Source organism: Micromonospora lupini str. Lupac 08 (genome assembly GCF_000297395.2).
GTDB classification, from domain to species: Bacteria; Actinomycetota; Actinomycetes; order Mycobacteriales; family Micromonosporaceae; genus Micromonospora; species Micromonospora lupini.
On the sequence record NZ_HF570108.1, the window covers coordinates 4,367,910 to 4,424,480 of the forward strand.

Consider the following 56,571-nt stretch of genomic DNA (forward strand, 5'->3'; position numbering starts at 1 on the left):
CGGCTGCGCGAACGTGACGCCCCCGGGCTCGACGCGGACGAGGCCGGCGGCTTCGGCCGGGGCGAGCGCCTCGACGGCCAGGCCGGCGGCATCGGCAGCGCGAACGAAGGTCGCCGGGTCGTCGGACTCGTCGAGGGCGGCGAGCAGCAGCATCCGGCGGGTGTCCGGCGGCAGCCGGTCGAGGCGGGCCCGGTAGGCGCGGGCGAGCGCGCCGTCGGCCGGCGGCGCGGCCGGCAACGGCTCCTCCCCGCGCCACTGCCCCGGACTCAGCACCTCGGTGAGGTCCACGAGGGCCTGCGGGTTGCCGCCACCGACCGCGGCGAGCGTGGCCGCGACCGGCGCGGCGGGTCGCTCGGGCAGCCGGTCGGTGAGGACGGCGATGCTGTCCCGCTCGCCCAGCGGCGCAAGCCGGTGGGCGGGGATGCCGTCCACGGTGGCGGTGGCGTCCGCGGTGAGCAGGACGGCGGCCGGGAGGTGCCGCAGCCGGCGGGCGACGATCGCCAGCACCTGCGCGGTCTGCGGATCGCCCCGGTCGACGTCGTCCATGGTGGCGAGCAGCGGGCGTTCCCGGGCGGCCGCGGCGAGCAGATCGAGGACGGCCACCGACAGGGCCAGCCGGCGCTCGGGCGGGCAGCTCTCGCCGTCCAACGTCCTGCGCAGCAGGTGCCGTCGGGGCTCGGGCAGGTCGGCGACCCGGTCGAGCACCGGATCGAGCAGGCGTTGCAGGCCGGCGTACGGCAGCGTCGCCTCCTCGGGCAGCCCGGCCCCGGCGAGGACCGTGCAGTCCTTGGCGTAGCGGTGGGCGTAGGTGAGCAGCGCCGACCGGCCCGACCCCGGCTCGCCGTGCAGCAGCAGAGCCCCGCCGCCGCCGTCGCGCACGCCGTCGAGCAGAGCCCGGACGGCCCGGCACTGGTCGTCCCGGCCGCGCAACACGGTTATTTGCACTGAGTATGCAGTAACCATGTGCCCCAGTGTTACCCATCAGTCACCGGATGAAAAGAGGGGACGAGCCGGGATCAGTCGGTCGCGACCTCGGCCAGCAACGCGCCCACCGTCCGGGACATCACCGCGCGGGCCTGGTCCACGCCCAGCCCGAGGCCGTAGCGCAGCATCGACCAGGCCGGCCACATGCTCGCCGCCACCAACGCGTTGAGCAGCTGCTCACGCCCCCGCCCGGCGTGTGCCAGCTCGGCGGCGAAGAGGTGCTCGACCTCGTCGCGTACCCGGTCGATGTGCTTGAGGCGGTTGCGGTGCAGTTGGTCGGAGACCGGCTCGCGCATCTGCGCGGCCCGCGCCGACGGCGCGATGAGCTGGAGCAGCCGGGCCCGCTGCCGGCAGTACGCGTCGACCCGCTTGGCCAGCGGCAACGCCTGCGAGATCGGCCGGTACGCGGCGTCCTGCTGACGCAGCACCTCGGCGCCGCTCGCCTCGAACAGCGTCTCCATGTCCTTGAAGTTGGTCCAGAGCGTGCGCAGGGAGATGCCGGCCCGTTCGGCGATGCGTTCCCCGGTCGGCCGCAGGTCGCCCTCGGCGATGAGCGCCAGGTGCGCCTCGACGATGGCTGCCCGGGTGCGCTCGGCCCGGGCCGTCCGCCCGTCGACCCGCCCCGGAGCCTCGACCCTGTTCATCCGCCCCCGCCCCTTCACCGCCACGACGTCGCCCGGCTCCCCGCCGAGTCTAGACAGGCGATGATCTGGCAGCTCCGAGCGTGCACGGGCGGTCTCATCCGGACCTACCGGCAAGCGTGACGCCACCGTCGCAGACGATGGTCTGCCCGGTGATCCAGGCGGCGTCGGGACCGGCCAGGAAGGCGACCGCGCCCGCGACGTCCTGCGGGACGCCGAGCCGGCCGAGGGGGTACCGCGCGGCGACCTCGTCCTCGCGGCCCTCGTAGAGCGCCGCGGCGAAGCGGGTCTTGACCACGCCGGGGGCGACGGCGTTGACCCGGATCGCCGGTCCCAGCTCCACGGCGAGACTGGCGGTGAGGTGGTTGAGCGCCGCCTTGGTCACGCCGTAGAAGGCGATGCCCGGCGACGGCGCGAGGCCGGCGATCGACGAGACGTTCACCACGCAGCCGCCCCGCTCGGTCATGCCGGCGGCGCAGACCTCCTGCACCCAGCCCAGCGCCGCCACGAGGTTGACATCGAGGATCTTGCGGGCCGCTGCCAGGTCCAGTTCGGCCAGCGGGCCGTGCACGGGGTTGATGCCGGTGTTGTTGACCAGCAGGTCCACCGGCCCGAACGCCGCGCCGACCTCCCGTACCGCAGCGGCCCGGTGCGCGGGGTCGTCGGCCCGACCGGGCACGGCCACGGCGTACGCCGGGCCACCGAGGGCGGCGACGGCCTCGGTGAGCGCCTCGGGACGACGGGCGGTCAGGCCCACCCGGGCGCCCTCGGCGACGAGGCGTCGGGCGATGGCCAGGCCGATCCCCCGACTGGCCCCGGTGACGATGGCGACTCGACCCGCGAGCCGACCTGAAATTGCATTCACGATGCAGATAGTAGGAGGGTCGATCGGTGTCGGTCAACGTCCCGCGTCGGCCGCGCCGCGTCGCACGCCCGGGCACGGTCGTACGACCCGGAGGCGGTGACCCCGGGTCGTACGACCGGATGGCGGGCTCGTCAGGAGACGGTCGGCACCCCGTTCGCCGGCGGCGCGACCGGGGCGGCCGTGTACTCGGTGACCGGCCCGTCCCCCTCGTCGGTCTCGTACGTCGGCCCGAAGTAGCTCTGCACTCCCCCGCTCACCCGGCTCAACCGCTGCCCGCCGTAGCCGGAGTGGTCGTCGGCGGAGAAGCGCAGCGGCGCGAGCCCGGGGCCCTGGAAGCCGCCCTTCTGGACCGCGTCGAGCACCTTCTCGCGGGTGACGTCCTTGCCGGCGGCGAGGAGCACCTGCACGAAGAGGTAACCGACCGACATGCCGTAGACGGTGTTGCCGTCGAACGGCGCGTCACCGTTGTGCGTCTTGTTGATCTTCGTGAAGAGCTGGATCCACGGGTTCGCGGTGTCGTTCTGCATCGGCAGGTAGTTGGTGCCGACCATGCCCTCCAGCAGCGGGGCGGCGGCGCCGAGCTGCTTGGCAAGGGTCGGGTGGTCGGCGCCGACGTTGGAGACCAGCCACTGCGGCTTGAAGCTCAACCGCGCGGCGGTGCCGACGGAGAGCGCGGTGAAGCCGGGCACTGTCGCCAGCATGACGACCTGGCAGCCGGCCGCCTTGAACGCGCCGATCTGCGGCGCCACGTTGGTGTTGCTGGTGACGTACGTCTGCTTGACGGCCACGGCCCCGGCGCCGAGCACCTTCTCCACGCCGGCCAGGCTGTCGCGGCCGAAGTCGTCGTCCTGGCCGAGGAAGCAGACCTTCTTGCCGGCCAGGTTCGCCTTCGCGTAATTGGCGAGGATCTTGCCCTCGACCGTGTAGTCCGGGTTGAAGCCGAACGTGCCGGGATACTTGTCGGGCTGGTCCCAGCTGCGGCTGCCGGACGCGACGAAGAGATCGGGCACCCGGTTGGTCTTGAGGAAGTCGAGCACCCCGGTGTGCGTCGGCGTGCCCAGGCCGTTGAGCACGGCGAAGACCTTGTCCTGCAACACGAGCTGGCGTACGACCTGCTGGGTGTTCGCCGGGTTGTAGCCGTCGTCCATGACCTTGTAGGTGATCTTCCGGCCGTGCACGCCGCCGTTGGCGTTGACGTAGTCGAAGTACGCCTTCGTCGCCGGGGCGATCTTGGAGTAGCCGGCCGAGGCCGGGCCGGTGAGCGGCATGTGGGTGCCGACGACGATCTCGGTGTCGGTGACCCCCGGCACCGACCCCCCGCCGGAGGTGGGGCCGTCGTCGCCGCTACAGCCGGCGGCGGTGACGAGCAGGGCGATGGTGCTGGCGATCGCGAGACCGCGTCGCGCCGTACGGTGCATGGGAAACACCGACCTTTCTCGGTCCGGTTCGGTGGGGATGGTGTGGTGGTGGAGCGCCCGGCCGAGGCCGGGCCGGGGACAGCTCAGGAACGCCGCGCCGGCCAGCGGGCCAGCAGGGCCCGGCCGAGACGGGACAACAGACCCTGCACACCGCCCGGCGCGGCGATCATCACGACGATCAGCGTGACGCCGAAGATCGCCAGCGGGAGGTTGCCCTCCAGCCGCTGCGCCACCGCCGGCGAGAGGGTGAGCAGCTCGGTCACGGAATGGGTGAGATCGGGCAGCGCGACAAGCAGCACGGCCCCCCACAACGCGCCGGCGAGGCGACCGAGGCCGCCGATCACCACCGCCATCAGCAGGAAGAGCGACAGCGTCAACGAGAACGCCCCGGGCGAGACGCTCTGCGCGAGCATCGCGAGCAGGCCGCCGCCGAGCCCTGCCGTGGCGGCGCTGACCACGAAGGCGAGGACCTGGGTGCGCGCCACGTGGATGCCCGCGAGACGGGCCGCCACCTCGTCGTCGCGCACCGCCCGGAACGTCCGCCCGTACCGGCTGCGGATCAGGTTCGCCACCAGCAGCAGGGCCAGCAGGGTGGCAGCGCCCGAGAGCCAGAGCTGCCACCGCTCGTACGGGAAGTACGCGCCGAGCGCCAGCGGCGGCGGCTCCACCGGCACCGACAACCCCTGCTCGCCGTTGAAGACGCCGTCGAAGGTGACTGCCAACGCCGGCACGACGACGGCCACGGCCAGGGTCACCCCGGCGAGGTAGGGCCCGCGCAGCCGGGCCGCCGCCACACCTACCACCGCGCCCACCGCGACAGTGCCCAGCACCGCCGCGACAAGCGACAGCGCCAACAGCCAGCCGCCGGTCAACCCCCGGTCGAGAAACGCGTTCTGGCACAGGGCCACGGTGTACGCGCCGGTCGCCATCAACGCCCCGTGCCCCAGCGACAGCTGACCGTTGAGCCCGGTGAGGACCGTCAACCCGGCGGTGGCGCAGAGATACGCCGCCACCGTGGCGAGCTGGAAGTTGCGGAACGGCTCGACGGCGTAGCTGACCGCCACCAGCACCAGGCCCACCGCGAGCAGCACGGCGAGGTGCCGCAGCAGGGTGGAACCGCGACGCCCGCGGTCGACCGGACGTTCGCCGGCCCCGCCCTCCCGCTGCCTCGGCGGCAGGGCCGCCCGGGTGGCGCTCACACCCGCCTCGCCGCGACCGGGGCGAACAACCCGCCGGGCCGGACCAGCAGCACCGCCAGCAGCAGCACGAGCACCGCCAGCGGGGTGAGGTCGCTGCCGGCGTACCCGCTGACGTAGGAGAGCAGCAGGCCCACCACCAGACCACCGACCACCGCCCCCGGTGGACTGTCCAGCCCGCCGACCACCGCCGCCGTGAACGCCGAGACGAACACCAGGTCCATCGCGTGCGGGTGCAGACCCAACTCGGTCGGGATGACAAGCATCGCGGCGAGCGCGCCCACGCCGGAGGCGAGCGCCCAGCCGAGCGTCAACATCCCGCCGACGTTGACCCCGAGCAGGCGGGAGACCTCCGGCGCGAAGGCCGCGGCCCGCATCCGCAACCCCACTCCGGTGCGCGCGAACATCCAGGCCAACGCGCTGACCACCACCCCGATCGCGGCGAAGACGAACAGGTCGTACGGCGACAGCACGGCGACCCCGCCGACGGTGAGGGCGGACCGGCTGAACGGGACGTCGGCGGGGCGGAACTCGTTGCCGTACACCATCCCCAGCACGGCCTGGAACACCAGCACCAGCCCGAGCGCGACGATGACCGGGTTGAGCGGCGACGCGTGGTCGACGTGCCGCATCACGACCCGGTCCACAAGCGCGCCGAGCAGCAGGCCGGCGACGATCGCGACCACGAAGCCGAGCCAGTACGAGCCGGTCGCGGCGGACACGGAGTACGCGACGTACGCGGCGGCGACGGCCATGGCCCCCTGGGCGAAGTTGACGACCCGCGCCGCCCGCCAGATGAGCACCAGCGCGAGCGCGAACGCGGCGTACACCGCGCCCCGCGACAGACCGTCGACGGTGAGGAAGACGAAGCGGTCCAACAGTCCTCCCTCCAGGGGACGAGGTGGGTCAGAAACCGAGGTACGCGTGGCGCAGGTCGTCGTCGTCGCGCAGCGTGGCCGCCGGGGCGGCGACCACCACCCGGCCCAGGGACATCACGACACCCTGGTCGGCCACGGCGAGCGCGCTGCGCACGTTCTGCTCGACCAGCAGCACGGTCAGGCCGGTACGGTCGCGTAGCTGGCGCAGCAGGGCCATGGTCCGGGCGACCACCCGGGGCGCCAGGCCCAGCGACGGCTCGTCGAGCAGCAGCAGGCGTGGCCGGCCGACAAGCGCCCGGCCGAGCGCGAGCATCTGCCGCTCACCGCCGGAGAGCTGGTGCCCGAGGTGCCGGCGACGCCTGGCGAGCGGCTCGAAGAGTTCGTAGACCTCGTCGAGGGCACGGCCGGCGTCCGCCCGGTCACGCCGCCACAACCCGCCGAGCCGCAGGTTCTCGTCGACGGTCAACTCGCTGATCACGCCCCGCCCCTCCGGCACGTGCGCCATGCCGCGCCGGACGAGCTGCTCCACGGGCGTACCCCGCAGGTCCTCCCCCGCGAGGAGGACCTGGCCGGCGGCCGGCCGGATCATGCCGGAGAGCGCGCGCAGCAGCGTCGTCTTTCCCGCGCCGTTGGCGCCGACGACGGCGGCGATCGTGCCGGCCGGAACGGTGAGGTCGACGGCCCGCAACACCGGCGTGGCCCCGTAACCGGCCACCAACCCCCGCACCACGAGCAGATCGGGCGCGCTCATGCTGAGCCACCTTTCGTTCGCGACTGCGGGGCTCGCAAACCCGGCTCACTCCTCGCGCTCACGGGGCGCTCTCCTCGACGAGGGCCCCCAGGTAGGCGTCGGTGACCGCCGCGTCGTCGCGGATCTCGTCCGGCGTGCCGGCCGCGATCACCCGGCCGAAGTCGAGCACCACCAGTTCGTCGCAGACGGCCATCACCAGGTCCATGTGGTGCTCGACGAGCAGCACCGCGCACGGGTCGGCGTCGCGCCGAGGAAGCTGCCGGACCAGCTCCGCCAACTCGGCGATGTCGTCGGCCCCGAGGCCGCCGGCGGGCTCGTCGAGCAGCAGCAGCCGGGGCCGCGCGGCGAGCGCGCGGGCCAGGGCGACCCGCTGGCGTACGGCGAAGGGAAGCGTGCCCGGCGCGGCGTCGGCGTGCCCGGCGATCCCCAGGTCGTCGAGGACGTCGAGGGCGTGCTGGCGCAGCCGACGCTCGTCGCGGTCGCTGCGCGGCAGCCCGAAGAGCGCCGACGCGAAGCCCGCGCGGGCCGTGTGCGACGCGCCTGTCATCACGTTCTCCAGGACGCTGAGGCCGGCGAAGAGCCCGGTCCCCTGCAGGGTCCGGGCGATGCCGAGCCGGGACAGCCGGTGCGGCCGTGGTCGCAGCGGCCGACCGTCCAGGGTGAGCGAACCCGTCTGCGGCGACACGAAGCCGCAGATCACGTTGAACAACGTGGTCTTGCCGGCGCCGTTGGGCCCGATCACGCCCACCACCCGGTCGGGTGGCACCCGCAGCGAGACGTCGTCGAGGGCGGTGAGGCCGCCGAATCGGACGCCGATGCCGTGCAGTTCGAGCCCGCGTTCCATCACCCATCCCTCTGCCGTGGCGGGTGTTATTTACACTCGCAGTGTACGTTTCTCGGTTATGGCGTCAAGACCTTCAATGGGCTGACACGACCGGGGCGGCCGCCAACCGGCGACCGCCCCGACCGGCGTGCTCAGTAGCTGGGGCAGGTGTTGCGGTACTCCTCGATCGCCGACCCGCTCGGGCCCGGGCAGAGGAACTGCTCGTAGCGGGTGTCGTCGTCGACGAACCGCTTCAACCAGGCCACCATCTGCCGGGCCGTCGGCGTGTTGACCGTCTGCGGGAAGAAGTGGCTCGCGCCGTTCAACTCCAGGTACGCCTTCTCGGCCGAGGCCGGGATGCTGGTGTAGAACGGCACCGAGTGCGACGCGACAGGCGCGACCGTGTCGCTCTCGCCGCCGATGATCAGCGTGGGCACCCGCAGCTCGGACCAGCTCTTGTCGGTGTTCCACGGCGCGAGCGGCACGGCGGCCTGCAGCGACGGACGGGCCGACGCGGCCTCCAGGGTGCCGCCGCCACCCATCGAGTGGCCGGCGACCGCGAGGCGGCTGCTGTCGATCCGGCTGCGCACCGAGCTGCGCCCGGTGAGGTAGTCGAGCGCGGCGAGCAGCTGCCGGCCACGGCTGTCCGGCTGGTCGAACCGGGTGTTGGTCTCGATCCCGATCACCACGAAGCCGTGCGAGGCGATCCGCGGTCCGAGCCAGCTGATGCTTGACCACGCGGCCGTGTAGCCGGGCGAGATGGCGATGGCGCCGAACGTGCCCTCGCTGGTGCTGGTCGGGTAGTAGATGACCCCGCCGCCGAAGCCGGTGACGCTCAACGAGGACACGCTCTGCGAGGCGGTGGCGAAGGGGCCGCGGCTGGCCTCCAGGATCGCAGTGGTCGGGGCGGGGCCCCGCTCGTACGGGCTGGCCGCCTGGGCGGGGGCGGGTCCGGTGAGGACACCGGCGGCGAGCAGGGTGGCGGCCAGCGCGAGCCGGACGGCCCGAGCGGGCATGGAACGGGGACGGGTGGTGGTTGGTGACGACACGTCGGGCACTCCCTAGAGTCGAGCGATATCGACGTTCGTCAGTCTTCGCCGCTCCGGTCACCCCGCGCATCGGTGAAATCACCAGTCCCGCCCGCAGATCGGATCTTCCGTGCGTTTCGGCCCTCCGACCAGGGGTAGGGGTGCAGGGGCCTGCCCAAACGCTCCATGGAGAGGTTCGCCAAGTGGATTCCAGCAAGCCCGCCGAGGCGGTCAAGAACGTCGTGAAGACCGCCACCGAAAAGATCACTGACGCTCTGACTCCCGAGGTGCCCGGCGCCCCGGGCAGCGCACCCCCGCCCGTCGAGGAGCCGACCTCGCCCCACGATCCCCTGCCGCCGAAGCCGGAACAGGGCGCGCCGCAGACCCGTACGCCCACCGGCGCCGAGACCGGCGTGCCGGCGACCGCGAAGGGCCAGCAGGGCGCGTACCTGACCACGGCGAACGGGGCGCGGCTGCGCGACACCGACCACTCGCTCAAGGCCGGGCCCCGGGGGCCGGTCCTGCTCCAGGACCACCACCTGCGCGAGAAGATCACGCACTTCGACCACGAGCGCATTCCGGAGCGTGTGGTGCACGCCCGGGGCGCGGGAGCGCACGGTGTGTTCACTGCCTACGGCACCGCCGAGGCGGTCACCAGGGCCGGCTTCCTCAAGAAGGGCCGCGAGACGGAGGTCTTCGTCCGGTTCTCCACAGTCCTCGGGTCGCGCGGCTCGGCCGACACCGTGCGCGACACCCGGGGCTTCGCCACCAAGTTCTACACCGACGAGGGCACCTTCGACCTGGTCGGCAACAACATGCCGGTCTTCTTCATCCAGGACGCCATCAAGTTCCCCGACATCATCCACGCCGCGAAGCCGCACCCCGACCGCGAGATCCCGCAGGCGCAGAGCGCCCACGACACCTTCTGGGACTTCGTCTCACTGCACACCGAGGCGCAGCACCACGCCATGTGGAACATGTCCGACCGGGGCATCCCGCGCTCGTACCGGACGATGGAGGGCTTCGGTGTGCACACCTTCCGCCTCGTCAACGAGGCCGGGGAGACGGTGCTGGCGAAGTTCCACTGGAAGCCGAAGCTCGGTGTGCACTCCCTGACCTGGGAGGAGGCGCAGATGCTCGGCGGCATCGACCCCGACTTCCACCGTCGGGACCTCTACGACGCCATCGAGGCCGGCGCGTTCCCCGAATGGGAACTCGGCATCCAGGTCTTCCCCGACACTCCCGAGGAGACCTTCGCCGGGATCGACCTGCTGGACGCCACGAAGATCGTTCCGGAGGAGCTGGCCGAGGTGCAGCCGATCGGCCGGCTGGTCCTCAACCGGACGCCGACGAACTTCTTCGCCGAGACCGAGCAGGTCGCCTTCCACCTCGGGCACCTCCCGCCGGGCATCGACGTCACGAACGACCCGCTGTTGCAGGGCCGGCTCTTCTCGTACGTCGACACGCAGCTCACCCGCCTCGGCGGGCCGAACTTCGCGCAGATCCCGATCAACCGCCCGCACGCCGCGGTCAACGACATGCTGCGCGACGGCTTCCACCAGCACGCCGTGCACGCCGGGGTGGCGCCGTACCGGCCGAACTCGCTCGACGGTGGCAACCCCTTCCCGGCCGGCGACGCCGAGCACGCGTTCCTCGACGTGCCGGTGACCGTGGCGCAGGCCCCCAAGGTCCGTGCCAACCCGGCGTCGTTCGACGACCACTACAGCCAGGTACGCCTGTTCTGGCTGAGCATGTCGCCGGTCGAGAAGGAGCACATCATCCGGGCGTACACGTTCGAGCTGGGCAAGTGCTACCACCAGGCGATCAAGGAGCGCCAGCTCCAGTGCCTCGCCAACATCGACCCGGTGCTGTGCGAGCAGGTCGCCACGGGCCTGGGGCTGCCCGCGCCGCAGCCGACGGTGCCGCTTGCCGACGTCGCGCCGAGCCCGGCGCTGTCGCAGGTCGGCAGGGCGTGGCCCGCCGACGGGCGCATGGTCGGGATCGTCGTGGACCCCGACGGTGACCTGGACGGCATCGGTGAGGTCCGCCGGGCCGTGTTCGAGGCCGGCATGGTGCCGCTGCTGATCGCCCCGCACGGCGGCATGGTGGACGGCATGCCCGTCCAGCGGACCTTCGCCACCGGCCGGTCGGTCGAGCTGGACGCGCTCCTGCTGGCCGGAGCGCCGGTGCCCGCACCGGACGCGCTGCCCGCCCGCGACGCCAAGGCCGGCCGGCCGGACGCGACGACGGTCGATCCCCGCGTGCTGCTGCTGGTCGAGGAGTGCTGGCGGCACGCCAAGGCGATCGGCGCCTGGGGCGCCGGCGTCACGGTGCTGGAGCAGGCCGGGGTGGCGGGCACCCCGGGGATCGTGGCCGCCGGCTCGGGCGCCGAGGCGCTGACCGAGGTGCAGCAGTTGATGGCCGCGCACCGCGTGTGGGAGAGGTTCCCCGCCTCGGTCGGCTGACCCGGGTAGTCACCCGACGAGGGGCTGTCCTCCGCCGAGCGGAGGACAGCCCCTCGGGGCGTTCAGCGAGATCAGCCGATGTCGGCCAGCCGGGGCAGCACCTCGTCGCCGAGCCGCTCGGCGAACTCCACCGGGTGTCGGTCCGGCGTGACCTGGACCTCGGTGACCCCCAGCGCCGCGTACGCGGAAACCTCGGCGAGGAACTCGTCGAGGTCCTCCAGCGGCGGCTTGGAGGCCAGCACGGTTTTCTCGATGCTGTCGTAGTCGCGGCCCTCGGCGGCACAGTGCCCGCGCAGCACGTCCAGCTTGTGCGCGATCCCCTCGGCGCCCGTGCCGAACAGGTTGCAGGCGTCGGCGTACCGGGCGACCAGCAGCAGCGTCTTCTTCTCGCCACTGCCGCCGATCATGATCGGCGGGTGCGGACGGCGCAACGGCTGGGGCGAGTTGATCGTCTCCGTGAGCTGGTAGTGCCGCCCGTCGAACGGCCCGTTGTCGTCGCTCCACATCTGCCGGCAGATCCGCAGCGTCTCCTCCAGCCGCTCGAACCGCTCGGCCACCGGCACCACTGGCACACCGAGGCCGCGCTGCTCCCGCTCGTACCAGGACGCCCCGATGCCGAGCCGGGCCCGGCCGCCGGAGAGCACGTCCAGGGTCGTCACGGTCTTGGCGAGCAGCCCCGGATAGCGGTACATCACGCCGGCGACCAGCACGCCCAACGTCATCCGCTGGGTCTGCGCCGCGACGTAACCAAGTGTCGTGTACGCCTCCAACATCGGCTCCTCGGCCGGCGCCAGCGCCTCCATCTGGAAGAAGTGGTCCATGACCGTGAACGACGCCACGCCGGCCTGCTCAGCGGTGGTGGCCGCCTGGGTGAGGGTCGGCGCGATGGCCGCCGGATCGGCCGGTGTCGAGAAATTCCAGTAGTGCAGCCCGAGCTTCATGTTCGGCACCTCCACGACCGAGCCTAGTAGTGGCCCTCGGATACTCAACGCGCCGCGCGAAAGCTGGTTGGATCCCCCGTCGGAGTCCATTACCGGTTCATGACAATTCGCGGATCGGGCGGGGATATCCGGCTGGCAACTTCGGTCGGGTGATCCAAGAGCTGTCTTTCACCGAGTCGCGACCCGACGGGTACGACGCCGACACGCGCGTCCGGTTCCGTCACCGACGGCGAAGCGAGGCCGGCGCCGGCACGGGCCGGTCACCGCGCGTGCAGTGGGCCGACGCCGCGAAGGGCGTGTGCATCATCCTCGTCGTCGCCTGGCACGTCGTCGTCAAGGACTACCTGCAGATCGACTGGCACGTCGGGCTGCCCGTGCCGGGCCTGTGGGGCACGCTCGGCGAGCAGTTCCTGCCGCTGCGGATGCCACTCTTCTTCACCATTTCCGGCATCTTCGCGGCGAACGCCGTGCAGCGGCCCTGGCGCACCGTCGCCCGCGGCCGCGTCGCCGGGTTCCTCTACCTGTACGCGGTGTGGCTGCTGATCCACACGGCGGTCCTCGCCCTGGTGCCGGACTTCCCGACCGACCGTGCCACGTCCGCCCTGGGCCTGCTGGCACAGCTCACGGTCACGCCCTCCAACCTCTGGTACCTGTACGCCCTGGCGCTCTACTTCACGCTCGCCAAGGCGACCCGCCGGCTGCCCCGGTTGCTTGTCGGCGTACCCGCTGCGGTGTTGTCCGCCGTCGCGGCCGCCGGCCTGCTCGCCACGCCGGGCAACCGCGCGGGCCTCTACCAGAACCTGGTCTTCTTCCTCGCCGGCCTGTACCTGCGGCCGTGGATCGAGCGGTGGGCGGCGACTGCCACCCGGCGGCGACTCGTGCTGACGGCCGGGGCGTACGCCGTCGCGCTCGCCGCGATGGCGGCGGCCGGCGCCCAGCGGTGGTTCGGCGTGTGGCCGGTGGTGTCCGTCGTGGCGGTGGCCTTCGGCGTCACCGCCGCCGCCCGGCTGTCGCGGTGGCCAGCCCTCGGCGACCGACTGGCCGCGCTCGGGCGCATCACACTGCCCATCTACGTCGTCCACATGCCGCTCCTGGCGCTGCTGCACCGCCTGCTGTCCGGCTCGCTCTCCGGGCTGGACCCGGTGGCCCAGAGCCTGGTCGTGCTCGGCTACCCGATCCTGCTGACCGCGCTCGTCATCGGCCTGAGCCTGGCCGTGCACCGTTGCCTGCTGCGGGTGCACGCCCGCTGGCTGTTCGCGCTCCCCGGCGGGCGTCGCCCGGCGGTGGCCGGATGAGCGGGCTGGCCGAGGCGGTGGTCGACCTCGGGGCGATCGCCGACAACGTGCGCACGGTCGCCGCGGTCACCGACACCGCGCTGATGGCAGTGGTGAAGGCGGACGGGTTCGGCCACGGGGCGGTGCCTGTCGCCCGGGCCGCGCTGCGCGCCGGCGCCACCTGGCTGGGGGTGACCTCGGCGGCCGAGGCGCTGGCCCTGCGCGGCGCGGGCATCACCGCGCCCACGTTGAGCTGGCTGCACCGCCCGAACGACGACTTCGACAAGTTGATCAACGCGGGCGTCGACGTAGGCGTCTCGACGACCACGCACCTGCACGCCGTGGCCGACGCGGCCCTGCGCCTCGGCGTGCCCGCGACGGTGCAGCTCAAGGCCGACACCGGCCTGACCCGCAACGGCGCCGGCCGCGACGAATGGCCCGACCTGGTCACCTGGGCCCGGAAGTACGAGGTGGAGGGCGGGGTCCGGGTGCGCGGTGTGTGGTCGCACCTCGCCGACGCGGACGTGCCCGGCACTCCCGGGCTGGCCCGTCAGGTGCGGACGTTCTCCGAGGCACTGCGCCTCGCCCGCGGCGCCGGCCTCGACCCCGACCTCGTGCACCTGGCCAACTCGGCGGCGGCGCTGTCGGCGCCCCGGACCCGCTTCGACCTCTGCCGGATCGGGCTGGCCCTCTACGGCGTCGACCCGTTCGGCGCGCTCGGGCCCGGCGCGTTCGGGCTGCGCGCGGCCCTGACGCTGCGGACGACAGTGGTCAACGTGAAGCGGGTGGCCGCCGGCACGGGCGTCTCCTACGGGCCGGAGTACGTGACCGCCGCGCCGACCACGCTGGCGCTGCTGCCCCTCGGTTACGCCGACGGGCTGCCCCGCGCCACCGAGGGCCGCGCGCAGGTGTGGCTCGGCGGCCGGCGCTGCCCGGTCGTCGGGCGCATCGCCATGGACCAGTGCGTGGTCGACGCGGGTGACCTGCCGGTGGCCATCGGCGATCCGGTCGTCGTGTTCGGCCCCGGCGACGACGACACCACCCCGCCGACCGTCGCCGAGTGGGCGCGCTGGGCCGGCACCAACCCACACGAGATCTTGACCGGCATCGGGGCCCGCGTGGGCCGCGACCATCTCCAGGAAAGGGCGGACGTCGCATGACAACGCGACTGGCAGTGCTGTACGGCGGACAGAGCGGCGAGCACGAGGTGTCGCGGCGCTCGGGAGAGAGCATCCTGGCCGGGCTGGACCGCGAGCGGTACCAGGTCACCGAGGTGCTCATCGACACCGACGGCGGGTGGCACGTCGGCGGCCGTGCCACTCCCCTGCCCCAGGCGTTGCGGGTGCTACGCGCCCAGGACGTGGTGTTCCCGGCCCTGCACGGCCCGTACGGCGAGGACGGCACCGTCGCGTCGCTGCTGGAGTGGCTCGGTGTGCCGTACGTCGGCAACGGCGTCTTCGCCAGCGCGGCGGGCATGGACAAGGGCGTCACCAAGCGGCTCCTCGCCGCGGACGGCCTGCGGGTCAGCCCGGGTGTCACCCTGCGGCCCGGGGAGCACCTGTCGCCGGCCGAGCAGCGGCGACTGGACCTGCCGGTCTTCGTCAAGCCGGCACGGGCCGGCTCCAGCCTGGGCGTGGTCCGTGTCACGGACTGGGCGGCCCTGCCGGCCGCGCTCGAGCAGGCCCGGGAGGTCGATCCGAAGGTGCTCGTCGAGCAGGGGGCACGCGGTCGGGAGATCGACGTCGCCGTCCTGCAGTACCCCGACGGCCGGGTGCAGGCCGGGCCGCCCCTGGAGATCCGGGTGAGCGGCGCCGGCTTCTTCGACTACGACGCGAAGTACGACGGCGGGGCCGTCTTCCAGATCCCCGCCCCGCTCGACCCGGCAACCACCGAGGTGCTCCAGGACCGGGCGATCCGCGCCTTCCACGCCCTCGACTGTCGAGGTCTGCTGCGTGTCGACTTCTTCCTTTCCGGCGAGGGCGCGGAGCCCATCGTCAACGAGGTCAACACCTTCCCGGGATTCACCGCCGCGTCGCAGTTCCCGCAGATCTGGCAGCGGGCCGGCCTCGAGTTTCCCGCCCTGCTCGACATCCTGATCTCCGGCGCGCTCGTCGACCGTGGCCCGGTCACCCTGGCCGGGCTGCCCCGGCCGGCGCGGGCGGTCGACCTGGTGTGAGCGGCGTACGCCCCGGTCACCCGAGCGGGCAGGGCCAGGGTGGCCGGGTGCCGTCCGGACCGACGAGGGTGACCGGGGCGGAACCCTGTCCCGACACGGCGAACACCACGGTGCAGATGATCTGGTTCGCCGCGACTGTCGACAACGGCAGCACGGCGCCCGACATCGTCACCGTGATGCCGGGCTCGTCGACACTCGGCGTCACCGTGGCCGGCGCGACGTCGGGTGGCACCTCGCTGCTGAGCCCGGCGCTCCGCTCGGACGGGGTGGGACCGGCCGCGAGCAGCGCGAGCGTCGCGGCCGGCAACGACGGACCGGGGCTGGGTTTCGTCGCTCGCAGGACCAGCGTCAGCTCGCCGTGCGAGATCAGGTAGAAGCCCGGGCCCGCCGACGGGCCGCTCACCGCGGCGCGCCCGGTGATGACGTCGCTGGGCCGGACTCCGCAGCCCGCCGTGAGCACTGTGAGCAGGAGCCCGCCCGCGAGCAGCATCCGCGCCGCGCGTCGGCGCGACACCGTGCGCCTGCGGCCTGCCCGGATCACCGTACGCCTCCGGCGTCCACTGTCTCCGCCGCCACCCGGGGCAGGCGCAGCGTGAACACCGCGCCGCAGTCGGGGGTGTTGCCCGCCACCAGACTCCCCGACTGACCGGCGTGCCGGTGCAGGCGCGCGTTCTCCCAGGCGATGGCGAGGCCGAGGCCACTGCCCTCGGAGCGGGTCCGCGCGGTGTCGGCCTTGTAGAAGCGGTCGAAGACGTGCGGCAGCACCTCCGGATCCAACCCGGGCCCCTGGTCGGCGACCTCGATCGTGATCCAGTCCGCTTCGGCGCGCAGGCGTACGGACACCGGCTCGGTGCCGTGCCGGAAGGCGTTGCCGACCAGGTTGGCGACTATGACGTCCAGCCGGCGGGGATCGAGCCGGGCGATGACACCGGACGGCAGGTCCGTCTGCACCCGATCGGCCCACCGCCGCAGCCGCAGGGTCGCGTTGATCGCCGCGGCGACGTCGACGTCGTCGAGGGCGAGCCGGGCGGTGCCGGAGTCGAACCTGCTGACCTCGATGAGGTCGTTGACCAGCTGGGTGAGGTTCTGCGTCTCCTGACTGACGAGCCGGGCGGCCTGCCCGGCGTCTCCCGGCAGCCGGTCCGCCTCCTCGTCCAGCACATCGGTGACCGCCGTCATCGCGGCCAGGGGCGTACGCAGTTCGTGCGACACGTCGGCCACGAAGCGCCGCGCGTCGGCCTCCATCCGCCGCAGCTCACCGACCTGATGCTCCAGGGTCCCGGCGGTGTCGTTGAAGGTGCGGGCCACGTCGGCCAGTTCGTCGACACCCCGGACGGTCAGCCGGGTGGACAGGTCACCCTCGCCGAGCCGGCGTGCCGCGCGGCCCAACTCCCGTACCGGCCGCAGCACGCCCTGGGCGGCCAGCAGGGCCAGCAGGACGGCGAGGATCAGGGAGAGACCGCCGGTCACCCACGCCAACCCGGCGAGCCGGTCGACGCTCTGCTGCTCCGTGACGAGGCTGCGCACCGAGTAGACCTCCACGCCCGACGGCACTGACGTTCCGTCGGACCGTTCGAACCTGAGCTGCGTGCCGATGAGCAGCACGGGCGTCCCGTAGCGCTCCACGCGCTGCCAGGCGACGCGACCGCCCGCCACCTCCTGCCGCAGCTCCGGGGTGACGATGTCGGCCGCGTCGGCGCGCTGCGACCACAGCTCCCCGTAGCGGACCACGGTGTCCACCTCCCGGTCGGAGAGGCTCTGGGCGAGCACGTCGAGTTCCTCCTGGGTCGGCGGCAGGCTGGCGACCGGGTACACCTTCGACAACTGGTCGGTGAGCGACGCCACCGCCGCGTCCTGCGCCTGCTGGAGGATGACGGTCCGGGCCTGGAAGTAGCTTCCGCTGGCCACCACCGCCGTGGTGGTCACGCCCAGCAGGGCGAAGGCCAGGAGCAGGCGGACGCGCAGGCCCAGTGCCATGGCGCGGGCCCGGTGCCAGGGGGTCACAGCGGCCCGAACCGGTATCCGAAGCCGCGTACGGTCTGGATGTAGACCGGTGCCGACGGCTCGTCCTCGATCTTGGCGCGCAGTCGCTGGACGCAGGCGTCCACCAGCCGCGAGTCGCCGAGGTACCCGTGCTCCCACACCGCCTCCAGCAGTTGCTGGCGGCTGAGCACCTGGCCTGGCGTGTGCGCGAGTTCGAGCAGCAGCCGCAGCTCCGTCGGGGCCAGGCTGACCGGCGCGCCGTCCTTGCTGACCACCAGCGCGGCCCGGTCGATGGTCAGGGCGCCGTGCTGGTGCAGTCCGGGCCGCTCGGGGCCGGGGCGCCGCGAGTCACCGCCGGTGCGTCGCAGCACCGCCCGGATGCGCGCCTCGAGCACCCGGGCCTGCACCGGCTTGACCACGTAGTCGTCGGCGCCCGCCTCCAGGCCGGCAACCACGTCCATGTCGTCGTTGCGGGCGGTGAGCATGATGATGGGCAGGTCGCCCTGCTGCCGGATCCGGCGGCACACTTCGAACCCGTCCATACCGGGCAGCATCAGATCGAGGACCACCACGTCGGACGCCGCGGTGCGCAGCCGTTCCAGGCCCTGTTCGCCGGTCGCCACGGCGACGACCGTGTGGCCCTGTCGGGTGAGCGCCAGTTGCAGTCCGTCGCGGACCGTCTGGTGATCTTCGATCAGCAGGACCTGTGGCATGCCGTCAAGTATCCCATCATGAGGATTCCTCGCTTTTGGTCGATGTCCTCCGGTCGGATATTGACCCGTCAACGGCGTGCCGTCCGGATTTCCGTCGTCAGCAGGCGCTCCATGGCCCCCGGGTCGGCCGGCCGCTGCCACTGTGGCGGACCGACCGGCCCGGCGAACTCCACTGACCGCACCAGGAACACCGCCACGCCCACCGCCACCACGCTCAGCCCGGCCGCCACCAGGACGGCCACGAGCGGCCCCCACGGCAGCGAGGCGGCCAGACCGGGCACCAGCACCCGAACCACCCAGCCGAGCACGATCAAGCCCGCCGCTCCCTCGGCGAGCAGGCGCCAGGCTCGGCCGACGACAGGCGTGGCACGCGGGTGGGACGCGTCGTCGACACCTCGGACCGTCAGCGCCGCCGAAGCCAGACAGAACAGCGCCATGCTCAGCAGGACGCCACCGAGCACGTCACTGAACCGGTGCCATCCCGCGATCATGGTGGCCGCGCCGATCACCGAGACACCCGCCGCGCCCGGCACGACAGACAATCGTCGGGCCCAGCCGGGTAGGACCAGCAGGAACGCCAGCACCAGAGCCGTCGCGACCGCGACATGCCCGCTGGGGAAGCTGTTGTGGGTGGTCGAGCCCTCGATCGCGAAATCCGGGCGGGGCAGGGCCGACTTCACCGCACCGGCCGTCGCGACCGCGCAGAGCACCATGCCCACCCCCGCGACGCCGGCCAGCAGCCGGCGGCCGAGCAGACCCACCGCCAACACCCCGCCGAGCAGGACGGCCAGCAGCGACGGGCTGCCGAAGGTCGCCAGGACGCTCTTCGCCGGCCCGACCAGGTCACTCTCCTGCTCGTAACCGCCGCCCCGCTCGGCGCGTGGCAGGAGCAGGCCGTCGATCCACTGACCCTGGTCGGTCCAGACGAACAGCACGCCGGTGAGGCCCAGGGTGAGCAGGAAACAGGCGGCGGCCCCGAGCAGCCGCAGGCACGGCGGCGCGGCGGCGCGACCGGCCGGCAGCGCTCGCGCGGGGTCGGGCGAGAACCGACCGACGGGGTACGACGATCCGTGAGACATGTCGACCATGCTCGGCCCACCAGGTCCGGACGCCGTCCGTGGATTGTCTTCGTTCTGTCACAACCACCGATCACCACCGGAAAAACCGGGCGATCCCGCGCCGTTGTCGCCAAGCCGTCCGCACGGCCGAGACATGAGGGTGCATTCACATGCTTACATGCAACTATGTTTTACCCAGCCGAGACGAGCCACCACTAGGGTCAGGACGCCGATCGATGGTCGTCCTCGGCGGTGCGAAAACCATCCGGAGTGATTGTGGGGAACCGGAAGGGGTTGGGCAATGCAGGGAATTCCGGTCGCCTCGCTGGTCATCGGCATCGCGTCCTCGCCGGCCGAGCGCCGGCAGTTGGCCCGTCTGCTCGGCGGGACCGACGCCTTCCTGATCGTCTCGAACGTGGACCAGGCACGGGAGTTCCTCGGGGTGGTCGAGATGCCCCCCGACGCGCCCGCGCCCGTCCCGACCGTGCTCGCGGAGGTGACACCGAGCCCGCAGCCACCGCCCGACCTGAGCGTCGACTCCGACCGCCGGGTGCTGCGCTGGCGCGACCAGGAGATCGACCTGACCCGGCTGGAGCACGACGTGCTGCTCTGCCTGGTCGACGCTCCCGGGCAGGTCTGGACCTACGAGCGTCTGCACCTCGAGGTCTGGGGCAACCGGCACCTCGGCCGCGGGTCGGACATGCACTCCGTGGTGCGTCGGGTGCGCCGCAAGCTCGCCCGGCTCGACGCCGCCGCCACGATCCACGCGGTCCGCGGCGTCGGCTTCCGGCTCACCCCCGTCTGAGCGATCGCGAACGACTGCTGAGGGGAGCAGCAGATCGTGGGCGACGAGCTGACCGAATGCCTCCGCCCACTCCCGACAGCGACCCCGCGCCTGGCAGACCGGGCAGCGACCATCAACGGCCTGGTGCTCGGCGAGGGTCCGCCGCCACCGCGCCTCGAGGCGGGCGAGCACGCGGACGATCACGGCCGCTCACCGGCCGCGGCGGCGGCCAGGACGTCGACGTTTACCAACACCTCGAAGCAGAACGGCCGGGAGCAGTCGGCGGACCTCCACGCGCAGTCCGGGCCGTGGCCGTACACCCAGGCGAAGCGGGGGTCATGAGATTCATGGACCGACACGATGACGATCTCGTGGTACGTCTGGCCCTCGATGCCCGGGCTGGGCTGCCACTCGGCAGGCCGCACCGACACCCGGGTGCCGGGGCCGGGCACCGGACGGACGGTCACCGGGGCGACCCGTCGCAGTGGTGGTGGACCGGTTTCCGGATCATCGGTTGCCCCTTTGCCTCACGAGCGGAGGCCGCCGGTCATGTCCGGTACGGCCGCCCCTGCCTCCTCGGCGGGGCCGGTGGTGCGGATCGTGCCCATCCCCTCGGGTCGGAAGAACACCGGCCAACGGCCCCGTGACCAGGACGCTACGGAACGTTTGACGGTGTCCGAACGATGCGGCTGTCCGCTGCCCGTCGACCCTGTCCGCTACTCCCCCGTGCGGGTCGGGCCGAACTGCTCGTACACGTCACGCAACTCGGCAGCCTCCGGTGCGCCCGTCTGCTCGACCCGGCGTAACACCTCCCGCGCCCGCCACCAGTTCGACGGCACCACCCGACCCGACGCGACGGCCTCGGCGGCGTACGCCGACGCCTCATCCGGTCGTCCGGCGGCGGCCAACGCCAACCCGAGGTCCAGTCGGGCCGATGCCGCCCGGCGGGGCCGCGTACCGCCGTCGCCCAGCGGATCCAGGTGGGCCAGCACCGACCGCGCGACGTGCTCGGCACCCGGGTCACCTGCCCATGCCAGCGTCGTGGCCGCGTACGCCTCAGCCTTTGCCGGGTCGTAGCGGTAGTGGTGCTCGGCCCGCTCCGGAACGGGCAGGTTCGCCGTCAAACGCTCCACCCGGTCCAGCGCCTGGCGCGTCTCGCGGACGACACCCATCCGCGCCCAGGCCCGCGCCTCCTGCGCCGTCGCCTGAATGTGCGCGGAGCTGCCGACCGGCGCGACCTGCTGCGCCTGCTGCGACAGCTCCAGGGCGCCTCGATAGTCGCCGAAGGTCAGCACCTCCCATGCCCGGGTCTCCAGACACCAGCCCTGAATCTCCGGATGCTCGGCATGGCTGGCGAGCCCGGATGCCGCGGCGAGGTGCGCGGCGGCGGCACCCGGCTGCTGCAGGTCGATGTGCACGGTGGCGCGCAGGACGGCGAGCCAGCCGCCCGCGACGACGAGACGCCGTTGCTGAGCGAGGGTGACCCGGCCGTCGAGTAGTCGGGTGACGTAGGCGAGGTGCCGGCGCACCATCGGCAACAGATCGACCGGAGCCGTGACGGGGTACAGGCTGGCGAGGTCGTCCACACCCTGCTCGATGCGCGTGAGGGTTTCGGCGCTGACGTCGCTGGCGGCGACCCGTTGCAGCAGATCGTCGGCTTCGGCTTGGTGGTCGACGGGCGCGCTCACCAGACGGACCAGGGCGCCGTCGGCGTTCAGGGCCCGGTCGAGGTGCTCGGCGGTCTCCACGGTGGGCGCCTTGGTGGCGGTCTCAAGCTCGTGCAGATGACTCTTGCCTCGGTGGGTGAGCTGACCGAGGGCGCGCAGGGACAGGCCGGATTCCCTGCGGAGTTGGCGGAGTGTGCTGCCGAAGCGGGGATCGACGTGGGACGTCATGGCGGTGCTCCCAGGTAGCGGTCTGGGCGGTGGCCCGCCGACCGCTGCAACCGACGGCACCACCGGGAATCACGCTACCCGCCGTGTGGTGTCCGGTCACCCACTGCCGCGAACGGTCCGGCCCGCCTGGTCGAGACCAGGCGGGCCGGATCGGTGCGCTACCGCTTACCGCTCAGGTGTCAGCACCGGATGGGCGCCAACGCGAAGTTCTCCACGGCGGGAGTGGCGGTGTCGATCTTCGTCTGACGGGTCTGGGGCTTCCAGCCGTCCTTGGCGACGATCAGCGTGAGCGGGTTGTTCCGCCGGTCCACCCAGTAGGCGTACTTGCCGGCGCTGTCGGTCGCGAACGTCCACGACATCGCCCACGAGTCGACCTGGACCACCGCGCCGGCGATCGGTGCGGTCGCGCCCTGGCAACTGGTCCCGGTCACCGTTCCCATCAGCTTGCCCCAGGTCTTCGGGGGCGTCGCCGTCATGGTCACCGTCACCGGCGCCACCGAGTACGGCGTGTTCTCCCTGATCGTGACCGCACCGGAGTAGGTGCCCGGCTGGTCCACGTTCGCCGTCATCCCGACGGTGACCGTGACCTTCTCACCCGGCGCGAGGGTGACCGTCGACTTGTCGATCGTCATCCAGCTGACGTCGGCCGCGGCCTCGGCGCACCCCTCGAAGCCCGGCAGCACCTCGCTGTCCGGTGCCGCGTTGAAGCTGCCCGACGAGCCGCCGATCTTGTAGAAGCCGCACGCCGCGCCGCCGCGGTACCGGGCGGTGTTGGCGTTCGGCAGGTTCGACCACGAACTGGTGGCCGGGTCGAAGGCGAAGCCGGCGTTGCTGATGGCGCCGCCCTGCGAACCGCCCACGACGAGGAGCTTGCCGCTGGCCACCGCGTACGAGCTGGCCCAGTTGTCCGTCGGCGCATCCGCGATCGCGGTCCACGTGTCGGCGCCCGGGTCGTAGGCGTAGCTGGCCTTCTGCGCCGCGGTGCCGTCGTTGCCACCCGTGCAGTAGAGGACGCCGTCGATCCCGCCGCAGGAGGCGAAGGCCACCGACTTCGGGTAGTTCGCAAGCGTCTCCCAGGCGTCGGTGCCCGGGTCGTAGCGGACCACCGTGTTCGACATCGGCACGCAGCCCGAGGTGGTGCAGCCACCGACGGCGTAGAGCTTGCCGTCGACGACCGCCTGCCCGGCCGCGGCGCGCGGCGCCGGGTTGTCGGCCAGGTCCGTCCAGGTGTTGGCCCCCGGGTCGTACGACCAGGTGGCGGCGTCCGGACCGGCGGCGCCCCAACCACCGGTTGCGATGATCTTCCCGCCGATCACACCCACCGTGAGCGCGTTGCGGGCGTCGGGCAGGTCGGCCACCGCCGTCCAGGTCTGCGCGACCGGGTCGTAGGCGTAGGTCTTCACTGTGGAGGCGCTTCCGTCGCCACCGCCGATCGAGTAGACCTTGCCGTCCAGGGTGACCACCCGGTTGTCCATGATGTTGGCCGGGAAGTCGGTGATGTCCGTCCACGGAGCGGCCTGCGGGCCGGGCGCGGCGGGGGTCGCCGTCGCCGCTTTGCCGGACGCCCTGGCCGTGAACGACGTCGGGACGCTCAACCGCTGCTCCGGTGCGCCGGCCGCGCCGAGCACCTGTTGCCGGGTCACCCGGGAACCGTCCGCCCGCAGCAGCTCGAAGCCGTCGTCACGCTCACCGAAAGCGACCTCGACCGGCGCGCCGCCGGTGTTGGTCACGGTGAACGTCCTGGTTGCCTTACCGCTGGGCATCTGGACCGTCGCGCTCACCTGGGTGGGCGTCACCGACAACCGGCCGGCCGCGAGGACGAAGTTCGCGGTGGTGGCCCAGTCGGCCTCGACGTCGACCTGCTTGCTCTGGCTGACGTAGTTGCCGGCCGTCGCGGTGAACTTGTGGGTGCCGGTAAGCGTCGAGTAGATCCAGTAGAACCCGTCGGGCAGCCCCGGGTCGTCCGGGGTCGCCACGGTGACCGCCTTCTCGGCGGGCCGGTCGTTGCTGGTGACGGTGGCCCCGTTGATGTAGCTGCTGTCGTTCTTGTCGCGGACGTTGCCCACGACCAGGCCGCCGTCGACAGGCACGCAGGTGACCTGGCTGCCGATGAGGACGTTGTCGACCTCCCACCACCACTCGTACGAGGCGTCGTAGTAGTGGAACCGCACCTGGACCTGCGCCTTGCCGGCCGCCTGCGGGATCGGGATCTCGGTGAGCTTCGGGCCCCGGACGTCGGTCTCCTGGCGGAGCACGTTCGTCCAGGTCGCGCCGTTGTCGATGCTCAGGTCGACGTCGGCGGTGTCGTCGTTCAACTGGTTGAAGTCCTGGTTGAACCGGATGACCGGGGCCGTGACGCCGGTCAGGTCGACCGCCGGGCTGACCAGGGAGGTGTCCTGGCTGGTGCCCGCGCCGTACGCGTCACTGTCGATCATCGCGAAGTTGCCGCTGCCACCGGTCAGGTTGCCCCGGTCGCCGTCGTCGGTGAACTTCCAGACGTCACCGCTGCCCGCGTTGTCGACCACCGTCCAGCCGGCCGGCGTGGTCGTCGCGTCGAAGGTCTCGTACTCGCCGTCGGAGCCGAACGTGTAGCCGGGCGCCGTCGTGCAGGTGGTGGTGTCCACCGGCACCGCGACGTTGGCTGTCACGTTGCGGGTGCCGACCACGACCTCCTTGGTGACGGTCTGGTAGCCCGGGTACTGCGACTCGTACGTCAGGGTGTACGTCTGCCCGGCCGGCAGCGTGATGCTGTATCGGCCGTTCGAGGGTGTCGTGTAGTCGTACACGCCGGACACGCCGCTCACGGTCACCTTGGCGTACAGCGGCCAGCCGTGGCCGGAGCCGTCGGTGACCGCGCCGGTGACGTTGACCCGTGGCACCGCCGTCAGGGCGACGTCGAGCGTCGTGGTCGCGCGTTTGGTGACAGTCGCGGTCTTCGTGGTGCTGCCGTACCCGAATGCCGTCACGACGACCTGGTAGTCGCCGGTCGGGACCTGGGTCGAGTACTTTCCGTCGGCGCCGGTGGTGATCTCACGCGAGGTCGGCCCGGTGAGCGTCACTGTCGCGCCGGCGATCGGGGCGCCGGTGGCCGCGTCGGTGACCGTGCCGGCCAGGGTGCCGACATCGCCGGTCGGGGCCGCGGCGAGCAGCGCGAGGGCGTCCAGTCGGCCCTCACCGTAGACGTTGTTGTCTGCGGCCGTGCCGCCGCACTGGTCGTCGGCCTTGTCGATCGCGGTGCCGTTGAGCAGCGCGCGGGTCCCGTCGACGTCACCGATGAGGGTCGGCGCCGCCGAGTACAGCAGGGCGATCGCGCCCACCAGGTGCGGGGCGGCCATCGACGTGCCGCTGGCGCTGCCGTACCCGTTGCCGGGGACACTCGACCGGACGTTCACGCCCGGCGCGGAGATGTTGGGCTTGATCTCGCCGTTCTGCCCGGTGCCCCGGGCCGAGAAGCTGGCGATGGTGTTGTTGACGTCGTACGCGCCCGTCGAGTAGTTGCTGGCGAGGCTGCCCGGTGAGCCGCTGGTCTGGCACGCCGGCCCGCTGTTGCCGTTGGAGAAGACGCCGAAGATGCCCGACGCGGCCCAGGCCAGCGTCACGTCCTCCATGAAGGGCTCGTTGGACGGGTCCCGGGTGCCCCAGGAGTTGTTGATGATGTTCGGCCGCTTGCTGGCGTCCGGGTTCTGACCGCTGAGGTCGGTCGGTTCGAGCATCCACTGGCCGGATTCGATCAGCGCGGCGTCGGTGGGGCAGCAGCCGTTCGCCGCGATCCACTTGACCCCGGGCGCGACACCGATCTGGTTCGCGCCGGCGGAGCCGGCCATGGTGCCCATGGTGTGCGTACCGTGGCCGTCGTCGTCGCACGGCGCGTCGGCGCACGTCCCGGCGGCGTTGAACCAGTTGTAGTTGTGGTCGAACGTGCCGTCGCCGTTGTTGCCGCGGTAGGAGTTCACCAACGCGGGGTGGTCGTACTGCACGCCGCTGTCGATGCTCGCGATGGTGACGCCCTCGCCGGTGACGCCGTACTGGGACCAGACGTCGTCGGCGTTGATGTTGGCGACGCCCCACTCGACGGCGTTGACGGTCTTCTCGTCGGTGCCCTTGGTGAGTTCCGGCAGCTGGTAGGCGACCGGGGCGTAGAGGCCCTCGACCTCCGCGTGGGCGGCGAACTTCTGCGCCATCGCCAGGGAGCCGCTGTTCACCTTGATGGCGTTGGTGGCCCAGAACGTCTGGTACTTCGTACCGGAGCTGTCGAGTTCGGCGCGGATCTTGCCCTGGCTCCCGGCGGCGGTCTCCCGCAGCGTCTGCGCGACGGCCGCGCCGCGCTTCGTCCAGTCCTTGATGGAGCTGGCCTTGCTCAGGTCGGCCCGGTCCTTGAAGCGAATCCAGAAGTCCCCTGCGCTCTTGGCCTCGAGCTGGCGGGCGAGCTCCGGTCGGATCTTGTCCCCGGCGGCGGTGCCCGCTCCCAGCGAACCGGGCGCGGCCTGCGCGCCGGAGCCGACGCTGGCCAGGCATGTGGCGGCGAGGATCGTCGCCGCGCTGGCGCTGACCAGTGATCTGGCCGTGCGTCTCCATTGTGGACGTCTGAACATCGGTGCTGCCTCCCTCAGAACGACCCAGGGTGTAGTGGGCCATGGTGAGAAGTGCCAGAGATCCAACTCGATGGAACCGAGCGACTGGACCCCTCATGCCTCCCCATGCACCGCGCGGGTCACGCCGGTTGCCCGAGTGGACACTATGATCGAGAGGAACGGACGATCAAGAACTTGCCGTGAGCATCTTGTCGCTAACGGTTGCCCTGCTGGCGGCGCGCTTGCCAATCATTGTCAGGACCATGACGATAGCCGGGCAGGGATTCCCATCGATCCCGGGCGGTGTGGTGGCCGAGGACGACGAAACGGTGTTGGGCGGGGCTGATCCGGCCGACGAACCGTTTCCGTTGCTGATCGCGGTGACGCCGTCGCCGGCCGAGCGCATCCGGCTCGCGGAGCGTCTCGACGGCATCGCGCCTCTGCTGCTGGTGGCCGACCTCGACGAGCTGCGCCGACTGATCTCGGTTCCGCGGCAGCGAGCCGGGCCGCCCGGCGAGCCACCGCCGAGCCCGACGCCGACCACCGAGCCGGACCCGGCCCTGGTCATCGACTCGGCCCGGTCCACCGCACGGTACGGGGCCCGTGAGGTCGACCTGACCCGCCTGGAACACGACCTGCTGACCTGTCTGATCACCGAGCCGGTCCGGACCTGGAGCTACGCCGAGCTGCACCGCTCGGTCTGGCACGACGAGGGGCGCGAGCGCAGGGCGGACGTGCAGTCCCTGGTGAAGCGACTGCGGCGCAAGTTGCGGGACCTCGACGCCGGTGCCACGATCGAGGCCGTACGCGGTGTCGGGCTGCGCCTCACCGGCCGGCAGGAGCCGCGGATCGGGCGTGCCTGACGGCTGCCTGATGTGGGCAGTTCCTCAGCACGCCCGCCTGTTTTCCCGTAACCGCAAGCCGTGGACCGGCGACCACGTAACGTGAGACACAGCCGATCAACGGCGAACGCCGGACGTGCGTCGGGCCGCCAGGTGGCGGCGGAAGCCGCCCGGTCATCCGCCGGGAGTCCGGTGCGATTCCCCGACCCGGTGCCCTCCGGGCATGCGCGGATTCCGCCCCGGGGGCGATGCGACGGTACGCGGGCTCCGGACAGCTGCGCGCCGCCGGCCTGCCCACTCAGCCGCAGGAGGTGCGGAGCCCATGCTGTCGGTATTCGACCCTCGGCACACCGTCGCGCCCCCGGGATACAGCCGCTGGCTCATCCCGACCGCGGCGCTGGCCGTGCACGTCTGCATCGGCCAGGTCTACGCGACGAGCGTCTACAAGAACTCCCTCATCGCGCACTTCGACACCAGTCAGACGGCGATCGGGGCGATCTTCAGCATCGCCATCGTCATGCTTGGTTCGTCGGCGGCGGTGGGTGGCAGGTGGGTGGAGCGCAACGGCCCCCGCCGGGCCATGTTCGTCTCGGCCTGCTTCTGGGCCACCGGTTTCCTGGTCGGCGCGCTCGGCATCGCGACCCAGCAACTCTGGCTGCTCTACCTCGGCTACGGCGTCATCGGCGGCATCGGGCTGGGCATCGGCTACATCTCGCCCGTCTCCACGCTGATCAAGTGGTTCCCGGACCGGCCGGGTCTCGCCACCGGTCTGGCGATCATGGGATTCGGCGGTGGCGCCCTGGTCGCCGGTCCGCTGGCGCGTCAGTTGCTGTCGCTCTACGACTCCGACTACAACCCGGCCAACCCCGCCGCGGTGGCGTCGGGTTCCGCGCTGGTGGGGCTCTTCGTCACGTTCGGCATCGGCTACTTCGTGATCATGATGTTCGGCCCGTTCAACGTCCGGGTTCCTCCACCGGACTGGCGGCCCGCCGGGTTCGACCCCGCTCGCGTCGCCACCCGGTCGCTGGTGACGAGGGCGAGTGTGTCCGCGTCCAACGCCGTGCGGACCCGTTCGTTCTGGCTGCTGTGGATCGTGCTGTTCTGCAACGTCACGGCGGGTATCGGCATCCTGGAGCAGGCCAGCCCGATGATCCAGGACTTCTTCCGGGACAACGGTTCCACAGCCGTCTCGGTGTCGGCCGCGGCCGGCTTCGTGGGTGTGCTGTCGCTGTTCAACATGGCCGGCCGGTTCGTCTGGTCGACGACGTCGGACCTCATCGGCCGCAAGCCCATCTACCTGATCTACCTGGGCGTCGGCATGGTGCTCTACGCCCTGCTCGCCGTCGCCGGGCACGCCGCGACAGCCGTCTTCGTGCTGATCGCCGCGCTGATCATCTCCTTCTACGGCGGCGGCTTCGCCACCATGCCCGCGTACCTGCGGGACCTCTTCGGCACCTTCCAGGTCGGCGCGATCCACGGCCGGCTGCTGACGGCCTGGTCGGCGGCGGGTGTCGCCGGGCCGTTGATCGTCAACCGCATCCTCGACACGCAGGGCAAGCCCGGCACGCTCACCGCCTCGGCGTACCGTCCCGCGCTGTTCACCATGGTCGGTGTCCTCGCCATCGGTTTCGTCGCCAACCTGCTGGTCCGCGCCGTTCCCGACCGGTTCCACGAGCCGGACCGGGGTTCGACCTCGCCCGTGGCGCGCGCCAGCGTGACCGAGCCGGTCGCGCTCGGCCCGCAGAGCAGGCCGCCGGTGCCCGAGCACGTCGGCGGCCAGACCGGGCGGCTCTGGTTGTCCTGGTTGCTCGTCGCGGCGCTGCTCGGCTACGGGATCGTCCAGACCGCCATCACCGCCGCGAAGCTGTTCACCGGCTGACGCGACGACCGGTCGTCGTGGCCGGGCCGAGTGCTCGCAAACGGAAGGCGCCCACCGTGAAGGGGCGCCTTCCGTTTCGCCGATCCGCTCAGAGCGGGGCGGTCGACCGGTTCTCGGCGAGCCGCTCCCGTTGTGGCACGACCGTGTACTTCGGATCGAGTGCCGACACCCGCCCCGCCTCGAAGACGCCGAACCGGGTGGCGACCGACGATGCCACGAGGGCGACGCCGGAGATCGTCGACAGGACCCGGCTGCGTCGGCTGACCAGCGCCGCGGCAGTACCCACGGCGAGCAGGGCGCGGCCCGCCTTGACCAGCCGGCCGCTGCGGCCGTGCGTGTAGGGCTCGCTGGTGAGGCCCTGCCGCTCCAGCTGGTGCCCTCCAACAAATTCGACGGCCGCGCCGGCCAGGGCGAGTCGTCGCAGTGGGGCGGTCTCCGTGGCCGGTGCCGCGATCAGGCCGACCCCGGACGCGGCCGCGAGCGCGCTGCCGGCGAAGACGAACGGCAACGACGGGTAGGCGTCGTGCCAGGACGGCACGGCCGTGTCCGCGAGCAGCACCCCGGTGTACGTCGCCAGCGCCGGCGCGGTGGCCGCGGCGGCCAGGCCGGCGATATTGCCGACGGGCGGTGCGATCCGACGGGCGAGGCCGAGCACACCGTGCTGCGGGAGCAGCGGCGCGAGCTCGGCGACCGCGGCCACGCCGGCCAGCGGTCCGAACGCGGCGAGGATCCAGGTGCCGACCGACATCGGCGAGGTCACCTTGGCCACCCGGAGCATGTGATGGAACCGGGCCGGCCGGCCGAGGTCGTGCACCAGCAGGTACGTGCTGGCGGCGACGCCGCCGAGGGCCGTCCAACGGCCCACCTTGCGCAGGCCGGGTCGTCCGGTCAGTTGGGCGCCCGCGCCGATCAGCGCGCTCCCGGCGGCGAGGCCTCCGGCGAACAGGTAGCCGGCGATGTCGTACTTCCACACCGGCGCTTTGAGGATCGGACGGCCGTAGTAGGAGGCGAAGTCGGCCGGTGGCACCGTGAGCTGCTCGCCGCCGTCGCCGCGACCCCGGCGCTTCCCGTCGGGCTGGTCGACGCCGTCCTGGAACTCGCGGAACCGGGCGCCGACCGGCTCGTGGGGTGGCGTCGCGTCTGTCATGGCCGCCCGCCCAGGAACGCGACAGCCGTGGCGACAGCCATCGTCAGCGCGGCGAGGCCGGCACGCTTCCACATGGCCGGCAGGTCGCGGGTGGTCACGATCGGGTCCGGTGGTAGGCCGTACACCTCGGGCTCGTCCAGCAGCAGGAAGAACGCCCCGTCACCACCGACGCCGTCGTTCGGGTCGTGCCCGTACAACCGCGCCTCCGGCACTCCATGCTCGTGCAGCTTCGCCACCCGCGCGGCGGCCCGCTCCCGCAACTCGTCCAGTTCGCCGTACTGGATCGACTCCGTCGGACACGCCTGCGCACACGCCGGGGTCATCCCCGCCCCGAGCCGGTCGTAGCACAGCGTGCACTTCCAGGCCCGACCGTCGTCCTTGCGCTGATCGATGACGCCGTACGGGCAGGCGGAGATGCAGTAGCCGCAGCCATTGCAGATGTCCTCCTGCACCACCACGGTGCCGAACTCCGTCCGGAACAGGGACCCTGTCGGGCAGACGTCCAGGCAGGCCGCGTGGGTGCAGTGTTTGCACACGTCCGACATCATCAACCAGCGGAAGTCCGTCCGCCCCTCCGCTCCCGAACCTCTCCCCGGCGGTTGCCCGCCCGGCATCCCCAGGAACTCCGGGCCACCCGACATGCGGGCCGCCGCACCGGGCGAGCCGGGCGTAAGGCCCGGATCGGTTCCGGTGTCGGTGCCGGTACGCGCGCCGACGGCCGCCGTGAGCGGGCTGACCGATGGCCCGTCGGGTTGCTCCTGAAACGCCGGGGTCGCCCAGCCGACCGAGCGGGGCTGCTCCACGAACGCGACGTGCCGCCACGAGTTGGCGGTCAGCGCGCCCGTGTTGTCGTACGACATGCCCAGCAGGTCGAGCCCACTCTCGGGGACGCCGTTCCACTCCTTGCAGGCCACCTCGCACGCTTTGCAGCCGATGCAGACGCTGGTGTCGGTGAAGAACCCCATCCTCGGCGGTGGGTTCTCGTAGCCGGCGTCCGGTGCGGGATCCAGCGGACCGTACAGGGCGTTGGCGTGGGGCATCGGTCAGGCCTCCTGGTCGCTGCTGCTGTCGGCGACGTCGGTCGTGACCATCGGTGGATAGCGGTGGACGAGGTCCCCCGACCGCCGCCGGTAGTCGACGACGAGGTCCAACAGGTCCTGTCCTCGGGGGCGTCGTCCGGGCCGGACGTCGCACGTGCCGACCTTGCTCTCCTGAATCAGGACGTTGGGGTCGAGGGTGATGCCGAACAGGTCGTTGGCCGAGTCGCCGGTCACCAGGCCCTCGTAGCCGAAGTGGTACGGCAGCCAGACCTGGTGGATGATCCGGCCGTCCACGCGCAGCGGCGTGACGCGGTCGGTCACCAGCACCTTCGCCTGGACGGCCGCGCGGCTGGTGACCAGGTGGGCCCAGCCCAGGTGACTCAACCCGCGCAGGGCGGCCAACTCCGGCGACACCTCGACGAACATCTCGGGCTGCAACTCGGCCAGCGGCGACACGTTGCGGCTCATCGCGCCGGCAGTGTGGTGCTCGGTGAGCCGGCTGACCGTGAACACGTACGGGAAGACGTCGCTGTGCTCCTGCGGCGGGCTCGGATTCAACGTGTTGACCGGGTGGGTGTAGACCTTGCGGGCCGGGTTGGCCTGCTGCCGGTAGAGCGGGTTGCGCACCGGCGACTCCACCGGCTCGTAGTGCGTCGGCAGCGGCCCGTCCAGCACGCCGCTGGGCGCGTACAGCCAGCCCTTCCCGTCGCCCTGGAGGATGAACGGGTCGTCGCCCGCGATGCCCGCCACGCCCGAGGAGTTCGGCGGCGGCCGGTACGAGGGCGCCTTGTTCTTCTCGAAGTCCGGCACGTCGTAGCCGGTCCACTCGGCCTTCTCCGCGTCCCACCACACGTACTTCTTGCGCTCGCTCCACGGCCTGCCGTCCGGGTCGGCCGAGGCACGGTTGTAGAGGATCCGCCGGTTGGACGGCCACGCCCAACCCCACTCGAGCGCCACCAGGGACTGCTCCGAGCCGGGCTTGCGGCGGGCGGCCTGGTTGACGCCGTCGGCGTACACGCCGGTGTAGATCCAGCAGCCGCCGGCGGTGGTGCCGTCGTCCTTCATCTCGGTGTAGCTCGACAGCGGTCGGCCGCTGGCCACGTCGTACCCGTTGATCTCGTAGAGCACCGACTCGGCGCTCGGCTCGGCGTGCGGACCGTGCGTGGGGTAGTTCCAGGCGAGGTCGAGCAGCGCCCGGTCACGAGCGCGGGTCGAGCGGGCCAGCCGTTCCCTGATGATCCGGCCGAGGTGGTAGAAGAACCACAGCTCCGAGCGGGCGTCGCCTGGCGGCTCGACGGCCTTCTCCCGCCACTGCAACAGCCGCTGCGTCTGGGTGAAGGAGCCCTCCTTCTCCACGTGCGAGGCGGCGGGCAGGAAGAACACCTCGGTACGACACTCCTCCGGCACGATCTCGCCCGTCTCGATCTCCGGGGCGCGCTTCCAGAACGTGGCGCTCTCGATCATGAACAGGTCGCGGACGACAAGCCAGTCCAGGTTGGCCATCCCCAGGCGCTGCGCGCGCCCGTGCGCCGAGCCGACCGCCGGGTTCTGCCCGAGCAGGAAGTACCCCTTGATCTTCCCGTCGATCATGTTGAGCACCTGCTGGTAGGTGCCGTGGTCGCCGGTCATCCGGGGCATGTAGCCGTAGCAGTAGTCGTTGTCCGCGGTCGCGGCGTCCCCCCAGTACGCCTTGAGCAGGTTCACGCCGTAGGCGCGCGCGTTGCCCCAGAAGCCCTTCTGCCCCGGATGCCGGATGCTGTCCACCCACTCGTCGAACGTCGGGTGGTCGGCGTGGTGCGGCATCGGCAGATAGCCGGGCAGCAGGTTGAACAGCGTCGGCACGTCGGTGGAGCCCTGGATGCTCGCGTGTCCCCGCAGCGCCATCACGCCACCACCGGGCCGGCCCATGTTGCCCAGCAGCAACTGGATGATCGCCCCGGCGCGGATGTACTGCACGCCCACGCTGTGCTGCGTCCACCCGACCGAGTAGACGAGCATGCTCGTGCGCTCCCGGCCCGAGTTGGCCGTCCACGCCTGGGCCAGTTCCAGGAACTTGTCCTGCGGGATGCCGCAGACCCGCTCCACCATCTGCGGGGTGTAGCGGGAGAAGTGCCGCTTGAGGATCTGGTAGACGCAGCGCGGGTGCTGCAACGTCTCGTCGCGCTGGGTGTCGCCGCCCACCGGCGCACCGTGCGACTCGTGTTCCAGCCCGGCCGCCGTCTCCCGCTGCGTCTCGGTGTCCCGAGGGGGGATGTTCTGCTCGGCGCCCTCGTACTGCCAGCTGCTCTGGTCGTAGCTGGCGTTCTCCTCGGTGAAGCCGGAGAAGAGCCCGTGCAGGTCCTCGGTGTCCCGGTACTCCCCGGTCACGATGGTGGCGGCGTTCGTGTACGCCACGACGTACTCGCGGAAGTCCAGCTCGTTGTCGAGGATGTAGCGGATCACGCCGCCGAGCAGGGCGATGTCGGTGCCCGCCCGGATCGGCAGGTACGCGTCCGCCACCGCGCTCGTGCGCGTGAACCGTGGGTCGACGTGGAACACCTTCGCCCCACGGCGCTTGGCCTCCATCACCCACTGGAAACCCACCGGATGCGCCTCGGCCATGTTCGAACCCTGAATGACGATCATGTCGGAGTTCGACAGGTCCTGCTGGAACTGGGTGGCGCCGCCGCGACCGAAGCTGGTCCCCAGACCGGGGACGGTGGCGGAGTGTCAAATACGGGCCTGGTTCTCGATCTGGAGCGCCCCCATCGCGGTGAACAACTTCTTGATGAGGTAGTTCTCCTCGTTGTCCAGCGTCGCCCCGCCCAGGCTGGAGATGCCCAGTGTCCGGTTGAGCGGCCGGCCCTCGTCGTCCCGGTCTTCCCAGGTCTCGTCCCGGGCGGCCAGGACCCGGTCGGCGATCATGTTCATCGCCGTGTCGAGGTCGAGATCCTCCCACTCGGTGCCGTACGGCCGCCGGTAGCGGACCGTCGTCTGTCGCAACGGACTGGTCACCAGGCTCTTGCTCGCCGCGCCCTTCGGACACAACCGACCCCGCGAGATCGGACTGTCCGGGTCGCCCTCGATCTGCGTGACCTGCCCGTCGGCGACGTACACCCGCTGGCCACACCCCACGGCGCAGTACGGGCAGACGGACCGGGCGACCGAGTCGGCGGTGTCGGTGCGGGCGGTGAGCGTCAGCGACCGGGCGGACTTGGCCGCCGCGCCCCGACCCAACGGGTCGGTGCCGGTGAGCTGGCGATAGAGCGGCCAGCGCTCGACCCAGCGGCGCACGCCCATCGCTGCACCTTCCCGACGAAAGCCACTAAATGTGAACAGTCCGACAGTAGATGAGGTGCCGGCCCGGCCGCAGCGGGATCAGCAGAGCGATGCCTCCCCCGGCCAGTTTTCGCTGGCCGAGGGAGGCATGGTGGACGGGCCGGGATCAGCTCGACGGGCGCTGGACGACCAGGCGGTCGCCGAAGGTCCGGTAGCGGCGCAGCTCCCAGAACAGCCAGCCGATGCTGACGATCGCCAGCACGACGAAGACCAGCGAACCGGAGAACGTGTCCCAGAGGGTGTGCAGGACGACGACGCCCAGGAAGGTGCCGAGGAACCCGAACAGCCGGCCGACGCTCGGACTGGCCAGCAGCGCCCACAGCGCCCCGGCGGTGAGCCCGGTCCACGCGGTGTGCCCGGCGGGCGCGGTCAGACCGCGGATGAACAGGGTCTGCTCCACCGCGCCGATGTTGCCGTGCGAGCTCAGCAACGCGGTGAAGGCGTACCCCATCGTCTCCAGCGCGGCGAAGCCCATGCCGGCCGCCACACCGATGACCAGGCCGTCGGACGGCAGTCGGCGACGGTGCTGCGCCAGGGCCGTGAACAGCAGCACCACGGGGACGATCAGCTTCGCCGACTCCTCGATCAGGGCCACGAACAACATGGGCAGGGTGCCGAGGCCGCGCAGGGTGTCGTACTCCAGGGTGCCGGCGACCACCGTGCCGATCACCCCGCCGAAGAACGCCGACGTCACCAGCACCGACGACGGCACCTGCCAGCGCCCGGTACGGGCCTGGGCGAACGTGAGGAACGTCAGGGGAGCCAGGGTCGCGCCGAGCAGGATCAGCGCCGGCACGAAGTTCGGATTCTGGGTGCGCACAAGGGTCCGCAGCACCGCCAGATAGAGGATCAGCCCGACGACGAGCACTCCGGCCCACGCCCACCGGCGAGAACGATCACGCATACCGCGCAGTCTGGCGGATGCAGGTTACGAACACCAGCGGCAGCCACCCCGAGGCCGTTCAGACCACGTGCAGCAGCCGGAAGCGCTTGGTCACCACCAGGGTGTCGTCGTCGACGGTGAAGTCCGGGTCGCCCAGCTCGGCGCGTACCTGGGCGCTGTGCCAGAACGACTCGTGCCCCGCTCGCCACTGCGCCACCGACTCGTCGCCCTCCCCCTCGGCCAGGGCGTGTTCCAGGTCCACGTCGGCGAGCCGGACGACCCGCACCTCGGTCACCTCGATCACCGCCACCCGCCGGCCGTCGGAGTCCACCACCGCGGATCGCTGACCCACCTCGGGCAGCGGCTCGTTCGCGTGCTCGTAGCCGAGCAGCAGCGCGGACGTCGAGGTCTTCGCGCCGGATCGGATGGCGGCCACCAGCGTGTCCCGCAGCGGCCCGGGAAACCCGAACTCCACCACCGGAAGATCTTCCACATCCATTCACGGAGGGTACGCCCGACCACAGGTGACGGCAGCCAGCGTGGCATGGTCTCGTGGGTGGCCACCTACGACGTCGCCCTCGTCCTGCTCGTCGACCCCTCCGGGGCGGTGCTGATGCAGCATCGCGACGCGCACGCGCCCGTCTCGCCCAACCAGTGGAGCCTTCCCGGCGGCCACGTCGAGCCCGGCGAGTCGCCCGAGCAGGCGGCCCGCCGCGAGTTGCTGGAGGAGACCGGCCTGACGGCCGGTGAGCTGCACCCGCTGTGGAGCGGTCCGCGCCCGTACGAGGCCGGCTTCCCGCACACGGTGACGGTGCACGTGTTCCGTGGCACCACCACCGCGCGACAGGAGAACGTGGTGCTCGGCGAGGGGCAGGCCATGGTGTTCGTCCCGCCCCACGAGGTACGCGATCGGGAGCTGGCGGCCTCGACCGTGGTGGCGCTGTCGCTGCACCTCGGGGACACCTGACGCCCGGCGTTGTTGTCCCGGTGGCCGGGCTCAACGCTCCTGCGCGGGGTCGCGCCGCAGCACGGTGAACGCTCCTGCCTCGACGGGCTCCACCGCGCTGAACCGGAAGTCGGCGGGCGTGCCGGAGGCGAACAGGCGGTCGCCCGCACCGACGATCGTCGGGAACGTGATCAGCCGGTACTCGTCGACGACGTCGGCCGCCGCCAGCGCCCGGACGAGGCTCAGGCTGCCGATCACCACGACGTCGCGCCGGGTGCGTTCGTCGGTGGCCCAGTTGACCGGGTCGCCGTCGATCGCCGCCGAGTTCGGCCACGCCGCCGCGTCGATGCCGCTGGTGGTGGCCACCCTCTTGGGCACGCTGTTCATCACCGTCGCATACCCCCCGTCGCGAGTCGGCCAGAGCTTGGCGAAATGCTCCCAGGTGCGCCGCCCGTAGAGCTGGACACCATGCTCCATCCGGGCCCCGAGGCGGAACTTGTCGCCGCTGACCGGCCCGGCCCCGTGCCGGAACGCCCAGCCGCCGTGGCCGGTGCCCCCGCGCCCGTCCGGGTCGGAGACCACGCCGTCCAGCGTGCAGAACTGAATGACGATGATGTCGCCCATCTGGATTCCTCTCACCGTGGCGGCCCGCCGTGGACCGCTCGTACTGCACACCTACCGACGCCACGCGCCGAACTCATCGGTCCACGCGGGGGAATCCTGGCCGCGCCTCGGCATAGGCTCTCCGGCGTGGCCGACGCGACAGCGCAGGACCGGGACGGCCGGTACGAGGCGTACCGAGGCGACCTGCTGGCGCACTGCTACCGGATGCTCGGTTCCGTGGACGAGGCCGAGGATCTGGTGCAGGAGACGCTGCTGCGCGCCTGGCGGGCCGCCGACCGGTACGATCCGCAACTGTCGTCGCTGCGGACCTGGCTGCACCGTATCGCGACCAACGCCTGCCTCACGGCGTTGGCGGGACGGGCTCGCCGGCCATTGCCGAGCGGGCTGAACCCGGCCGGTGACCCCTCCGCACCGCTCATCCCCCGGCTCGACATTCCCTGGTTGCAGCCGTTTCCGGACGTACGGCTCGGCGACCCCGCCGATGCCGTCCAGCAGCGCGCAGGTCTGCGGCTCGCCCTGGTCGCGGCGCTGCAACTGCTGCCCGCTCGACAGCGTGCGGCGCTGGTGCTGCGGGAGGTGCTCCAACTGTCGGCAGTTGAGGTGGCGCAGGCCCTGGGCAGCAGTGTCGCCTCGGTGAACAGCAGCCTCCAGCGGGCCCGCGCGACGCTGCGGGCCACCGGGCCGGTGCTCGACGAGCTGCGCGAGCCCGCCGATCCCGACGAACGCGCCGTGGTCGAGCGCTACCTGGCGGCGTTCGAGGCGGCCGACCTGGCCGGCCTGACCCGCCTGCTCTCCGATGACGTGGTGCTGGAGATGCCTCCGGTGGCGCTCTGGCTCGCCGGCAGAACGCACTACCACCGGTTCATGGAACGCGTCTTCGCCATGCGGGGCGCGGGCTGGCACCTCGCCCCCGTGCGGGCCAACGGCACCACCGCGCTGGCGGCGTACGCGCCGGACCCGGACGCGGATGGCGTCCGAGCGCACTCGCTCCAGCTCTTCAGCGTGCGGGGTGGCCTGATCCGACGCTGTGTGACGTTCGCCGACCCGACGATGTTCGACCTGTTCGGGCTGCCCGCGACCGTTGCGGGCCACGCCCCGGAGCTAGCGCGTCCGGGCCTTCGGTCGACACCTGCCGGTGCCGGTGGCTGACGGCCGTCGACGCCTTCCCGCACGGCGACGGCGACCCGTCCGGGCAGGAGATCGTCGGTCCGGCTGATGAGGGCGCGGGCGGCGGCCGCAGTCGCTCGTCCGCGTGCTCGTATCCCACAAGTAGCGCGGAGGTGGAGGTCTTCACGCCGGGCAGGATCGCGGCCAGCTAGAGTCCCTCTCTTCGGCGGGAATCCCGCTCGGAGTCCTCGAAGGCGGTCCCCGTGGCCCCTGATCCCATCGACGTGAACGGTCAGCTGGAGGCGGCGCTGGCGGAAGTGGCCGCCGCTTTCCGTGGCATGACCGCGCACCAGCTGGAGTCCAACTGCGAGTGCCACTGGGGCAGCGCGGAGGAGTTGGCCCTGCTCAAGACGCCGGACGTCCCCCTCGACGACGACCTGCTCCAACGCACGTACTGGTTGGGGGACTGGATCTACCACGGGCCGTTGTTGCGCCGGATCATGCCGCAGGTGACCCGAGGGCTCGTGACCGGCCAGGTGGAGCCGATCGGCGGATTGGAGCGAAACTTCATCCGCGGTCGCTGGCAGGAGTGGCCCGCCGCGCAGCGTGACGCCGTGCGAGCATTCCTGGACGCGTGGTGGCTGCACGTCCTGGTCGCGCCCGGAGCGAAGGTGACCGCCCACGAGGCGCTGCAATTCCTCGCCGAGGTCTCCGTACAGGTCACGCCATGGCTGACCACCTGGGAGAGTCTGCTGACCAACCCGACCGCGGCGAGGCGGCTCGCCGTGGCGGTGGACGATTGGATGTACGACCTGTCGGATGATGCGCTCCCCTGGCGGAGCGAGCACGACGGGACCGACTGGTGCCCCACCCTGTCGTTGTGGGTGCTGCGGCACGCGCCACGCGTGCTGCGCGAGCAGGACGCGTCGGCCGAGCGGCAGGACGACGTACGGCGGCTCGCCCTGCCGCTCGACGCTCGGTGGGACACCTAGGGCGCGGCGCTTGGACAACTCCGCGCGCTCCCACACCTGCCCGAACAGCACGTCGTCGGTGTACCCGACGAGAGTGGGCGCGACGTCCCCGAACATCTTCTGCGCACTGGAGGGCCCGTTGTCAGTCACGTCCCCATCCAAACCGGGCGGCGCGCCGCCAGGGGCGTTTGGCGTAGCCGGCCCTTCAGCACGTCAGGGCAGGTAGTCGCCGGTCAGCGCGGGTCGGACCACCACGGTTCGAGGACCACCGGGTCCGCGACATAGGCCCGCACCTGCGTACGCTCCTCCTCGGTCAACGTCAGCGCGCGCAGCCGGGCGCCCCACTCGGGCACCCGATCGGACTTCCCCAGCGCGATCGACAGCTCGATCAGGCCGGCCAGCGCCGTTGCCTGCTCGACCGCCGGGGCGTCCTCGGCGCGGCGGCGCATCCCCGAGTCGAGCGCCCGGTAGGCGGCCCGGTCGTCCATCTTGAACTCGCGCAGGATCCGCGCGTTGTCGAGCACCCGGGCCAGCCCCGCAAGGTCCTTCGACCCGCCGTACTCCAGGTCCTTCGGCTCGTCGCGCTGGATGAAGACGACGGTGTTGCCCGACGGGTCGACGACGCTGAACCGCGACGCCCCGGCCCGGTAGCGGGTCAGCCGGGGCAGGCCCTTGACCAGCACCTTGCCGTGGGCGCGGCGCATCGCGTCGGCGAACGCGGCGTGGTACGGCGCGACCGCGTCGACCATCACCAGGCAGCCGCCGGTCTGTTCCTTCGCCGGGTCGAGGCCCTTCGGCGCGGGGCCGTAGTGCAGGGCGAACCCGCTGAACTGCACGACCAGGTACACGTACGGCCGCAACTGCTCGTAGGGCACCGTGAAGCCGAGCGCACGCCAGAAGGCCAGGGTCTCCTCCGGCGCCGGGCAGGGCAGCAGCGGCACTGTGGTCTCGTTCGGCTGCACACGGTCCGCACTGGTCGTCATGGTCGCTCCCGGTCTGCTCGGCAGGCCGGTCATTGTGCCAGCACCGTCGGCGGGCCGCGCCGGATCCACGCCTCCTACCCAGGGAGGAGGCGCGCTCCGACCAGGGGCCGCAACCGGGGCCGACGGTCGGACGCGACAGGCGGTAACGGCCACGAGCATCTACAGACATGACTACCGTTCTGCGTCGGGCGACACAGTGGAACCGCCCCCTCATGCTCCTCGTCGGCGCGATGGCGGCGCTCGCCGTCGTCGCCACGGTCGGCATCCTCGTCGACCCACGCGTCCTCACCGGGGCGCCGATCTGGCTCAAGCCGTTCAAGTTCGCGGTGTCCTTCGTGCTGTACGGCGCTACGCTCGCCTGGATGCTCTCCCTGCTGCCCCGGCGTAGCCGGATCGCCGAACGAGCCGTCCTGGTCATCGTCGCGGTGGCGGTCCTGGAGAACGTGTGGCTCGTCGGTCAGGTGCTGCGCGGGCAGACCAGCCACTTCAACTCCAGTACCCCGTTGAACACCGCCCTGTTCGCGGCGATGGGCGCGGCGATCACGGTGCTGTTCTTCGCGCACCTCGTCATCGGGATCGTCGTGCTGATCCGGCGGATCCCCGACCGGGTCGCCGCGACCGCCGTCGGGTGGGGGCTCGGCCTGTCCCTGCTCGGCATGCTCGCGGCGGTCCCGATGGCGCTGCCGATGCAGGACCCGGGAATCGAGGGTATCTCCGGGGCGCACAGCGTCGGCGTGGCCGACGGTGGGCCGGGGTTGCCGGTGGTCGGCTGGAGCACCACCGGCGGCGACCTGCGGATCGGGCACTTCGTGGGGCTGCACGCGCTGCAGGCCCTGCCGATCCTGGCGATCCTGCTGACCCGTTTCGCGACCCGGCTCGACGCGCGCACCCGCGTCCGGCTGCTGGTCATCGCGGGCGGCGCGTACGGCGTACTCACTGTGTTGTTGACCTGGCAGGCCCTGCGCGGGCAGCCGCTGCTGCGCCCGGACGCCCTCACGGTTGCCGTCGTCGCGGCCCTGGTGGTCGCGACGGCGACCGCCACCGGCCTGGTCCTGGCCCGCCGACGCCGCCCGGAACTGGCGCTCGCGGCATGACCGCGACGCTGTTCTCCCTGACGTTCGCGGTGGCCGCGCCGTTCTGGGCGCTGATGATCCTGGTGCCGCGCTGGTCGTGGACCGCCCGGATCATCGGCTCGCCGCTGATCGTGCTGCCGGTCGTGGTGATCTACGCGCTGCTGGTGGTCCCGGCGTTCGGCACGGTGCTGCCCGCCGTCGCGTCGCCGACGCTGGACGGGGTACGCGAGCTGCTCGGCACCCCCGACGGCGCGGCGGCCGGCTGGGCGCACATGGTCGCGTTCGATCTGTTCGTGGGCCGGTGGGCGTGGCTGGACAGCCGGGAACGGGGGGTGCCGGCGCTGGTCATGGCTCCGGTGCTGGTGCTGACCATCCTGCTCGGGCCGCTCGGACTGGCCGCCTACCTGGCCGTACGTGCCCGGTGGCGACGGCCTGCGGTCGCTGCCCCCGACCGCGAGCACCTAGGCTGACGGCCGTGGGGCGGATGGGGCGACTGTTCGACACGCGGGACGCGCGCGTGCGGATGGCGCTGCTCGATCTCAGCGGGTTGTGTTACCTGCTCGTCGTGCCCCACCCCGGCCCCGTGCCGACGCTGACACAGTGGATCCTCGCGGTGGCGGCGTTCGCCGGCGCGCTCGTGACGTATCGCCGACCGGTGGTCAACCTGGTGCTCCAGGCGGCGTTGCTTGCCGTCGCGATCTGCCTCATCGACGACCTCACCATCAACCAGGTGGGGGCGAGCTGGGCCCTGCTCGAGGTCACCATGCGCGCGGGCCGCGCCCGCACCATCTGGCTGACCGCCGGGCTGCTCGCCGCCGTCGACCTGACCGACTCGATAGGCGACCCGCTGCGCCAGGTCGCCTCCGGCGTCGTCGGCCTGGGCCTGGAGGTCGGTGTCCCGGTGCTGCTCGGCCTGGTCATCCGGGCGAACCGGGAGCTGGGTCGGCAGACCGTGGAGCGGGCGCTTGCGGAGCAGCGGCGCCGCGAGTCGGAGAGCCGCGCGGCGCGCGCCGACGAGCGCAGCGCCATCGCCCGCGAGCTGCACGACGTCGTCGCCCACCACGTGGCGTCGATGGTGCTACGGGTCGGGGTGGCCCGACACGTCCTCACCGACCTGGACCCCCGGGTGGACGAGGTGTTCGACGATGTGCACGGCACGGGCACCGCGGCCCTGGCGGAGCTGCGCCGGCTGGTCGCGGTGCTGCGCAACCCCGACGGTGTACGCGGGGACGCGGCCCTGACCGCGATCGAGCCCTCGGCGCTCCCCTCGGCGCTCGGCGCCTCCGTCGACCGGGCCCGCCAGGCCGGCATCACCGTGGAGGCCGACATCGACGCGGCGATCGGCTCGCTCGACGCCGTGCGTGGCCTGGCCGTACTGCGGCTGACGCAGGAGGCGCTCACCAACGTGGCACGGCACGCCGGGCAGTCCGCGCGGGCGCACCTGACGGTCGCCGTGCACGACGGGGCCGTGCACTGGGAGGTCACCGACGACGGGGGCGGGGTCGACGGCGACAGCGCGCCGACTGCCGCGCCGGCCGGCGGCGGCCACGGCATCACCGGGATGCGGGAACGCGTCGAGGTCCTCGGCGGCCGGCTGGAAGCGGGCCCGACCGGCACGGGCTGGCGGGTGCGGACGGTCCTGCCGAACACGCTTTCCGAGACCGCCGCCGCAACGCCTGTCGGGTCGGCGCCCCGGACGCGCGAGGCCACGGCCGGGTCACCGACCCCGGAGCCGGCGTGATCCGCGTCCTGCTTGTCGACGACCAGCACCTCATTCGCGCGGGCCTGCGCATGCTGTGCGACGCGCAGCCCGACATCGAGGTCGTCGGCGAGGCCGACAACGGCCGCGAGGCGGTCACCCTCGCCGCGCGGCTTCTTCCCGACGTCGTGGTCATGGACCTGCGCATGCCCGGCGTCGACGGGATCACCGCGACCGGGCGGATCCTCGCCGAGCGTCCCGCCACCCGGGTGCTGGTGCTGACCACGTTCGGCGACGACGACCACCTCTATCCCGCGCTGAGCGCCGGCGCGTGCGGTTTCCTGCTCAAGGACGCGCCCCCTACCGAGCTGCTGGACGGCATCCGCCGTGCCGCCGCGGGCGACAGCCCGTTCAGCCCCGAGGTGCTGCACCGCCTCGTCCAGCGCGCCGTGCGCGCCCGCGCCGAGCCGCCCCGACAGGTGCAGGGGCTGACCGCCCGCGAGCAGGACGTGCTGGCTCTCGTCGCCGAGGGCCTGTCCAACACCGAGATCGCCGAACGGCTCCACATCGGCGTCACCACCGTCAAGACCCACATCACGAGCCTCATGACCAAGACCGACAGCCCCAACCGCGTACGCCTGGCGCTGTTCGCGCGCGGCGCCTGACCTCGACCGCGCTGGCTACCGGCCGCAGGCGTAGCCCTGCATGCCCCTCGGGTTCGCCCCGGCGGCGAGCACACCCGTGGTCGGGTCCCGGGTCACGGCGCAGAGCCGGCCCAGACTCCACGCGTCGGCGAGCCGCACCTCGTGCCCGTACGCCCGCAGGGCCTCCACCACGTCGGCGTCGAGCCGGTCCTCCACCAGCAGGACGCCGGGCTCCGAGTCGCGGGGATAGAACGACGCCGGCAGGCTGACGGTGTGCCACGCGGGCGCGTCGATGGCCTCCTGCAGGTGCTGACCCCCGAGGAGGTGGCGCAGCAGGAACGGCACCTGCCACTGGTCCTGCTGGTCGCCGCCGGGCGTGCCGCACGCCAGGATCGGCTCGCCGTCGCGGTGCACCATCGTGGGGCTCAACGTGGTGCGCGGTCGACGCCCCGGGGCCAGCGACGAGGCGAGGCCCTCCTCCAGCCAGAACATCTGCAGCCGACTGCCCAGCGGAAACCCGAGCTGCGGGATCGTGGGCGAACTCTGCAACCAGCCCCCACTCGGCGTCGCCGAGATCATGTTGCCCCACCTGTCGACGACGTCCACGTGGCAGGTGTCGCCACGGGTCACCCCGTCGGACCGCACCGTCGGCTCCCCCGTGGTGGGGTCCGCGTGATCGACCCGGTGGCCGGTGCCGGGTCGCACGTGGGCCGGCAGACGCGGCGACGCCCCGTCCGGACGCCCCGGCCGCAGCTCGGCGGACGCGCGGTCACCGATCAGGGCCGCCCGCTCCCGCGCGTACGCAGGCGACAGCAGCGCTGCGGCGGGCACGTCCGCGCTGTCGCCGTACCAGGCCTCGCGATCGGCGAAGGCGAGCTTGAGCGCCTCGACCTGGGCGTGGATGCCGGCGGCGGTCGCCGTCTCGTACGCGCCGGGGTCGTCGAGCGCGTCGAGGGCGGCAAGCGTCTCCAGCAGCACCGGGCCCTGGCCCCAGAACCCGGTCTTCGCCACCGAGTAGCCCTGCCAGTCGACTGTGGCCGGAGCCTCCCAGCTCGCCGAGTACGCGGCCAGATCGTCGCCGGTGACCAGCCCGGCGTGGACGCGCCCACTGGAGTCGCGGAACGGCTGCCGGCTGAACTCGTCGATCGCCTCGGCCACGAAGCCCGTACCCCAGGCTCGGCGAGCGGCCTCGATCTGCGCCTCCCGGTCGGCGCCGGCCGCCTGCCCGGCCTCGACGAGTCGGCGCAGGGTGCGCGCGTACGCCGGGTTGGTGAACCTCTCCCCCGCGGCCGGCGGCCGGCCGCCGCGCAGCCAGAGCTGGGCGGACGTGGGCCAGTGCTCCTCGAACAGCGACCGGACGGCCGCCACTGTCGCGCCCACGCTGCCCACCAGCGGATGACCGGCGGCGGCGTAGTCGATCGCCGGTTCGAGGACGTCGGCGAGGGACATCGTGCCGTGCTCGCGCAGCAGCAGGAGCCACGCGTCGACCGCGCCGGGCACGGCCGCCGCGAGTGGGCCGGCGCCCGGGATGAGATCCATGCCGAGGGACCGGAAGTGGGCGATCGTCGCGCCGGCCGGTGCCGGACCCTGCCCGCAGAGCACCTTCGGGCGGGGATCCTGGGCGGTCGCCACGATGGCCGGCACCTCGCCCCCCGGGCCGTTGAGGTGCGGCTCGACGACGTGCAGGACGAACCCGGCGGTGACCGCGGCGTCGAAGGCGTTCCCGCCGCGTTCGAGGATCCCCATCGCGGACTGGCTGGCGAGCCAGTGCGTCGACGACACCATGCCGAAGGTGCCCTGCAACGTCGGCCGGGTGGTGAACGTCATGACAACACCTCACTCCTGTACGCGGCCCGGAGCGTACGACGGGGGCGACGGATCAGGGCCGGCGGGGCCGGGCGTGCAGGGCCGCCCGCAGCGCCGGACCGAAGACCCGCCGAACGTCGGCCGGGGACAGCGCGTCGATCGACCGGATCGGGTTCAGGTACCGCGTGAAGATCAACCCTCCGAGTACGCCGACGGCGGCGGTGGCCCGTTCCGTCGCGTCCGGGCCGCCGAGAAATTCAGCGATGCGGAGGCGCAGCTCACCGTCCAGGTAGTCCCGCAGGGCGCGCATCGTCTCGTCGTCCCGCACCGCCATCCGGTTCTCGGCGGGCACGCCGGCGTCCCACAGACCGGTGACCGAGTCGAGCAGACGGTCGGCCAGGCCGGCCTGGTCGCCCCGCAGCGCCTGGTCCAGCGCGGTGGGGTCGACGCAGAGCAGGTTCAGCGACTGGCTGAAGAGGCCCTGCTTGGAGCCGAAGTGATAGCTGATGAGCGCGGGGTCGACCCCCGCGGCGGCGGCCACCGCCCGCACCGTCGTACCCGGGTAGCCGTGCGCGTGGAACAGGTCACGGGCGGCCGCGGCGATGCGGGCCCGGGTATCGGGATTGCCGCGGGGTCGACCCCGGGTTTTATTCAACACGGTTGAATAATGCGCTCCCGCGCTGGCACGGTCAACGCCGTCACCAGCACAACGAGGAGTGCACACATGCGTACCGTCGTCTTCGGCGCCACCGGACCCACCGGCCGCCAGATCACCGAGCAGGCCCTGGCCGCCGGCCACGAGGTCGTCGCGGTCACCCGCCGCCCCCACGACGTCCAACCCCGCGCCGGCCTCACCGTCGTCGACGCCGACGTCACCGACCCCGACGCGGTCGACCGGGCCGTCGCCGGCAGCGACGCCGTCCTGTCCAGCCTGGGCGTACCGCTCACCCCGAAGCCGATAAGCGTCTACTCGCGAGGCAACGCGCACATCGTCGCGGCGATGCACCGCCACGGCGTGCGGCGGCTCGTCACGGTCAGCTCCAGCGTCCTGGACCCGACCTGGCGACCGAGCGGCGAGTTCTTCTTCAACAACGTGCTGGATCCACTGTTCAACCGCCGGGTGGGTCGCACCGCCCACGAGGACATGCGCCGGATGGAGACACTCGTCCGCGAAAGCGGCCTGGACTGGACCATCGCCCGCCCGTCCGGCCTGTTCGACCACCCCACCACGACGCGCTACGAGGTGGCCGAGAACGTCGCGGACGGCCTGTTCACGGCACGCGCGGACCTGGCGGCGAGCATGCTGGCCCAGGTGACCGACGACCGGTTCGTCAAGCGGGCGATGGCAGTGATCACCACCGAGGTCCGGCCGAGCATCGCGGGTCTGCTCTGGCGCGAGGCCGTCGTCAAGAAGAAGTGAGGCGGCGCAGCGCTGTTCCGGTGACCCAGGTCGTCCGAGAGGCGGTCGCAAGGTCACGCCGGACCGGTCGCGTGGGCCGCTACTCCCCCGGCCGCGTCCGGACGCCGTCCAGCGCGACAGTCAACACATGGTCGCGCTGCTCGGCCCGGGGGAAGTGCCCGGACGCGATGGCGCTGGCGAGCCGCATCACGTCGTCGATCGTCACGTCGTCGCGGACCTCGCGCGCCCGTTGGGCCCGCTCCAGCAGCGGCCCGCCGGCCGCGTAGAGGGCCCGCCGACACTCGTCGTACGCGGCGGACTCCCGGTTGAGGCCGGCGGCCAGGGGCTGCTTCGCCCCGATGTACTCCACGAAGCGCCGTAGCCACGCGTACAGGCCGTCGCGGGGTGCCCGACTCCCGGCCTCCTCGGCGGCCTCGCACACCGCCTCGACCTCGCTGATGTAGACGTTCTCGATCAGCACCTCACGGGTCGGAAAGTTGCGGTAGAGCGTCGCGATGCCCACCCCGGCGCGGCGGGCGATCTCTTCCAGCGGCGCCTCCACGCCCTGCTCGGCGAAGGCGACCCGGGCCGCCGTGAGGATCGCGTCGTAGTTGCGTGCCGCGTCCGCCCGGTGCGGACGGGCGGCGCGCAGGTGGGTGAGGGCCGTCACGGTGCCGATGTCTCCCCGCATTAGCAAGTGGAGGCGACCTATCACTAGAGTGATAGTCGGCCTCCACTTATCTGGAGGTGCCCTATCAGTCTAGCTCGGAAGAAGGCCACCCATGTCCCCGACTCCCGCCCCCCGACGCAGGATCGCCCTGGCGATCATCCTCGGTTCGCAACTGATGATGACGCTGGACACCTCGATCATCACGACGGCGCTCCCGCACGTGCAACGACAGTTCGGGTTCTCCCAGTCCGGGCTGTCCTGGGTCCAGAACGCCTACGTCCTCGCCTTCGGCGGCCTCCTCCTGCTCGGCGCCCGCGCCGGTGACCTGCTCGGCCGCCGACGCGTGTTCCTGGCCGGCATCGTCCTGTTCACCGCCGCGTCGCTCGCCGCCGGCCTGGCGCAGAGTGGCGGTTGGCTGATCATCGCCCGCACCGTGCAGGGCCTCGCCGCCGCGCTCGCCGTGCCCTCCACGCTCGCGCTGCTGGTCGCCGACTACCCACAGCCGGGCGCCCGCGCCAAGGTGATCGCCCTCTACAGCGGGGTCATCGGTGCCGGCGGCAGCGTCGGCATCGTGATCGGCGGCGTCTTCACCGACCTGCTCTCCTGGCGCTGGGGAATGCTCGTCAACGTCCCGATCGGCATCGCCATCGCGCTGCTCGCGCCACGGTTCCTGGCCGAGACCGAACGCCGCTCCGGCACCTTCGACCTCGGCGGCGCACTGACCTCCACCACCGGCATGACCGCCCTGGTGTACGGCTTCATCCAGGCCGCCGCCGCCGGTTGGAGCGCCCCGAGCACAGTGATCTCGCTGGGCCTCGGGGTCGTCCTCCTGGTCGCCTTCGTTCTGATCGAGCACCGGGCACCCCAGCCCATCACCCCGCTGCGGCTCTTCCGCAGCGTCGAGCGCTCCGGGTCGTACGCCGGGCGGATCCTCATCGTCGGGGCGACCTTCTCCACCTTCTACTTCCTCAGCCAGTACCTCCAGGAGGTGCTGCACCTCAGCGCCCTGCAGACCGGCTTCGCGTACGTGCCGATCACCGGCATGTTCTTCGCCATGGTGTACGCCATCCGGCCGTTGCAGGACCGCCTCGGTCGCCCCGCGCTGCTCGTCGCGTCCCTCGTCATCGCGCTTGTCGGCATGGCGTGGCTGTCCCGGATCTCGACCGGATCCAGCTACTTCCCGGACGTGCTGCTGCCGCTGCTGGTGATCGGCATCGGCCAGGGCATCGCCATCATCCTGATGACCCAGGGTGGCGTGGCCGCCGTCGAGCCGCAGGACGCCGGTGCCGCGTCGGGCCTCGTCAACGTCGCCCACCAGCTCGGCGGCTCACTCGGCATCGCGATCCTCACCATCGCGTACGCCCGCGCCAGCTCCCCGACCGACCCGACCGCCGGCTTCCACGCGGCCTTCACCGGCGCGGACGTCTTCTTCCTGATCGCCCTGATCCTGGCCGTCGTCGTGGCCGTCGCCGACCGCCGCGCCAGCCGGCTCGCCGATCTCCCCGCCACCTGACGACCTGCGAGAGTGCCGGGCTGCTAGCGCCATGGGTGCGGGGGTGCGGAGCGCCGGGTGCGTGGGCTGGAAGGGGCAGGCTCCTGGGGCCTGGGCCTGGGGCCTGGGGCCTGGGGCCTGGGGCCTGGGGCCTGGGGCCTGGGGCCTGGGCCTGAAGACCTGGGGGCCGCGGGGCAGCAGGGTTGGCGCGCTGCCTTTGGAGCTGATGTCGCGAACGAATCAGACCGGCCGCATGCCGCTTCGGGCAACCCGTCTGTTGCACGCCCGAGGCCCTACCCACCGGCAGCCTGCGCACCCAGGGCCCTGCACGCCGATACCTGGCCGTTGATGTCGCAAACGAATCAGCTCCATAGGCACCGACCTACACGTCCCCCACCCGCGCAACGCGGAGGCGGATCGGCCGGAGATCACCGTGCGACAGGCCTTGTCGATCGGCGGCGCCGCGACTGCCGAGGGCTGGGCGAGGCGTCCACCCGTACCCTCGGCTGACGACACCGCCTACACCCGGGAGGTGACCGCGGCGCTCGTCGACCAGCTGGCTCGGTGACGACCGCGCGATCAGCTCGCCGGCCCGGTGTCGCGGCGCTCGGGATCGCGACTGTGGTACTCGGGGCGGAGCTTGGCGCTCGCGAACGCCGCCTTCACCGCCGCCGACAGCGCAGCGATGTCGTACGCGCCGTGGTGGCGCCGACCGTTGATGAAGAACGTCGGGGTGCCGGTGACGCCGCTGAGGTCGGCGGAGTCGACGTCCTCGGCGATCCGGTCGACGCCCATCCGCTTCGCCATGTGTTCCCGGAACCCGTCGAGGTCCAGGCCGAGCTGATCGGCGTAGCCCAGCACGTCGGGGGGATCGAGTGCGTCCTGGTGCGCGAGAAGCAGGTCGTGCATCCCCCAGAACGCGCCCTGCTCGCCGGCAGCCTCGGCGGCCTCGGCGGCGAGTTGGGCATGCGGGTGGACATCGGTGAGCGGCAGGTGCCGCCAGACGTACCGGACGTTTGCGAAATCCGCCAGCAGTTCCCGGACCACCGGCTCGGCCTGCCCGCAGTAGGGGCACTCGAAGTCGCCGTACTCCACGACCGTCACCGGCGCGTCGAGCGACCCGCGCATGTGGTCGCGCTCCGGATCGACAGGCAGCTTCAGGTCGACAATTCCCTCGGCGACGCCCAGCAGCGCCCGCGCACGCCGTGCCGGCGAGAGCCGGGCGACAGCGCGGAACACCAGCCAGGTGACAACTGACGCACCCACCGTCGCGACGAGGATGCCGAGCTTCGCCTCGTCCAGGGCGGGGCCGCTCAGGGCGTGGGTGGCGATCAGGAGCGCGACGGTGAATCCGATGCCGGAAACCGTGCCGACCCCCGCGACGGCGAGCCAGCCCACCGGTGGACGGAACCGGTTGCCGCTGAGCCGGGCCACCAGCCACGAGGTGGCCACGATCCCGGCCGGCTTGCCAACGACGTACGCCACCACGACGCCAAGCGTGACCGGAGAGGTGAAGGCCCTGGCCAGCAGCTCGGAGTCGATGACGATCCCGGCGTTCGCCAACGCGAAGAGCGGCACGACCACATAGCTCGCCCACGGGTGGTAGAGGGTCTGCAACCGTTCGTTCGGCGACAGCGCCGAGGTGAGCCCGGCCTGGGCCATGCGGGCGAGCTGCGGGGTGGGCTGTTCACGGAAGAGACGGAACTGGTCGCTCGCCCGCTGCAACTCGGTGCGGCCGGGCGCGTAGGCGTAGGTCAGCAGGCCCATCACCAGGCCCACCGCGACCGGGTCGACACCCGACTCCGAGACGGCCACCCAGGCGGCCACCCCCAGTAGCGCGTAGACCGGCCCGAACCGCACACCCCACGCCCGGACGACCAGGACGAGGGCGAAGATTCCCGCCGCGACGAGCAGCGCCGTCGGCGACGGATGATGCGGATAGGCGATCGCCAGCACCGCGATCGCCACCACGTCGTCGACGACAGCGACGGTCAGCAGGAAACCCCGCAACCGATCCGAGAAGCGCGGTCCGAAGACGGCCAGCGCGCCGAGCGCGAGCGCGGTGTCCGTGGCCATCACCGCGCCCCAGCCCGTTGCGGTCGGGTGCCCGGCGTTGATCGCGAGATAGATCCCGATCGGCAGGAGCATTCCGCCGAACCCGGCCAGCATCGGCAACGCCAGTCGCCGCCGTTCCCGCAGCTCGCCGATGTCGAACTCACGGCGCAACTCCAGCCCCGCGACCAGGAAGAAGAACGTCATGAGGCCGCTGTTGACCCAGGTGCGCAGGTCGTGTGACAAGGACCAGTCGCCGAGCTGGATGGAGAGGAAAGTGCTCCAGACCGACTCGTACGACGACGGGTTCAGGTTGGCCCACACCAGCGCCGCCACCGCGGCGACCAGAACCACTCGCGCACCGCCGGTCTCGGTACGCAGGAACGCGCGCAGCGGCGCGTTGACCCGTCCCTGCCAGGCGGTTCGGCTGGTCCATCCCCGGTACGTGTTGCTGCCTGTCACGCGGACAATCCTCGTCGATCTGATCCGCTTTGGTGGTCGAATCGTCGGTCGGTGCGGCGTCCGTCCCCGTGCAGGGGCACACACGCAGCGCCACCGGTTGATAACGTGCCGGTGATCCCGCCGGTCGCCGCCGGCAGCGGTCCCCTGGGGAGGGTCACCATGTGGGCGGATGAGGCCGCGCTCGACGCGGCGGGACGCCGGCTCGACGAGTGGGAGTCGTCGCTGGCCGAACGGGCCGAACGCGCCAAGACGTTGTCGGCGCGGATGTGGGAGCTGACCGGCACCGCCCACAACGCCGACCGGACCGTCAACGTCACCGTCGACTCGGCTGGCCTGCTGATCGATCTGCGGCTCGACGAGCGCACCCGGCAACAGTCCGCGGCGCACACCGCCCGCCAGATCCTGGACACCACCAGAGCGGCGCGCACCGACCTGCTCCGCCAGGTCCGTGCGGTAACTGTGGAATCCCTCGGCGACGACGCGAGCGCCCGGGCCATCATCGACTCGTACCGCGACCGGCTGGCTGGTGACCAGGGGCCGAGCGATGCCGACCGGTGACGGCATCCAGGTCGACCCGGACGACCTGACCGCCCACGCCGCCCGCCTCGACCGCTGCGGCGGCAACCTCGACACCGCCCAACAGGCAGGCCGGCACGTCCGGCTGGGCACCGACGCCTACGGTCAGCTCTGCGCGCTGATGCCGACACTGCTCGACGGCCTCCAGCGGACCCTGGTCGACGGCATCGGCGCCGCCGCCACGTCGGTGCGGGACACCGCCGGCAAGCTGCGGGCCGGGGCAGACCGCTACCGACACTCCGACGCCCACGCCCAGCACCGGCTCGACGGGGTGCGGCAGCGCCCGTGACGTCCAACCCGCTCGTCGCCACCGCAGCGGACACCCCGCCCAGCGCCTGGGCGGGGGTGTGGATCTGCGAGGACATCGAACTCATCGCGCAGGGCGTCCGCAACGGCAGTTGGATCGACGGCAGCCTCGGTGTGGTGACGCGCCGGCCTCGACGCCCTCGCCTTCGTCTCCGACCCGGTCGGCGCCCTGCTCCAGTACGGGATCGCCTGGCTCATCGAGCACGTCAAGCCGCTCAGCGAGGCGCTGGACTGGCTCGCCGGCGACCCGGCACAGATCACCGCACACGCCCAGACTTGGCGCAGCGTCGCCGGCTCCCTCCGCGAGGAAGCCGCCGAGCTGGCTCGCGCCGTCCGCGACGACGTCGGTGGCTGGGGCGGCAGCGCCGGCCCCGCCTACCGCGCCTGGGCCGCCGAACAACAGCAGGCCATCACCGGCCTCGCTCAGGGCGCCGACACCATGGCCGCGATCACCGAGGGCGCCGCCGGCCTGGTGGCCGCCGTCCGGCTCTTGGTCCGCGACGCCGTCGCCACCTGCGTGTCCCGCCTCATCACGTACGCGGGCGAACTCGTCGTCACCGGCGGCCTGGCCGCACCGCTGGTCGTAGAGCAGGTCACGACGCTTGTGGCGTCCTGGGGGGCGCGGATCGCGCGGCTGTTGCGCGGATTGCTGGCCAGCCTGCGCCGGCTGATCCCGACGGTACGCCGGCTCGGCGACCTCATCGAGAAACTCAAGCAGGCGCTCGGGCGACTCACCCGGCTCGGGCCTTCCGACCGGATGGGACAGCGACGTGACTGGGCCGACCCGAGGACCCGGCCGCTGCCGCCAGAACGGACCCCCGATTCCCACCTCTCCGCTGGCGACCCGGTCTACCACTCCGATCACTCGACGGGCATCGGCTACGACGACTTGACGATGCGGAACTTTGACAAGGTGCGACCACTGGATGGGCACCATGACGTCATCGTGCACGGCACCGACCAGGGATACTTTGTCCCAGGCAAGGTTTCAGCAGACGGAGCGCACATGGACGGAAACGCCACCAACGCGGCTCAGATCGCCGCCGCGGTTCGGGAAAATCCCGCCTATGACGGCGGCCCCCTCCGTCTGGTCTCCTGCTATGCCGGCACCGTCAAGCCCGACGTCGACGCGGTACCACTCGGTCAACAGGTCGCCGACGAACTCGGGGTCAGCGTGCTCGCGCCAACGGCTCGGGTGGGGACCCAGCGATGGGCCGCAGAGCCCCAACCGCCAGTCGTCGAAAGCGGCGGCTCCTGGGAGGTCTTCGTACCACGAGCGAGAGGACACCGATGAAGACTGTGGGGTTCTTTCGAGAACTAGGACCAAACCAGACCGAGGTGTACGTAGAGAGCATCCACGCGCACGTCAACGCGCAGCCGCTGCCCGACGCCGTCCAGGTCGAAGACTATCTACGCCACGGGCATGGCCTCATCGACGTCATGGGCGCGGAGATCGACGTCCTCGGCAGTGGCCGACACCTTGTCGGGGGCGCATCCGTGCTGACGGATGGCGAGTGGCTGTGGCGCGACGACCTTCGCTTCTACCTGGCCACATACCGCGTGCAGCTACCCACGGAATTTCTGGAGACAGTGCGTGGTAATGATTACCGCGTGCCCGATCTCCGAGGAGATCAGCTCCGGCTGGCCGGCGAGGAAGCAACACGGATCCTCGGATACCGCTGACGCCGTACGGGATGACCGGCCAGGGCCAGGCTGGACGCCGACCTGGTCGAGTCGGCAGGCGTCGAACTGCCGGTCGGGGCTGCCGCACAGCAATGGGTCGCGTCAGCCCAGGAGGCTGGCCTCGGCGACCGGGAGTACTCGGCCGTGATCGCGCACAACACCGACACTGCCCGATCAGCCTAAGACCTGGACTGCGGCAGGCCCGCCAGGTGACCGTTGAACTCTTCCTCGCTGCCAAGTACCGCTCGTCATAGGCTCTGCCTGGCGCGGCGGCAACCCGCCACCGTCCGGCTGCATCGGCTACGAAGCGACCTGCACCGGCTCCGTCTCGCAGGGCAGCAAGCAATGCCAGCCGATCGGGAGCTGGTACTCGTCGGTCTCGGGGACCCACTGCGCCTGCCTCGACGGGCCGATCATGCGTTCACCTGGTGTGAACTGCCCGCCAGGTTCAGCGGGGGCGACTCAGCCACTCCCAGGCGTGGCGGAGGCCCACCTGCACCGGGTCGTCACCCGCGGCCTCGGCCCTTCTGGCCGGCGTGTCCTCGCTCGGCTCGTGCATCTCGGCACCGGGTACCGACAGCACGACCCCCCGCTCGTACAGGTCGGCGATCTGCTCCCGGTGGGCGAAGCGGTGGGACTGGTCCGATCCCGGCGGTGCCACGATGATGCCGTGGAAGATGTCCTTCGGTTCGTCGGTCAGCATGTGCTCGACCACGCCGACGGGTGCCGAGTCAACGTCGTAGACCCGGGTGCCGACGGGGAGCGCGAGATACGAGACCTTCGCGCCGAGATCCTCCACAACGTTCACCGTACCCGCCGCGTGATCACCAGGGGTCCGATCACGATGGCTGGTCCGATCATGACCAGGGCTGCCGGCGGTGCCGATCGTCAGGCTCAGGCGGAGGCTGCCCGACCCATCTCGGCGAGGATCCCCGTTCCCTGGCCGAGCTCGATCAGATAGCCGTCCGGGTCGCGCAGGTAGCACCGGATCTCGACGCCATGATCCTTCGGCTCGGTCAGGAACTCCCCACCCCGGGACCGCCACTGCTCATAGACCGCCCGGACGTCGGTCACCCGGACGTTCATCGCGCTGCTGAGCGTGTTCGGATCCGGCGGCGCCTTCGCCTGCACACCCGGCTTGTCGTCGGTCGGACCACCCTCGTCGTTGATCACGATATAGCTGTTGTGGAACCGCAGGATCGCCGGCTGGCGTTCCCGCACCACCGTCGCGCCCAGCACCCGCCGGTAGAACTCCCGGGAACGGTCCACATCCCGCACGATCAGCAGGTGCGTGAGCACCAGCCCACCCTCGGGCTGGAAGTAGTCGGATGCCTCGCTCGCCATCACGCCTCCCCCGGGTCCGGTCGGCAGGGCGTACCCGGGGGAGGCGCCGGCACACCCCCACGGCCACAACGAGTCACCATGACGGCTGCCGGCTGTTACCGTCGGGCCCGTGGCCGCCGACGCCATCCGGCACCGGGTCGGGTCGGCCCGGGTGCTCCCGCGTGAATCTGACCGGGATGACCTCAGTCAGGCCCGATGCCGACGTGACCTGAACGGTGAGTTGGGCGTGCCGCTTCGCCTGGTCGGCTGCGGTAAATGACCCGATATCGAGGATCGCGGCCAGCGGTATCCGCCTGACGTGGGCCTTCGGCCACGGCAGCAATCGCCAGCGCCGGAGGACAAGGTGCTCCTCCTCGGATCTGGCGTCCCAACGCCGAGCGACCATCCCCGCCACCTCCCGTGCGGCGCACGCTAGCGGCCTGATGATCATCACCGCACTCGGCACAGCGGGCAGTTGAGATGCCGGATCGTCTGGTTGTGTCAGCGGCGCAGGCGACGGGAGCAGTCGCCGTCGTGGCCGTCGCGGAGGAGGCAGCGCCGGCCACCAGGCATCAGCAGGTCGCAGAAGACCCGGTGGCGCAGGAACTGCTGGTCCTCCTCGGAGACTGTGGTCTCCCCCGGGTCCGCCATCGGGAGCACCAGCATCCATCGGCCGATCACCCGGGCCAGGCGTTGCGCGGCAGACAGGTCGTTGGCAACTACGGGCAGGTGGACGACGTACCGCCGGCTCATCAGGCCGGACCCTCCTCGTTGCGGGCACCGGCGTGGCTGGCCTGCGAGCGACGCAGGCCGGCCTTGATCCGGGCGGTCTCGCGGCGGCTCTCGGCGAGGGCGGCGTAGACGGCGGCCATGTCGCCGGCGACCCGGTCGAGGAAGGCGTACACGTCGTCGGGGTTCAGACCGCGACGTCCGAGCCCGACCGTCGCGAAGCGGCGCTCACGCACCTGCCACGGCAACAAACTGATGTACGCGGCAAAGCGGTAGGTCGCGTCACCGCCGACTGGGACTGGTCGCTCGTTGCGAGCGTTCATGTCCATCCACCTTCCTGATCGTGGACAGGGCGGGCCCGCTCGCTCATCCGGCGCGGCCGACACAGCCCGCCCTGACGCCGCAGCTTCACTCAGCGGTACGGCATCACGGCTGCTCAGCGAGGGTTGTTCAGGGAAGCACGGCGGCCGTTC

52 protein-coding genes and 1 pseudogene are annotated in these 56,571 nt (G+C 71.7%); 21 read left to right on the top strand and 32 right to left on the bottom strand.

The features are described from left to right. From MILUP08_RS21155 to MILUP08_RS21195, 9 genes are all read right to left on the bottom strand, one after another. On the bottom strand, positions 1-945 hold a 945-nt coding region (locus MILUP08_RS21155; RefSeq protein WP_237747151.1), incomplete at its 3' end, for an AAA family ATPase. A gap of 71 nt (positions 946-1,016) precedes the next feature. Further along, the gene (locus MILUP08_RS21160; RefSeq protein WP_007461368.1) at positions 1,017-1,628 is read right to left on the bottom strand and encodes a TetR/AcrR family transcriptional regulator; all 612 of its coding nucleotides are present in this window, start codon (positions 1,626-1,628) and stop codon (positions 1,017-1,019) included. 94 nt (positions 1,629-1,722) lie between these two features. Next, positions 1,723-2,490 (bottom strand): SDR family oxidoreductase, encoded by a 768-nt coding sequence (locus MILUP08_RS21165; protein WP_007461370.1) that lies wholly within the window; start codon positions 2,488-2,490, stop codon positions 1,723-1,725. Positions 2,491-2,621: 131 nt separating this feature from the next. Continuing rightward, positions 2,622-3,908 carry an ABC transporter substrate-binding protein gene (locus MILUP08_RS21170; protein ID WP_007461373.1) on the bottom strand — a complete coding sequence of 429 codons (1,287 nt, stop codon included), beginning with the start codon at positions 3,906-3,908 and terminating at the stop codon, positions 2,622-2,624. Between the two features lie 83 nt (positions 3,909-3,991). Continuing rightward, positions 3,992-5,107: a branched-chain amino acid ABC transporter permease gene (locus MILUP08_RS21175; protein ID WP_007461375.1), complete on the bottom strand. Its 1,116-nt coding sequence runs from the start codon at positions 5,105-5,107 to the stop codon at positions 3,992-3,994. Next, the gene (locus MILUP08_RS21180; RefSeq protein ID WP_007461377.1) at positions 5,104-5,982 is read right to left on the bottom strand and encodes a branched-chain amino acid ABC transporter permease; all 879 of its coding nucleotides are present in this window, start codon (positions 5,980-5,982) and stop codon (positions 5,104-5,106) included. The genes MILUP08_RS21175 and MILUP08_RS21180 overlap by 4 nt, the downstream gene beginning before the upstream one ends. A gap of 28 nt (positions 5,983-6,010) precedes the next feature. Further along, positions 6,011-6,733 (bottom strand): ABC transporter ATP-binding protein, encoded by a 723-nt coding sequence (locus MILUP08_RS21185; protein ID WP_007461379.1) that lies wholly within the window; start codon positions 6,731-6,733, stop codon positions 6,011-6,013. A 58-nt stretch (positions 6,734-6,791) separates the two neighbouring features. Beyond that, complete coding sequence (locus MILUP08_RS21190; protein WP_007461381.1) at positions 6,792-7,577, bottom strand: ABC transporter ATP-binding protein; 786 nt, start codon at positions 7,575-7,577, stop codon at positions 6,792-6,794. Between the two features lie 131 nt (positions 7,578-7,708). Further along, positions 7,709-8,572 (bottom strand): alpha/beta hydrolase family protein, encoded by an 864-nt coding sequence (locus MILUP08_RS21195; RefSeq protein ID WP_039906379.1) that lies wholly within the window; start codon positions 8,570-8,572, stop codon positions 7,709-7,711. Between the two features lie 215 nt (positions 8,573-8,787). On the opposite strand from MILUP08_RS21195, the gene MILUP08_RS21200 reads away from it, so the two are divergent. Further along, positions 8,788-11,049: a catalase gene (locus MILUP08_RS21200; protein WP_007461385.1), complete on the top strand. Its 2,262-nt coding sequence runs from the start codon at positions 8,788-8,790 to the stop codon at positions 11,047-11,049. A 71-nt stretch (positions 11,050-11,120) separates the two neighbouring features. Here the strand turns inward: MILUP08_RS21200 and MILUP08_RS21205 are convergent, their stop codons facing one another. After that, positions 11,121-11,990, bottom strand: coding sequence for an LLM class F420-dependent oxidoreductase (locus MILUP08_RS21205; protein WP_007461387.1), 870 nt, complete (start codon positions 11,988-11,990; stop codon positions 11,121-11,123). Positions 11,991-12,139: 149 nt separating this feature from the next. On the opposite strand from MILUP08_RS21205, the gene MILUP08_RS21210 reads away from it, so the two are divergent. The 3 genes from MILUP08_RS21210 to MILUP08_RS21220 are packed head-to-tail and all read left to right on the top strand — an operon-like array spanning position 12,140 to position 15,440. After that, positions 12,140-13,285: an acyltransferase family protein gene (locus tag MILUP08_RS21210; protein ID WP_007461389.1), complete on the top strand. Its 1,146-nt coding sequence runs from the start codon at positions 12,140-12,142 to the stop codon at positions 13,283-13,285. Next, positions 13,282-14,424 (top strand): alanine racemase, encoded by a 1,143-nt coding sequence (gene alr / locus MILUP08_RS21215; protein WP_007461391.1) that lies wholly within the window; start codon positions 13,282-13,284, stop codon positions 14,422-14,424. Before MILUP08_RS21210 ends, alr begins: the two co-directional genes overlap by 4 nt. After that, positions 14,421-15,440, top strand: coding sequence for a D-alanine--D-alanine ligase family protein (locus MILUP08_RS21220; RefSeq protein WP_007461393.1), 1,020 nt, complete (start codon positions 14,421-14,423; stop codon positions 15,438-15,440). The genes alr and MILUP08_RS21220 overlap by 4 nt, the downstream gene beginning before the upstream one ends. 16 nt (positions 15,441-15,456) lie before the next feature. On the opposite strand, the gene MILUP08_RS21225 is transcribed toward MILUP08_RS21220, so the two are convergent. The 4 genes from MILUP08_RS21225 to MILUP08_RS21240 form a co-directional block, all read right to left on the bottom strand. Then, positions 15,457-15,981 carry a hypothetical protein gene (locus tag MILUP08_RS21225; protein WP_007461395.1) on the bottom strand — a complete coding sequence of 175 codons (525 nt, stop codon included), beginning with the start codon at positions 15,979-15,981 and terminating at the stop codon, positions 15,457-15,459. Continuing rightward, positions 15,978-17,444: a sensor histidine kinase gene (locus MILUP08_RS21230; RefSeq protein WP_007461397.1), complete on the bottom strand. Its 1,467-nt coding sequence runs from the start codon at positions 17,442-17,444 to the stop codon at positions 15,978-15,980. Before MILUP08_RS21230 ends, MILUP08_RS21225 begins: the two co-directional genes overlap by 4 nt. Beyond that, the gene (locus tag MILUP08_RS21235) at positions 17,441-18,136 is read right to left on the bottom strand and encodes a response regulator transcription factor (protein ID WP_007461399.1); all 696 of its coding nucleotides are present in this window, start codon (positions 18,134-18,136) and stop codon (positions 17,441-17,443) included. Before MILUP08_RS21235 ends, MILUP08_RS21230 begins: the two co-directional genes overlap by 4 nt. Before the next feature lie 68 nt (positions 18,137-18,204). Continuing rightward, entirely contained in the window at positions 18,205-19,215 is a 1,011-nt protein-coding gene (locus MILUP08_RS21240) for a phosphatase PAP2 family protein (RefSeq protein ID WP_007461401.1), read from the bottom strand. Positions 19,216-19,495: 280 nt separating this feature from the next. Between MILUP08_RS21240 and MILUP08_RS21245 the strand changes: the two genes are divergently transcribed. After that, positions 19,496-19,999, top strand: coding sequence for a winged helix-turn-helix domain-containing protein (locus tag MILUP08_RS21245; protein ID WP_007461403.1), 504 nt, complete (start codon positions 19,496-19,498; stop codon positions 19,997-19,999). A gap of 179 nt (positions 20,000-20,178) precedes the next feature. On the opposite strand, the gene MILUP08_RS21250 is transcribed toward MILUP08_RS21245, so the two are convergent. From MILUP08_RS21250 to MILUP08_RS21260, 3 genes are all read right to left on the bottom strand, one after another. After that, positions 20,179-20,445 carry a hypothetical protein gene (locus MILUP08_RS21250; protein WP_007461405.1) on the bottom strand — a complete coding sequence of 89 codons (267 nt, stop codon included), beginning with the start codon at positions 20,443-20,445 and terminating at the stop codon, positions 20,179-20,181. A 249-nt stretch (positions 20,446-20,694) separates the two neighbouring features. Further along, the gene (locus MILUP08_RS21255; RefSeq protein WP_007461409.1) at positions 20,695-21,873 is read right to left on the bottom strand and encodes a helix-turn-helix domain-containing protein; all 1,179 of its coding nucleotides are present in this window, start codon (positions 21,871-21,873) and stop codon (positions 20,695-20,697) included. 179 nt (positions 21,874-22,052) lie between these two features. Further along, positions 22,053-26,465, bottom strand: a complete 4,413-nt coding sequence (locus MILUP08_RS21260) for a S8 family serine peptidase (RefSeq protein WP_007461411.1) — start codon at positions 26,463-26,465, stop codon at positions 22,053-22,055. A gap of 242 nt (positions 26,466-26,707) precedes the next feature. Here MILUP08_RS21260 and MILUP08_RS21265 point away from each other — a divergent pair, with 242 nt between their 5' ends. Together MILUP08_RS21265 and MILUP08_RS21270 are read left to right on the top strand one after the other, a co-directional pair. Then, complete coding sequence (locus MILUP08_RS21265) at positions 26,708-27,307, top strand: winged helix-turn-helix domain-containing protein (protein ID WP_083915888.1); 600 nt, start codon at positions 26,708-26,710, stop codon at positions 27,305-27,307. 301 nt (positions 27,308-27,608) lie between these two features. Then, positions 27,609-29,165 (top strand): OFA family MFS transporter, encoded by a 1,557-nt coding sequence (locus tag MILUP08_RS21270; protein ID WP_007461415.1) that lies wholly within the window; start codon positions 27,609-27,611, stop codon positions 29,163-29,165. A gap of 88 nt (positions 29,166-29,253) precedes the next feature. On the opposite strand, the gene nrfD is transcribed toward MILUP08_RS21270, so the two are convergent. The 5 genes and pseudogenes from nrfD to MILUP08_RS21300 all read right to left on the bottom strand — a co-directional run bounded on the left by nrfD (position 29,254) and on the right by MILUP08_RS21300 (position 36,052). Continuing rightward, on the bottom strand, positions 29,254-30,312 hold the full coding sequence (gene nrfD / locus MILUP08_RS21275) for an NrfD/PsrC family molybdoenzyme membrane anchor subunit (protein ID WP_007461417.1): 1,059 nt from the start codon (positions 30,310-30,312) through the stop codon (positions 29,254-29,256). Next, a complete protein-coding gene (locus MILUP08_RS21280) occupies positions 30,309-31,352 on the bottom strand; it encodes a 4Fe-4S dicluster domain-containing protein (protein ID WP_007461419.1) in 1,044 nt (347 codons plus the stop codon). Before MILUP08_RS21280 ends, nrfD begins: the two co-directional genes overlap by 4 nt. Before the next feature lie 30 nt (positions 31,353-31,382). Then, positions 31,383-34,631 (bottom strand): annotated as a pseudogene (gene fdh / locus MILUP08_RS21285) (formate dehydrogenase); the annotation flags it as partial. A gap of 145 nt (positions 34,632-34,776) precedes the next feature. Continuing rightward, a complete protein-coding gene (locus tag MILUP08_RS21295) occupies positions 34,777-35,574 on the bottom strand; it encodes a PrsW family intramembrane metalloprotease (RefSeq protein ID WP_039906386.1) in 798 nt (265 codons plus the stop codon). A 58-nt stretch (positions 35,575-35,632) separates the two neighbouring features. Beyond that, the gene (locus MILUP08_RS21300) at positions 35,633-36,052 is read right to left on the bottom strand and encodes an ASCH domain-containing protein (RefSeq protein WP_051065771.1); all 420 of its coding nucleotides are present in this window, start codon (positions 36,050-36,052) and stop codon (positions 35,633-35,635) included. Between the two features lie 57 nt (positions 36,053-36,109). On the opposite strand from MILUP08_RS21300, the gene MILUP08_RS21305 reads away from it, so the two are divergent. Beyond that, positions 36,110-36,520: an NUDIX hydrolase gene (locus tag MILUP08_RS21305; RefSeq protein WP_039908500.1), complete on the top strand. Its 411-nt coding sequence runs from the start codon at positions 36,110-36,112 to the stop codon at positions 36,518-36,520. 30 nt (positions 36,521-36,550) lie between these two features. Here the strand turns inward: MILUP08_RS21305 and MILUP08_RS21310 are convergent, their stop codons facing one another. Continuing rightward, a complete protein-coding gene (locus tag MILUP08_RS21310) occupies positions 36,551-37,123 on the bottom strand; it encodes a dihydrofolate reductase family protein (RefSeq protein ID WP_007461430.1) in 573 nt (190 codons plus the stop codon). A 126-nt stretch (positions 37,124-37,249) separates the two neighbouring features. Between MILUP08_RS21310 and MILUP08_RS21315 the strand changes: the two genes are divergently transcribed. Beyond that, on the top strand, positions 37,250-38,272 hold the full coding sequence (locus MILUP08_RS21315) for an RNA polymerase subunit sigma-70 (RefSeq protein WP_007461432.1): 1,023 nt from the start codon (positions 37,250-37,252) through the stop codon (positions 38,270-38,272). 221 nt (positions 38,273-38,493) lie between these two features. Continuing rightward, on the top strand, positions 38,494-39,222 hold the full coding sequence (locus tag MILUP08_RS21320) for a hypothetical protein (RefSeq protein ID WP_007461433.1): 729 nt from the start codon (positions 38,494-38,496) through the stop codon (positions 39,220-39,222). Positions 39,223-39,434: 212 nt separating this feature from the next. Here the strand turns inward: MILUP08_RS21320 and MILUP08_RS21325 are convergent, their stop codons facing one another. Then, positions 39,435-40,184 carry a VOC family protein gene (locus MILUP08_RS21325; protein WP_007461435.1) on the bottom strand — a complete coding sequence of 250 codons (750 nt, stop codon included), beginning with the start codon at positions 40,182-40,184 and terminating at the stop codon, positions 39,435-39,437. Between the two features lie 167 nt (positions 40,185-40,351). Between MILUP08_RS21325 and MILUP08_RS21330 the strand changes: the two genes are divergently transcribed. From MILUP08_RS21330 to MILUP08_RS21345, 4 genes are read left to right on the top strand one after another with little or no spacing between them, the layout of a single operon-like run. Then, entirely contained in the window at positions 40,352-41,278 is a 927-nt protein-coding gene (locus MILUP08_RS21330) for a hypothetical protein (RefSeq protein WP_007461437.1), read from the top strand. After that, complete coding sequence (locus MILUP08_RS21335; protein WP_007461439.1) at positions 41,275-41,727, top strand: ABA4-like family protein; 453 nt, start codon at positions 41,275-41,277, stop codon at positions 41,725-41,727. The genes MILUP08_RS21330 and MILUP08_RS21335 overlap by 4 nt, the downstream gene beginning before the upstream one ends. Before the next feature lie 14 nt (positions 41,728-41,741). Beyond that, positions 41,742-42,998: a sensor histidine kinase gene (locus tag MILUP08_RS21340; protein WP_007461441.1), complete on the top strand. Its 1,257-nt coding sequence runs from the start codon at positions 41,742-41,744 to the stop codon at positions 42,996-42,998. Continuing rightward, positions 42,995-43,621, top strand: coding sequence for a response regulator transcription factor (locus tag MILUP08_RS21345; protein WP_007461443.1), 627 nt, complete (start codon positions 42,995-42,997; stop codon positions 43,619-43,621). The genes MILUP08_RS21340 and MILUP08_RS21345 overlap by 4 nt, the downstream gene beginning before the upstream one ends. 15 nt (positions 43,622-43,636) lie before the next feature. On the opposite strand, the gene MILUP08_RS21350 is transcribed toward MILUP08_RS21345, so the two are convergent. Beyond that, positions 43,637-45,427 carry a gamma-glutamyltransferase family protein gene (locus tag MILUP08_RS21350; protein WP_007461445.1) on the bottom strand — a complete coding sequence of 597 codons (1,791 nt, stop codon included), beginning with the start codon at positions 45,425-45,427 and terminating at the stop codon, positions 43,637-43,639. A gap of 52 nt (positions 45,428-45,479) precedes the next feature. Continuing rightward, positions 45,480-46,064, bottom strand: coding sequence for a TetR family transcriptional regulator (locus MILUP08_RS21355; RefSeq protein WP_007461446.1), 585 nt, complete (start codon positions 46,062-46,064; stop codon positions 45,480-45,482). Positions 46,065-46,130: 66 nt separating this feature from the next. Between MILUP08_RS21355 and MILUP08_RS21360 the strand changes: the two genes are divergently transcribed. Beyond that, positions 46,131-46,826 (top strand): NAD(P)-dependent oxidoreductase, encoded by a 696-nt coding sequence (locus tag MILUP08_RS21360; protein ID WP_007461448.1) that lies wholly within the window; start codon positions 46,131-46,133, stop codon positions 46,824-46,826. Between the two features lie 79 nt (positions 46,827-46,905). Here MILUP08_RS21360 and MILUP08_RS21365 read toward each other — a convergent pair whose 3' ends face one another. Continuing rightward, on the bottom strand, positions 46,906-47,475 hold the full coding sequence (locus tag MILUP08_RS21365; protein ID WP_039908503.1) for a TetR/AcrR family transcriptional regulator: 570 nt from the start codon (positions 47,473-47,475) through the stop codon (positions 46,906-46,908). 112 nt (positions 47,476-47,587) lie between these two features. On the opposite strand from MILUP08_RS21365, the gene MILUP08_RS21370 reads away from it, so the two are divergent. Both MILUP08_RS21370 and MILUP08_RS37175 read left to right on the top strand, forming a co-directional pair. Continuing rightward, entirely contained in the window at positions 47,588-48,988 is a 1,401-nt protein-coding gene (locus tag MILUP08_RS21370) for an MFS transporter (RefSeq protein WP_007461452.1), read from the top strand. 412 nt (positions 48,989-49,400) lie between these two features. Beyond that, positions 49,401-49,535, top strand: a complete 135-nt coding sequence (locus tag MILUP08_RS37175) for a hypothetical protein (protein WP_272944009.1) — start codon at positions 49,401-49,403, stop codon at positions 49,533-49,535. An 11-nt stretch (positions 49,536-49,546) separates the two neighbouring features. Here the strand turns inward: MILUP08_RS37175 and MILUP08_RS21375 are convergent, their stop codons facing one another. Next, on the bottom strand, positions 49,547-51,481 hold the full coding sequence (locus MILUP08_RS21375; protein ID WP_007461455.1) for a Na+/H+ antiporter NhaA: 1,935 nt from the start codon (positions 51,479-51,481) through the stop codon (positions 49,547-49,549). A 159-nt stretch (positions 51,482-51,640) separates the two neighbouring features. Here MILUP08_RS21375 and MILUP08_RS21380 point away from each other — a divergent pair, with 159 nt between their 5' ends. The 4 genes from MILUP08_RS21380 to MILUP08_RS21400 all read left to right on the top strand — a co-directional run bounded on the left by MILUP08_RS21380 (position 51,641) and on the right by MILUP08_RS21400 (position 54,046). Then, the gene (locus MILUP08_RS21380; RefSeq protein WP_007461457.1) at positions 51,641-52,039 is read left to right on the top strand and encodes a hypothetical protein; all 399 of its coding nucleotides are present in this window, start codon (positions 51,641-51,643) and stop codon (positions 52,037-52,039) included. Beyond that, positions 52,026-52,346: a type VII secretion target gene (locus tag MILUP08_RS21385; RefSeq protein WP_007461459.1), complete on the top strand. Its 321-nt coding sequence runs from the start codon at positions 52,026-52,028 to the stop codon at positions 52,344-52,346. The genes MILUP08_RS21380 and MILUP08_RS21385 overlap by 14 nt, the downstream gene beginning before the upstream one ends. Before the next feature lie 243 nt (positions 52,347-52,589). Then, entirely contained in the window at positions 52,590-53,657 is a 1,068-nt protein-coding gene (locus tag MILUP08_RS36845; RefSeq protein ID WP_475029523.1) for a WXG100 family type VII secretion target, read from the top strand. Continuing rightward, positions 53,654-54,046: a hypothetical protein gene (locus MILUP08_RS21400; RefSeq protein WP_007461463.1), complete on the top strand. Its 393-nt coding sequence runs from the start codon at positions 53,654-53,656 to the stop codon at positions 54,044-54,046. The genes MILUP08_RS36845 and MILUP08_RS21400 overlap by 4 nt, the downstream gene beginning before the upstream one ends. 448 nt (positions 54,047-54,494) lie before the next feature. On the opposite strand, the gene MILUP08_RS21405 is transcribed toward MILUP08_RS21400, so the two are convergent. The 4 genes from MILUP08_RS21405 to MILUP08_RS21425 all read right to left on the bottom strand — a co-directional run bounded on the left by MILUP08_RS21405 (position 54,495) and on the right by MILUP08_RS21425 (position 56,427). After that, positions 54,495-54,845 carry a hypothetical protein gene (locus MILUP08_RS21405; RefSeq protein WP_039906391.1) on the bottom strand — a complete coding sequence of 117 codons (351 nt, stop codon included), beginning with the start codon at positions 54,843-54,845 and terminating at the stop codon, positions 54,495-54,497. 95 nt (positions 54,846-54,940) lie between these two features. Further along, positions 54,941-55,390 (bottom strand): VOC family protein, encoded by a 450-nt coding sequence (locus MILUP08_RS21410; protein ID WP_007461467.1) that lies wholly within the window; start codon positions 55,388-55,390, stop codon positions 54,941-54,943. Between the two features lie 480 nt (positions 55,391-55,870). After that, on the bottom strand, positions 55,871-56,122 hold the full coding sequence (locus MILUP08_RS21420; protein ID WP_007461470.1) for a hypothetical protein: 252 nt from the start codon (positions 56,120-56,122) through the stop codon (positions 55,871-55,873). Beyond that, a complete protein-coding gene (locus MILUP08_RS21425) occupies positions 56,122-56,427 on the bottom strand; it encodes a DivIVA domain-containing protein (protein WP_007461472.1) in 306 nt (101 codons plus the stop codon). Before MILUP08_RS21425 ends, MILUP08_RS21420 begins: the two co-directional genes overlap by 1 nt. Positions 56,428-56,571 lie beyond the last annotated feature (144 nt).

Excerpts from the sequence above, each read along its gene's own strand:
- MILUP08_RS21160 (WP_007461368.1), bottom strand. The coding sequence starts at position 1,628 with ATGAACAGGGTCGAGGCTCCGGGGCGGGTCGACGGGCGGACGGCCCGG.
- MILUP08_RS21170 (WP_007461373.1), bottom strand. The coding sequence starts at position 3,908 with ATGCACCGTACGGCGCGACGCGGTCTCGCGATCGCCAGCACCATCGCC.
- MILUP08_RS21185 (WP_007461379.1), bottom strand. The coding sequence starts at position 6,733 with ATGAGCGCGCCCGATCTGCTCGTGGTGCGGGGGTTGGTGGCCGGTTAC.
- MILUP08_RS21190 (WP_007461381.1), bottom strand. The coding sequence starts at position 7,577 with ATGGAACGCGGGCTCGAACTGCACGGCATCGGCGTCCGATTCGGCGGC.
- MILUP08_RS21195 (WP_039906379.1), bottom strand. The coding sequence starts at position 8,572 with ATGCCCGCTCGGGCCGTCCGGCTCGCGCTGGCCGCCACCCTGCTCGCC.
- MILUP08_RS21205 (WP_007461387.1), bottom strand. The coding sequence starts at position 11,990 with ATGAAGCTCGGGCTGCACTACTGGAATTTCTCGACACCGGCCGATCCG.
- alr (WP_007461391.1), top strand. The coding sequence starts at position 13,282 with ATGAGCGGGCTGGCCGAGGCGGTGGTCGACCTCGGGGCGATCGCCGAC.
- MILUP08_RS21220 (WP_007461393.1), top strand. The coding sequence starts at position 14,421 with ATGACAACGCGACTGGCAGTGCTGTACGGCGGACAGAGCGGCGAGCAC.
- MILUP08_RS21235 (WP_007461399.1), bottom strand. The coding sequence starts at position 18,136 with ATGCCACAGGTCCTGCTGATCGAAGATCACCAGACGGTCCGCGACGGA.
- MILUP08_RS21240 (WP_007461401.1), bottom strand. The coding sequence starts at position 19,215 with ATGTCTCACGGATCGTCGTACCCCGTCGGTCGGTTCTCGCCCGACCCC.
- MILUP08_RS21245 (WP_007461403.1), top strand. The coding sequence starts at position 19,496 with ATGCAGGGAATTCCGGTCGCCTCGCTGGTCATCGGCATCGCGTCCTCG.
- MILUP08_RS21255 (WP_007461409.1), bottom strand. The coding sequence starts at position 21,873 with ATGACGTCCCACGTCGATCCCCGCTTCGGCAGCACACTCCGCCAACTC.
- MILUP08_RS21260 (WP_007461411.1), bottom strand. The coding sequence starts at position 26,465 with ATGTTCAGACGTCCACAATGGAGACGCACGGCCAGATCACTGGTCAGC.
- MILUP08_RS21265 (WP_083915888.1), top strand. The coding sequence starts at position 26,708 with ATGACGATAGCCGGGCAGGGATTCCCATCGATCCCGGGCGGTGTGGTG.
- MILUP08_RS21270 (WP_007461415.1), top strand. The coding sequence starts at position 27,609 with ATGCTGTCGGTATTCGACCCTCGGCACACCGTCGCGCCCCCGGGATAC.
- nrfD (WP_007461417.1), bottom strand. The coding sequence starts at position 30,312 with ATGACAGACGCGACGCCACCCCACGAGCCGGTCGGCGCCCGGTTCCGC.
- MILUP08_RS21280 (WP_007461419.1), bottom strand. The coding sequence starts at position 31,352 with ATGCCCCACGCCAACGCCCTGTACGGTCCGCTGGATCCCGCACCGGAC.
- MILUP08_RS21295 (WP_039906386.1), bottom strand. The coding sequence starts at position 35,574 with ATGCGTGATCGTTCTCGCCGGTGGGCGTGGGCCGGAGTGCTCGTCGTC.
- MILUP08_RS21300 (WP_051065771.1), bottom strand. The coding sequence starts at position 36,052 with ATGGATGTGGAAGATCTTCCGGTGGTGGAGTTCGGGTTTCCCGGGCCG.
- MILUP08_RS21310 (WP_007461430.1), bottom strand. The coding sequence starts at position 37,123 with ATGGGCGACATCATCGTCATTCAGTTCTGCACGCTGGACGGCGTGGTC.
- MILUP08_RS21325 (WP_007461435.1), bottom strand. The coding sequence starts at position 40,184 with ATGACGACCAGTGCGGACCGTGTGCAGCCGAACGAGACCACAGTGCCG.
- MILUP08_RS21330 (WP_007461437.1), top strand. The coding sequence starts at position 40,352 with ATGACTACCGTTCTGCGTCGGGCGACACAGTGGAACCGCCCCCTCATG.
- MILUP08_RS21335 (WP_007461439.1), top strand. The coding sequence starts at position 41,275 with ATGACCGCGACGCTGTTCTCCCTGACGTTCGCGGTGGCCGCGCCGTTC.
- MILUP08_RS21340 (WP_007461441.1), top strand. The coding sequence starts at position 41,742 with ATGGGGCGACTGTTCGACACGCGGGACGCGCGCGTGCGGATGGCGCTG.
- MILUP08_RS21350 (WP_007461445.1), bottom strand. The coding sequence starts at position 45,427 with ATGACGTTCACCACCCGGCCGACGTTGCAGGGCACCTTCGGCATGGTG.
- MILUP08_RS21360 (WP_007461448.1), top strand. The coding sequence starts at position 46,131 with ATGCGTACCGTCGTCTTCGGCGCCACCGGACCCACCGGCCGCCAGATC.
- MILUP08_RS21370 (WP_007461452.1), top strand. The coding sequence starts at position 47,588 with ATGTCCCCGACTCCCGCCCCCCGACGCAGGATCGCCCTGGCGATCATC.
- MILUP08_RS21380 (WP_007461457.1), top strand. The coding sequence starts at position 51,641 with ATGTGGGCGGATGAGGCCGCGCTCGACGCGGCGGGACGCCGGCTCGAC.
- MILUP08_RS21385 (WP_007461459.1), top strand. The coding sequence starts at position 52,026 with ATGCCGACCGGTGACGGCATCCAGGTCGACCCGGACGACCTGACCGCC.
- MILUP08_RS21400 (WP_007461463.1), top strand. The coding sequence starts at position 53,654 with ATGAAGACTGTGGGGTTCTTTCGAGAACTAGGACCAAACCAGACCGAG.
- MILUP08_RS21410 (WP_007461467.1), bottom strand. The coding sequence starts at position 55,390 with ATGGCGAGCGAGGCATCCGACTACTTCCAGCCCGAGGGTGGGCTGGTG.
- MILUP08_RS21420 (WP_007461470.1), bottom strand. The coding sequence starts at position 56,122 with ATGAGCCGGCGGTACGTCGTCCACCTGCCCGTAGTTGCCAACGACCTG.
- MILUP08_RS21425 (WP_007461472.1), bottom strand. The coding sequence starts at position 56,427 with ATGGACATGAACGCTCGCAACGAGCGACCAGTCCCAGTCGGCGGTGAC.